40 protein-coding genes and 3 tRNA genes are annotated in these 57,671 nt (G+C 57.3%); 23 read left to right on the forward strand and 20 right to left on the reverse strand.

Annotated elements, in window-relative coordinates:
• Window positions 1-29: 29 nt before the first annotated feature.
• From RW023_RS04360 to pgm, 3 genes are all read right to left on the reverse strand, one after another.
• The gene (locus RW023_RS04360; protein WP_315580048.1) at window positions 30-1,367 is read right to left on the reverse strand and encodes a hypothetical protein; all 1,338 of its coding nucleotides are present in this window, start codon (window positions 1,365-1,367) and stop codon (window positions 30-32) included.
• Window positions 1,360-2,577, reverse strand: a complete 1,218-nt coding sequence (locus tag RW023_RS04365) for a hypothetical protein (RefSeq protein WP_399499344.1) — start codon at window positions 2,575-2,577, stop codon at window positions 1,360-1,362. Before RW023_RS04365 ends, RW023_RS04360 begins: the two co-directional genes overlap by 8 nt.
• Window positions 2,578-2,733: 156 nt before the next feature.
• On the reverse strand, window positions 2,734-4,407 hold the full coding sequence (pgm, locus tag RW023_RS04370; RefSeq protein WP_315580049.1) for a phosphoglucomutase (alpha-D-glucose-1,6-bisphosphate-dependent): 1,674 nt from the start codon (window positions 4,405-4,407) through the stop codon (window positions 2,734-2,736).
• Window positions 4,408-4,583: 176 nt separating this feature from the next.
• On the opposite strand from pgm, the gene RW023_RS04375 reads away from it, so the two are divergent.
• The 4 genes from RW023_RS04375 to RW023_RS04390 all read left to right on the forward strand — a co-directional run bounded on the left by RW023_RS04375 (window position 4,584) and on the right by RW023_RS04390 (window position 12,386).
• Complete coding sequence (locus tag RW023_RS04375) at window positions 4,584-5,948, forward strand: AGE family epimerase/isomerase (protein WP_315580050.1); 1,365 nt, start codon at window positions 4,584-4,586, stop codon at window positions 5,946-5,948.
• Window positions 5,949-6,024: 76 nt separating this feature from the next.
• A tRNA-Ser gene (locus RW023_RS04380) sits at window positions 6,025-6,111 on the forward strand.
• A gap of 76 nt (window positions 6,112-6,187) precedes the next feature.
• Window positions 6,188-6,276, forward strand: a tRNA-Ser gene (locus RW023_RS04385).
• A gap of 200 nt (window positions 6,277-6,476) precedes the next feature.
• Window positions 6,477-12,386 (forward strand): SdrD B-like domain-containing protein, encoded by a 5,910-nt coding sequence (locus RW023_RS04390; protein ID WP_315580051.1) that lies wholly within the window; start codon window positions 6,477-6,479, stop codon window positions 12,384-12,386.
• A gap of 440 nt (window positions 12,387-12,826) precedes the next feature.
• Here the strand turns inward: RW023_RS04390 and RW023_RS04395 are convergent, their stop codons facing one another.
• The gene (locus tag RW023_RS04395) at window positions 12,827-14,773 is read right to left on the reverse strand and encodes a solute carrier family 23 protein (protein WP_315580052.1); all 1,947 of its coding nucleotides are present in this window, start codon (window positions 14,771-14,773) and stop codon (window positions 12,827-12,829) included.
• A 254-nt stretch (window positions 14,774-15,027) separates the two neighbouring features.
• Here RW023_RS04395 and RW023_RS04400 point away from each other — a divergent pair.
• A tRNA-Arg gene (locus RW023_RS04400) sits at window positions 15,028-15,100 on the forward strand.
• A gap of 114 nt (window positions 15,101-15,214) precedes the next feature.
• On the opposite strand, the gene RW023_RS04405 is transcribed toward RW023_RS04400, so the two are convergent.
• The 5 genes from RW023_RS04405 to RW023_RS04425 all read right to left on the reverse strand — a co-directional run bounded on the left by RW023_RS04405 (window position 15,215) and on the right by RW023_RS04425 (window position 19,936).
• Complete coding sequence (locus tag RW023_RS04405; RefSeq protein ID WP_399499346.1) at window positions 15,215-15,952, reverse strand: HNH endonuclease family protein; 738 nt, start codon at window positions 15,950-15,952, stop codon at window positions 15,215-15,217.
• A gap of 139 nt (window positions 15,953-16,091) precedes the next feature.
• Entirely contained in the window at window positions 16,092-17,624 is a 1,533-nt protein-coding gene (locus RW023_RS04410) for an amino acid permease (RefSeq protein WP_315580054.1), read from the reverse strand.
• Entirely contained in the window at window positions 17,621-18,361 is a 741-nt protein-coding gene (locus RW023_RS04415) for a trimeric intracellular cation channel family protein (protein WP_315580055.1), read from the reverse strand. The genes RW023_RS04410 and RW023_RS04415 overlap by 4 nt, the downstream gene beginning before the upstream one ends.
• A gap of 117 nt (window positions 18,362-18,478) precedes the next feature.
• Complete coding sequence (locus RW023_RS04420; RefSeq protein WP_315580056.1) at window positions 18,479-19,627, reverse strand: VIT1/CCC1 transporter family protein; 1,149 nt, start codon at window positions 19,625-19,627, stop codon at window positions 18,479-18,481.
• A gap of 18 nt (window positions 19,628-19,645) precedes the next feature.
• Complete coding sequence (locus RW023_RS04425; protein WP_048712395.1) at window positions 19,646-19,936, reverse strand: hypothetical protein; 291 nt, start codon at window positions 19,934-19,936, stop codon at window positions 19,646-19,648.
• Window positions 19,937-20,104: 168 nt separating this feature from the next.
• Between RW023_RS04425 and RW023_RS04430 the strand changes: the two genes are divergently transcribed.
• From RW023_RS04430 to RW023_RS04445, 4 genes are all read left to right on the forward strand, one after another.
• The gene (locus RW023_RS04430; RefSeq protein ID WP_315580057.1) at window positions 20,105-20,884 is read left to right on the forward strand and encodes an alpha/beta fold hydrolase; all 780 of its coding nucleotides are present in this window, start codon (window positions 20,105-20,107) and stop codon (window positions 20,882-20,884) included.
• Window positions 20,885-20,929: 45 nt separating this feature from the next.
• Complete coding sequence (locus RW023_RS04435; protein WP_399499348.1) at window positions 20,930-25,738, forward strand: DUF3418 domain-containing protein; 4,809 nt, start codon at window positions 20,930-20,932, stop codon at window positions 25,736-25,738.
• Window positions 25,735-26,256: a SprT-like domain-containing protein gene (locus tag RW023_RS04440; RefSeq protein ID WP_315580058.1), complete on the forward strand. Its 522-nt coding sequence runs from the start codon at window positions 25,735-25,737 to the stop codon at window positions 26,254-26,256. Before RW023_RS04435 ends, RW023_RS04440 begins: the two co-directional genes overlap by 4 nt.
• Before the next feature lie 72 nt (window positions 26,257-26,328).
• The gene (locus RW023_RS04445; RefSeq protein WP_315580059.1) at window positions 26,329-26,877 is read left to right on the forward strand and encodes a phosphoribosyltransferase; all 549 of its coding nucleotides are present in this window, start codon (window positions 26,329-26,331) and stop codon (window positions 26,875-26,877) included.
• Between the two features lie 88 nt (window positions 26,878-26,965).
• On the opposite strand, the gene RW023_RS04450 is transcribed toward RW023_RS04445, so the two are convergent.
• The 5 genes from RW023_RS04450 to RW023_RS04470 all read right to left on the reverse strand — a co-directional run bounded on the left by RW023_RS04450 (window position 26,966) and on the right by RW023_RS04470 (window position 30,757).
• Window positions 26,966-27,892, reverse strand: coding sequence for an ROK family protein (locus RW023_RS04450; RefSeq protein WP_315580060.1), 927 nt, complete (start codon window positions 27,890-27,892; stop codon window positions 26,966-26,968).
• 229 nt (window positions 27,893-28,121) lie between these two features.
• Window positions 28,122-28,970, reverse strand: coding sequence for a hypothetical protein (locus RW023_RS04455; RefSeq protein WP_315580061.1), 849 nt, complete (start codon window positions 28,968-28,970; stop codon window positions 28,122-28,124).
• Window positions 28,967-29,437 (reverse strand): low molecular weight protein-tyrosine-phosphatase, encoded by a 471-nt coding sequence (locus RW023_RS04460; RefSeq protein ID WP_315580111.1) that lies wholly within the window; start codon window positions 29,435-29,437, stop codon window positions 28,967-28,969. The genes RW023_RS04455 and RW023_RS04460 overlap by 4 nt, the downstream gene beginning before the upstream one ends.
• A gap of 27 nt (window positions 29,438-29,464) precedes the next feature.
• The gene (gene mtnN, locus RW023_RS04465) at window positions 29,465-30,229 is read right to left on the reverse strand and encodes a 5'-methylthioadenosine/S-adenosylhomocysteine nucleosidase (protein WP_315580062.1); all 765 of its coding nucleotides are present in this window, start codon (window positions 30,227-30,229) and stop codon (window positions 29,465-29,467) included.
• A gap of 45 nt (window positions 30,230-30,274) precedes the next feature.
• Window positions 30,275-30,757, reverse strand: a complete 483-nt coding sequence (locus RW023_RS04470) for an S-ribosylhomocysteine lyase (RefSeq protein ID WP_009407833.1) — start codon at window positions 30,755-30,757, stop codon at window positions 30,275-30,277.
• Window positions 30,758-30,941: 184 nt separating this feature from the next.
• On the opposite strand from RW023_RS04470, the gene RW023_RS04475 reads away from it, so the two are divergent.
• Entirely contained in the window at window positions 30,942-32,582 is a 1,641-nt protein-coding gene (locus RW023_RS04475) for an L-serine ammonia-lyase, iron-sulfur-dependent, subunit alpha (protein ID WP_315580063.1), read from the forward strand.
• Here RW023_RS04475 and RW023_RS04480 read toward each other — a convergent pair.
• From RW023_RS04480 to RW023_RS04490, 3 genes are all read right to left on the reverse strand, one after another.
• On the reverse strand, window positions 32,563-33,594 hold the full coding sequence (locus tag RW023_RS04480) for a class C sortase (protein ID WP_315580064.1): 1,032 nt from the start codon (window positions 33,592-33,594) through the stop codon (window positions 32,563-32,565). The two genes, RW023_RS04475 and RW023_RS04480, sit on opposite strands and share 20 nt — an antisense overlap.
• Before the next feature lie 106 nt (window positions 33,595-33,700).
• On the reverse strand, window positions 33,701-35,305 hold the full coding sequence (locus RW023_RS04485; RefSeq protein WP_315580066.1) for a SpaH/EbpB family LPXTG-anchored major pilin: 1,605 nt from the start codon (window positions 35,303-35,305) through the stop codon (window positions 33,701-33,703).
• A gap of 80 nt (window positions 35,306-35,385) precedes the next feature.
• A complete protein-coding gene (locus RW023_RS04490) occupies window positions 35,386-38,382 on the reverse strand; it encodes a prealbumin-like fold domain-containing protein (protein ID WP_315580067.1) in 2,997 nt (998 codons plus the stop codon).
• Between the two features lie 820 nt (window positions 38,383-39,202).
• Here RW023_RS04490 and nrdH point away from each other — a divergent pair.
• The 7 genes from nrdH to RW023_RS04525 all read left to right on the forward strand — a co-directional run bounded on the left by nrdH (window position 39,203) and on the right by RW023_RS04525 (window position 48,031).
• The gene (gene nrdH / locus RW023_RS04495; RefSeq protein WP_315580068.1) at window positions 39,203-39,463 is read left to right on the forward strand and encodes a glutaredoxin-like protein NrdH; all 261 of its coding nucleotides are present in this window, start codon (window positions 39,203-39,205) and stop codon (window positions 39,461-39,463) included.
• 91 nt (window positions 39,464-39,554) lie between these two features.
• Window positions 39,555-39,971, forward strand: a complete 417-nt coding sequence (nrdI, locus tag RW023_RS04500) for a class Ib ribonucleoside-diphosphate reductase assembly flavoprotein NrdI (protein ID WP_315580069.1) — start codon at window positions 39,555-39,557, stop codon at window positions 39,969-39,971.
• Window positions 39,941-42,097, forward strand: a complete 2,157-nt coding sequence (gene nrdE / locus RW023_RS04505) for a class 1b ribonucleoside-diphosphate reductase subunit alpha (protein WP_315580070.1) — start codon at window positions 39,941-39,943, stop codon at window positions 42,095-42,097. The genes nrdI and nrdE overlap by 31 nt, the downstream gene beginning before the upstream one ends.
• Window positions 42,098-42,385: 288 nt before the next feature.
• A complete protein-coding gene (locus tag RW023_RS04510) occupies window positions 42,386-42,865 on the forward strand; it encodes a hypothetical protein (protein ID WP_315580071.1) in 480 nt (159 codons plus the stop codon).
• A gap of 4 nt (window positions 42,866-42,869) precedes the next feature.
• Window positions 42,870-44,663 carry an ABC-ATPase domain-containing protein gene (locus RW023_RS04515; RefSeq protein ID WP_315580072.1) on the forward strand — a complete coding sequence of 598 codons (1,794 nt, stop codon included), beginning with the start codon at window positions 42,870-42,872 and terminating at the stop codon, window positions 44,661-44,663.
• A gap of 81 nt (window positions 44,664-44,744) precedes the next feature.
• Window positions 44,745-45,476 carry an ABC transporter ATP-binding protein gene (locus RW023_RS04520; RefSeq protein WP_315580073.1) on the forward strand — a complete coding sequence of 244 codons (732 nt, stop codon included), beginning with the start codon at window positions 44,745-44,747 and terminating at the stop codon, window positions 45,474-45,476.
• A 5-nt stretch (window positions 45,477-45,481) separates the two neighbouring features.
• Window positions 45,482-48,031: an FtsX-like permease family protein gene (locus tag RW023_RS04525; protein WP_315580074.1), complete on the forward strand. Its 2,550-nt coding sequence runs from the start codon at window positions 45,482-45,484 to the stop codon at window positions 48,029-48,031.
• Between the two features lie 152 nt (window positions 48,032-48,183).
• On the opposite strand, the gene RW023_RS04530 is transcribed toward RW023_RS04525, so the two are convergent.
• Window positions 48,184-49,080: a patatin family protein gene (locus RW023_RS04530; RefSeq protein WP_315580075.1), complete on the reverse strand. Its 897-nt coding sequence runs from the start codon at window positions 49,078-49,080 to the stop codon at window positions 48,184-48,186.
• Window positions 49,081-49,143: 63 nt separating this feature from the next.
• A complete protein-coding gene (locus tag RW023_RS04535; RefSeq protein ID WP_315580076.1) occupies window positions 49,144-49,623 on the reverse strand; it encodes a GtrA family protein in 480 nt (159 codons plus the stop codon).
• A gap of 90 nt (window positions 49,624-49,713) precedes the next feature.
• Here RW023_RS04535 and RW023_RS04540 point away from each other — a divergent pair, with 90 nt between their 5' ends.
• The 6 genes from RW023_RS04540 to nrdF all read left to right on the forward strand — a co-directional run bounded on the left by RW023_RS04540 (window position 49,714) and on the right by nrdF (window position 56,835).
• A complete protein-coding gene (locus RW023_RS04540) occupies window positions 49,714-51,897 on the forward strand; it encodes a prolyl oligopeptidase family serine peptidase (RefSeq protein ID WP_315580077.1) in 2,184 nt (727 codons plus the stop codon).
• An 11-nt stretch (window positions 51,898-51,908) separates the two neighbouring features.
• Window positions 51,909-52,853, forward strand: coding sequence for a ribonuclease H (locus RW023_RS04545; RefSeq protein WP_315580078.1), 945 nt, complete (start codon window positions 51,909-51,911; stop codon window positions 52,851-52,853).
• A 104-nt stretch (window positions 52,854-52,957) separates the two neighbouring features.
• Complete coding sequence (locus RW023_RS04550) at window positions 52,958-53,707, forward strand: AzlC family ABC transporter permease (RefSeq protein WP_315580079.1); 750 nt, start codon at window positions 52,958-52,960, stop codon at window positions 53,705-53,707.
• Window positions 53,707-54,036 carry a branched-chain amino acid transporter permease gene (locus RW023_RS04555; RefSeq protein WP_034500865.1) on the forward strand — a complete coding sequence of 110 codons (330 nt, stop codon included), beginning with the start codon at window positions 53,707-53,709 and terminating at the stop codon, window positions 54,034-54,036. The genes RW023_RS04550 and RW023_RS04555 overlap by 1 nt, the downstream gene beginning before the upstream one ends.
• A gap of 385 nt (window positions 54,037-54,421) precedes the next feature.
• The gene (locus tag RW023_RS04560) at window positions 54,422-55,732 is read left to right on the forward strand and encodes an alpha/beta fold hydrolase (RefSeq protein ID WP_315580080.1); all 1,311 of its coding nucleotides are present in this window, start codon (window positions 54,422-54,424) and stop codon (window positions 55,730-55,732) included.
• Window positions 55,733-55,872: 140 nt separating this feature from the next.
• Window positions 55,873-56,835: a class 1b ribonucleoside-diphosphate reductase subunit beta gene (gene nrdF / locus RW023_RS04565; RefSeq protein WP_315580081.1), complete on the forward strand. Its 963-nt coding sequence runs from the start codon at window positions 55,873-55,875 to the stop codon at window positions 56,833-56,835.
• An 87-nt stretch (window positions 56,836-56,922) separates the two neighbouring features.
• On the opposite strand, the gene RW023_RS04570 is transcribed toward nrdF, so the two are convergent.
• Window positions 56,923-57,483 carry a hypothetical protein gene (locus tag RW023_RS04570; RefSeq protein ID WP_315580082.1) on the reverse strand — a complete coding sequence of 187 codons (561 nt, stop codon included), beginning with the start codon at window positions 57,481-57,483 and terminating at the stop codon, window positions 56,923-56,925.
• Window positions 57,484-57,671 lie beyond the last annotated feature (188 nt).

Here is a 57,671-nt window from a genome sequence, read left to right on the forward strand (position 1 = left end):
TGCCCGCGAGGGTCCGGTGGTTTCTTCGCTCATTGAGCCTTCCTACTTTCACTCAGAGTTTCACTGCGCGCGCGGCGCGCCCGCGCTTGAATTACGCCAGTTTTTGCATAGATAACAACATCGATGACGAAGGTTGAGATCACAAGAAGCCATCCCGCCATTCGAAGCACGTGAACAAAGTGGCTATCGCCCGCGAAGAACAGAAATAGCTCAAGGATCAGGGCACTGTTTCGTAACCCCAGACGTAGGGGAAATTGCCAGTCGATGATCGCAATACCGATTCGGACGATGGAGGGACCACCGCCAATTACGACCGGCATCAGATAGGACAGAGCGCCTTGGAAAAGCTGCGCAAATCCGGCAATTCCAATGATGGGAAGCCACATGAGAGTGAGCGCGCGAAGCTGAGAGGGGCCGGAGACGAACAGTGACGCGACGCCCAGAGCGCACGCTCCCACGCTAATCCACAGCAAGCCAAGCAGGAATGACCAGGCGGAATATTCACGCGGGCCTTTATTTCGAAGGACTTTTGCGTAAGGGTAAACGATCCCGACAATTGCGCATGTCCCAAGCGTAAGAATCCCTGCTCCAACCAGGGGCATCACTCCCAGAAGGGCGCCCGCGATTGCTAGGAGCAGGCTCAAACACCAGGGAAGAAGAACCCGCACACCGCTGCTAACTGCATCGGGAGACATCCGAGTGCGCAGAATCGTTGGCCCCAAGGTAATGGCCGTTCCGCCGATCGCGAGACCAACCCATCCTGCGACGCCGCTGAGGGCGTGAGCGAGGGTCAGGCGATCGCGCATCGCGACCAAGGCCTCGGGAATGGAGGGAGAGAACATCGTTGCTGTGACAAAGGAAGCCAGCAGCGCGGCAAGAACGAAGAATGAGGCCGAGCACACGTAGTAGCGGACGACGATGACGAAACGGGATGCCAGGCGTTCACGAAGGACCGAGAGCATTTCAGCACCGTGCCACGCAGCGACTGCGGCAATTCCGGTCGCGGCGATCATCGTACCGACCATCCATCCTATCCACATTGAGACAAAGAGCGCGGCGAAGAAGGCATTGAAGATCAGGATGCGAATGGTGTTGTGACGGCGCGCTCGCGGGTCATCAGCGGACAAGCGCGCGAGCGAGCGAGCAAAGAACCACGACCACTGGAAAATTCCATTGCTCAAGACGCCCAGGGTCACCAGATGGATCATGGTCCACAGGGGTTGAGGCATCCGGCTTTTAACGACCAGCGTAACAATAGCCATTGCGACCGCGATGATCATCCAGATCGAAGTAAAGGTATCACTGCGCTGTCGGTAGGTCTTTGCGGGCGTCAGCGTGGACGCGGGAGGCGAAGCAAGTTCAGGCATGGGTGACCCGCCCACGCCTCGTGTTCACAATTGTCACGCTCGCAGTCGTAATGACGAAGAGGAGGAATGCACACACTCCCAGCGCTCCGCCAAAACGCCAGGGAAGTGCGGCCTCGCGCGCGCCAGACAGGAAACGAATCAGCAAGCTCAGGTGGAAAAGAACCAGAGGGACCCACATCGAGAAGTGGTAGGGAACCTCGCGACGAATCACCGAGGGGATAATAACCGGTGCGTGCGCAATGACCATAGAGACTGCGAAACCAATCGTCAGGGCATGAACACTCGCATCGTATCCGTAGCCGGAAAAGGTCGGGGGCGCGGTAATCCACAGAGCGGCTGGGAGCAGTGCCCACCCATATCCCGCGAGCATCGCGACTGCTGCAAGACGCGGGATTCCGGGAATTTTGATGGTTTTGAGAGCGACGTCGTGATATCCCATATCGATCGCAAGGGCTGCAAGGGAGATCCCCAGAAGTGGGTAGGCAACAAGGGGAACAATCAGCGTTAACGCAAGCGAGATGAACAGAGCGCCGACCCAGACCAGGATCCGTTTCTCGGTTGTCTCACTGAAGGCAAGGCGCGCCAATTCAAGGCGCTCACCAATGATCGTCAGAACCAAGAAGAATAGCCACCAGGGCATGATGAGAGCGACTTCCAGGCCTCGCATCCACAAGAGGATCCCACACAGGCCGACGCAGGCAGCAATCAGCTGGATGAGGACTGCGTAGGAGGCCTGACGTTTTCTCCACACGTGCCGATAGATCATGACCAGGGTGATCATGGAGATTGTCCACAGCACCGCTGGGAGCATCCGCTGGGATTGATATCCGGGAAGGATGCGGCTGAGGTAAGCCGGAAGCGGCAATGCGGCAATGAAATTGGCAACCGCAGGGCTTTGAGAGATGACGATGGCGGCAATTCCCGCGAGCGCCGAGGCGGCCGGGGAAAGGTAGGCCCATCGAGAGTTCAGCGCTACCGCACGTTCTAAACAGATCGCTGTTCCCAGGAAGCCGTAGACCATGAGGATTCCGTGGATTGCACCCAAATCAGTGGAGCTCACGGGAGCAAGGGCACCCAAACGAACAAGAGCTGCGTCAAGTCCTGCAAGAAGCGCAACTGCCGCCCCCACGAGCAGGATCATCCGGCGCCAGGGAAAAGGCGGGCGTGCAGAGGTTAACGTATCCGCACCTTCGCGCGTTTTCTCCACCATTTTTACCGGACCTCTCCTGCTTTAATGAGACCCCTTAAAGGTACCGGTCAGGAGGCTCTTTTTCCACCAAGGCCTCAAATCCTGAACGCGAATAACTGTGAGGGGTGCGGGGCCGTCCGCCGCCCCGCACCCCTCACAAAGGTTATGAACGCGAACTCAGCCCTTCAAGGCCTCGCTCACCAGCTGCTTTGCCGCTTCCTGAACCTGAGCAAGGTGCTCGGCTCCACGGAAGGACTCGGCATAGATCTTGTAGACGTCCTCGGTACCCGAGGGACGAGCCGCAAACCATGCGACGTCAGTCGTAACCTTCAGGCCGCCGATTGCTGCATCATTACCCGGAGCGCGCACGAGCTTTGCGGTGATGGGGTCACCAGCCAGTTCGGTTGCGGAAACATCCTCGGGAGACAAAGCGGCAAGCTTTGCCTTTTCTTCACGGTTCGCAGGTGCATCGATTCGTGCATAAGCCGAGGCCCCGAAACGCTCCACCTGCTCTTCGTGCAGCTGCGAGGGAGTCTTACCGGTGACGGCCAGAATCTCAGAGGCCAGAAGGGCCAAGATGATTCCGTCCTTATCGGTGGACCACACGGTGCCGTCCTTGCGAAGGAAGGAGGCTCCCGCGCTTTCCTCGCCACCAAAACCGAGCTCGGCGCTAACCAGCCCGGGGACGAAGTACTTGAAGCCGACGGGGACCTCGATGAGCTTTCGGCCAATCGAATCAGCGACGCGGTCGATGAGGGCCGAAGACACCAAAGTCTTACCGACTGCAGCGTTTGCGGGCCAGTTCGGGCGATGCGTGAAAAGGTATTCGATCGCAACGGCCAGGTAGTGGTTCGGATTCATCAAACCATCGGGTGTCACGATTCCGTGACGGTCCGAGTCAGCGTCATTTCCGGTCGCAATGTCGTAGGGAGTGTTTCCGTTCTCATCCGGAGTCATCGCATCGCGAAGAGAAGCCATTGCATAGGGAGAGGAGCAATCCATACGGATCTTTCCATCCCAGTCCAAGGTCATGAACGACCATGCGGGGTCAACATTGGGGTTGACCACAGTGAGCTCAAGACCATAGCGCTCGGCGATCGCTCCCCAGTAGTCGACCGAAGCGCCACCCAGGGGATCGGCGCCAATGCGCACGCCGGCCTCGCGAATCGCATCGATATCAATGACCTGGTCAAGCTGATCGACGTAGTAGGCAAGGTAGTCGAAGCGGTGGATACAGGGGTGATCCAACAGGTCCGAACCCAGCACGCGATCGACGCTGCGCCAGCCCTTTTCAAGGATTTCGTTGGCGCGCTTGGCGATCCACGAGGTCGCATCGGAGTCCGCGGGACCACCGTGAGGCGGGTTGTACTTGAAGCCACCGTCACGAGGCGGGTTGTGGCTGGGGGTGACCACGATACCGTCAGCCAGCCCTTCCCCAGTCGTACGCAGGTGCTTGGGAGCACCGTTTGCACCGAGAATCGCCACAGAAACCGCAGGGGTCGGAGTGTAGGAACCACGTGCGTCGATGCGAACATCGACGTTATTAGCGGCCAAGACTTCCAAAGCGGTTCGCCATGCGGGTTCGCTCAGCGCATGGGTGTCGCGACCAATGAAAAGTGGGCCGTTGAAGCCCTGCTCGGCTCGGTAATCAACAATCGCCTGGGTAATCGCAACGATGTGTGCTTCATTGAACTTGCCATCGAATGCGCTACCGCGGTGTCCGGAGGTACCAAAAGACACCCGTTGATCGGGGTTTGAGGGATCCGGCTCAATGTCGTAATACGCAGAAATCAGCGCATCAATATCAGTAAGGTCTTCGGGAAGGGCAACAGTGCCAGCTCTTTCATGCATGCTTTCAGTCTGCAATGTTTCCCTAAACCGTGCAAGGTATTTCACGATAAGGGACAGATCCACTGCGCAAACAGATTGGCCTACCCACACGCTTTACTCCCTTGCGTTAAACTCAATGTGAATATCGCCCCGGCAACGACGCAGCGCGACATGCATGGAAGACAAAGGAGAACCCCATGGGCTGGTTGGATTCGATCGAGCACAATCGCTGGCTGTCAGCACAACTTCAAGCACTGATCGCAGAAGCAAAAGTGAGTACGACACATTCGGGGTTTAGCGAAGGTCCAGACGGCGAGGAACCCAGCGAGCGCGATCAATTCACCCTCAGCGCTCGAATGCTCCACGCTTTTTCCCTGGGAACACTTCTTGGCCTTCCCGGTTCACGACGCTATGCCGACCACGCGACTAAAACCCTTCGCCGCGTCATCCACGATCACCTTCAAAAGCTTCCCGAAGCGACCGCCACCGACGATCCGGAAACCATCAATTCCGATGAATACAAGGCTGAGGTGCGCAGCGGAGAGATCGACTACCAACTTGATAACGCACTGCTCATCAGTGCGAGCGCGGCCGCAACTGTTGCCAATCGCCCCAGTGCCCACGAGCTCCTCCTCGACGCCCTCCACGAGCAAGAGCGCCGCTGGCTTGCCCCCAACGGACTGGTCTACGGAGCCATAGCCTCGGGAAGTACACAGCACAAGGCGCCAATTATCTCCCTTGGAACCCTAGCTTCGACCGCCGAGGCGTACCTAGCAGCTGCCGAGGCGACCGCCGACCCCGTATGGATCGACCGAGCCGAATCCATCACCCGCGCGGTCGTGCAGATGGGAAGCGAGGCCTCGTGGCGGGTGGGCGAATACATCGATATCGAAGAGCTCTCCCCCGTTCCCCAGACCGAGGCCGATTGGTCGAAGAAATGGGAGCATTGGTCTGCAACTCCGGTGCTTGAGGGCGTGCAGATCGGCAGCTTGCTGCGCTGGTCGCGGCTGTGCATTCAGGTTCGCGCAGCCTTGAGGTCCCTGGGACGTACGAGCGATGACACGCTTCTCGAGGCCGGGCAAGACTTCTTCGAGCGAGCACGCGTTGATGGATGGCGTAAGAAGGGCTACGCGGGATTCGTGACCTCGGTGGGCTTCGAGCATCACGAGGCAGAAATTCTGGACGACCGACACTTCATGTGGGTCGCCTGCGAAGGCGTCTGCGCCGCGGTATCACTGGCACGAGCACTGCGCGATGACGGTGCCAGCGAAGGTGAAGTCGAGCACTACGAACACTGCTACCGCTCGTGGTTGGATTTCATTAACGATGAGCTTATCGTCCAGCCTGGACAGTGGCTGCACGCCTTGTCCTTTGACAATGAGCGGATTGAAGAGTCCAGGCCCCGCAGTGGGGATATCGCCTGGGCAATTCAGTGCGTTTTGGTTGGCCGAGTGCCGATGTGGCCACCTTTTGCGTCCGCGATTTCCCGAGGCCTTTTGGACCATCCAGAAGAGGCGCCAGCTGACCGCCGTTCGTGGGTACCTTTCCGTCGCCATCGCTGAGAAATAAAGGGATCGAGGGCACATTCGGAAAGACGAATGTGCGAATAGATCAAGATCCGCTATGATTGGCGGGTCTGGAGGGCTGACCGAGTGGCCGAAGGTGACGGTCTTGAAAACCGTTGTGTCAGCAATGGCACCAGGGGTTCGAATCCCTTGCCCTCCGCTGTACCGGCGACGCTGAGCTTCCCAGCGCGCGCATTTCGCACGCGACGGGAAAATGCCTTAGAGTAGTCGGCACTGGAGACGTCGCATAGTCCGGTCGAGTGCGCCTCCCTGCTAAGGAGGTAGGGGTTCACGCCCCTCGCGGGTTCAAATCCCGCCGTCTCCGCAAATAGCCCCGCGGTTCCCTTGGAATCGCGGGGCTTTGCTATACCCAGAACATGCAGCATACAAATGGCTATCAGTCAACAACTTTTTTGAAAGAAATAGTTTGAAATGACCAATTCCACAAGTAATTGCCCAGTGATTATTCAAACTGTAGATTAGACACTGAATCCCTATAAACTGTGCGATTGAGAGAGATTTTCGATGTCACATCCCAAACTCTTAAAAACGCGCGCGCGAGCGGCGGGTGTTGCAGCTCTTGCAGCAGCCTCGCTTCTGTTGACTTCCTTCACTCCGTTTAACGGTAGTGTCGCGGCAGACAACAACAGCGCAAGCGAAACCACCCAGGCAGCCTCTGCCTCAGAAACGGAGAATGCTAGCGACGCTAGCGCCTCCGCATCCGAGCAGGCGGCAGCCTCCGACTCACAGACCCCTGTAGCAGGCGGAACTGAGGCGAACACCTCGGATACCTCCGCTCAGGACGCAGGCACCTCTGCAGAGTCAAACCAACCTCGTTCACGTCGCGCACGTGCGACCAGCTCGAGGCCGGCAACCCTGGCAATGACGGTCACGAACGATAGTTCGACCCTTGCGATTCGCGACAAGCAAATCACGACGATCAACTACGCCTGCTCGTCAGTGACTACCCCCTGTGAAGGTGCAAGTATTGAAGTGCTGCTTCCTGCGCCCGTTACCCCTGCAGGTACGGCGCTGACAGACAAGCTCTACACTGCAGTTGCCGTGACAGGTTCGACGGTTCTGCGCACCGAGCGGAGCATTGTCGAGGGCAACCCGAGGATGACGAGACTCGTCTTCCCCTTGCAGGGGTCGATCCCCGCGGGAACCTCCGACCGTATCCAGATCACCTGGACCTACGACGGCAACGATGCGCCGAACAACTCAACGACCACCCAACAGGTGAACTTCACGGCTAGCAACGCTGACTCTATCGATGACTCAAAGACCACCAAGTGGACCGCGGAGACCGATATCGCCATCGAGAAGAGCGGTTCGACAAACCCGAATAGCTACCCTGCTGTCGGCGGCGAAACGACCTATAAGCTGCGTTACGGCTACCAGCAGATCGACCAGGACAACCCCAATAAGGTCGGCATCCGTTGGAATGGTTCCTCACTGAAGAATGGCGTCAACGGCACCAACTTCGTGCAGGTCCAGGACATCAAGGTCGTCGATCCGCTTCCTGCAAAGGCAGTATTCGTCTCCGCTACCAACGGCGGCGTTTACGATGCGGCAACGCACACTGTCACGTGGTCCTATGACAAGTGGGCGTGGCAAAACCCCATCGAGTCCTTCGTTACCGTGAAATACCCCGAAGGTTCGGTAACGACGGCCGACACGGTGACAAACAAGGCCACCATCACGGCTGCGGTTCAGAATGACCCGACAACCGTCATGAGCAAGAGCTCTGAAATCACCCACGGTTTCGCAGTTCGTAATCCTGCTGGTCGCGTTATTAAGACCGGTAACGACAACCAGTACCAAGTTCGTAAGAGCCTCACTCAATGGCGTCTCGGCGCTATCAACACCGGCAATACGACGACACACGTTCACTTCGATGACACCCTGCCGTGCACATGGTCTTCTCAGGACGCAAAGGCTGCAGCTGGCAACTGTGATCAACCGACCATGGTGAGCCCTTACCGCTTCAACATCTTCAGCAAGTCTGGCTACGAAGATAGGGACGGCTGGACTTTCGAATACTGGACCAATAAGGGTAATCACGTTGTCGCCAACTATACCGAGACGACTGACATCACCCTTCCCGATGGTGAATGGATCACCCGCTTCACCATCGATAGCGATGTTGCCCCTCAGACCAGCGCATCTATCTGGTTCCAAGGCACAATCTCCGCATCCCTCCCCACGGAAGAACCATCAGATTTCGCCAGCCGCTACAACCCGGTCCTCCCGCCTGAGAAGTACTACAATTATGTAGCTTCTCCCGACTATGTCCGCTTCCAGAACTGTGCAACCGGCACTCTGACGGATAAGGACACCGGTGCAGTCCTCGCTTCCAGCGATGAATTGTGCTCCTGGATGCGCGTGCGCGACGACTTCCCCAGTGTGGGAGTAGTCAAGGCCGTCAGGACGAATCCCGTAGTCGTTGGAAGGACAGCATCTTTCGGTGTCAACGGCTCTGTTCGTACCGCTGCTCAAGGCGGCAAGCCCACACCGTTTACCATTGCAGATCTTCTTCCTGAAGGCTTTGACATCGACGATGCATCTTCGGTCAGCCTCAGTTCTGGTTCGACTCTGACCAACCCTGATGGAAGCAAGTACGACCTCAGCAAGGTTCAGATCGAGATCACGAAGAACTACAACGGTACGGGACGCACCCTGCTCCGCATGATTGTTCCCGACCCGGTCGAGGGGTCTCTTTTCACGAGTTTCGACACGACTGTGAGTGGCTCCGCACCTGCTGGACAAACCGTGAACCAGGCAATGACCTACATGCCCGGTGACGGAGCCAAGGACGTTGCTGTAGACAAGAGCCTGCGCAACACGAACTACTGCATCAGCGGTCGTGACAAAGACACCTTCGACGTCAACGGCAATGGCTCAACTGAGGATTACCTGTGTTCCGCCAATGCCAACTTCAACGTTGCGACCACCCCCGCTATGAACATCACGAAGGAAGTCAAGGGCAATAAGGATGCTGACTTCGTTCCTGCCGGAGAGGTCGCAAAGATCGATCCGGGTTCGGATGGCGCATACCGTTTCACCATTTCAAACGCTGGCAACACTCCCCTGACGGAGGTTGTCGCCTATGACATCCTCCCCCACCAGGGTGACGTGGGCGTTGGCCCTGCCTCTTCTCAGGCACGCGGCTCCTCTTGGCAGCCCTACCTGAACTCGACCAACTGGACCTTCCAGTCGATCAAGGAGAAGTCGGGTCAGGATCCCGTGACCACCGAGGTTCCTGCCTCGGATATCACAATCCAGTACACGACGGTTGATAACCCCTGCCGCGGTGAAGTGATGAGCGTCGGTGGCGCAATGAACGATGGTCCTGCGGGATGTACGCCCAACGCCTGGGGCCCCGCCCCATCTGACCTGACGACCGTTAAGGGCTTCCGCCTGGTTATGAACCGCGATATTGAGGTCGGCGAAAGAATCCAGTTCGTGGCAACAATGACCTCTCCGGTCAACGCGAACCTGATCGCTTGGAACTCCGTTGCAATGGCTGGCGGCGTTACCGAAAACGGTAAGGTCTCGTACCTGCAGCCGAACGAAGCACCCAAGGTCGGCATCAACGTCTCCACTGACGTGTCGGTCACCAAGACGGTTGCTCGCGTTAAGGTGAACGGCGACCAGCCGGTCATGGATGCAAATGGAATCCCGGAAACAATCGAGTCGACCGACCCGGTTATGCCCGGCGATTACATGCTGTACTCGATCACCTTGAATAACAAGGGACCGGCTGTCGCTTCTGGTATGAAGATTAAGGATGTCCTTCCGCAGGGAATCGAATTTATCTCCTCGCAGGTCCGCCTGTGCCAGACTGATGCAACCACTCCCTGCGTCGGCGTACAGCACAGTTCGAACCCGGATTTCGCGAATTTGGACACCGACTGGGAGGCAATGCCCTCCGGCCAGTTGGATACAAACCTTGCGGTGAACGGAACCCAGACGCTCTACGTTCTGGTGAAGGTCAACCCCTACACCGAGGGCAAGACCATCACGAACACCGCAACCTTGGGCGATTATGACCAGGTTGATTCGAACAAGGACAACAACACCTCGAGCGCATCCTTCACCGTTGGCGGCTCCATCACCGGAACCATCTACAACGACACGGATGCCACCTGGACGAATGATCCCGGAATCGACAAGCCTTTCGAAGGCGTAACTGTCCGCCTGCTGGATGCCAACGGCAACCCCGTTAAGGATTCCTCTGGCGCTGACATCACCGCGACTACCGACGCCAATGGCAACTACACCTTCACCCGCCTGCCTTTGGGCGACTACAAGGTTGAGGTCGTTCCCGACCAAGCCACCATTGACGGAGAGAACGCATCGCTGTCCGACTACACGCAGACCTACGGCTACCAGACCTCGACCACGCGCAGCGAGGCAGGCAAGGGGAAGCTCACAACCCCGACGATTTCTCTGACCACCTCGAACGCCAACGTTTCGAAGGTTGATTTTGGATTCGTCAAGCCTGCATCACTCGGTGACTACGTGTGGTTCGACGCCAACAAGGACGGCATCCAGGATGCCGACGAATATGGCGTCGCAGGCGTCAAGGTGACCCTGGTCGACGGCATCGGCAACCCGGTTGTCGATGCCAACGGGAAGACCGTCGAGCCGGTAACAACCGATGCGAACGGAAAGTACTCCTTCTCGAACCTGTTGCCGAACGTTGATCGAATGCTTGCCTCAAACGGTAACGACAGCTATAAGGTGATCTTCACCCTTCCTGCTGGGTACTCTGCGACCACGAGTAACGCGGCTAATTCCGCAACGGATTCTAACGGCCTCGAAAGCTCCGCGATCCTGACCCAAGGCGAAGCGAACGAGACCTACGATCTGGGCCTCGTTGCAGACGGAAAGATCGGTGACACGATCTTCTGGGATGTCGACAACAATGGTGGTTCTGCTCCCTCTGGCGCAGATAAGCCGCTTGCTGGAGTGAAGGTCACATTGACCTACACGACTCCTGCAGGAGTTGAGAAGACTCTCACGACTACAACCGATGAGAACGGCAAGTATTCCTTCGAGAATCTGGCCCCCGGAGACTACACAGTCGCCGTCGATCAGGAATCGCTGGCAACAGCTTGCCCCGAGTGCACCGCTCAGAGCCACGCACCCTCGGGCGACGTGAAGGCCTCGGAGAACCAAACCCTCTCCCTGAGCTCTAAGGTCACCCTGACCCCGACCTCGATGACCAACGAGGACCAGGACTGGGCATTCACTGCAGCAGCCGACACCGCGATTAAGAAGGCGATCACCACTCCCTCGGCAGAGGAGCAGGACACCTTCGATTTCGCACCCGGAAAGGAAATTACCTACACCCTCACTCTGACCAACAATGGTCCGAGCGTGGCAACCGGTGTGACCGCTTCCGATAAGCTGCCCGCAGGCGTTACCTTCGTGTCCACTGAAGGCGATGGCTCTTACAACGCGCAGACCGGTAAGTGGGATCTGTCGAACCTGACCATTGCGAAGGATGAGGTCAAGACCATCACCATCACCGTGCGTATCACCGGTGAGGGCGTTGGCTCGCTGATCACGAACGTCGCAACGATCACGCACCAGGATCAGTACGGTGATAACCCGACGAATAACGAGTCCTCGGCATCCTTCAAGGGTGGCTACAACCTCGGAGGAACGCTCTACCGCGACTCCGATGCCAGCTACTCAAAGAGCGACACCGAAGCTCGATTCGCAGGACGCACCATTGCCCTGCTTGATGGAAACGGCAACCCCGTCCTGGACAAGGATGGCAACCCCGTGACCACGACGACGGACGAGAACGGTAACTACCAGTTCACCGGTCTTGCCCCCGGCAACTACAAGGTGTCGATCGTTGATCCCACCACCGGTGATCTGGCTGGTCTGACCAACACGCAGGCCTACAACGGTCGCAACGCAACCGAGGCATCGGTGACCATCGGTGACTCTTCGGTCCAGGGCGTTGACTTCGGCTTCGTGAAGCCGGCGACCATCGGTGACCGCGTGTGGAACGATCAGGACCACAACGGTGTCGACAACGGCGAACCCGGTGTCCCCGGTGTAACCGTCATCCTCAAGGATGCATCTGGCAACGAAGTTGCTCGCACGAAGACCGACGCAAACGGTAACTACCGCTTCGAGGGAGTCCTCCCCGGCACCTACAGCGTGTCGATTGAGGTTCCCTCCGGTTACGAGGCAGTGGCAACCTCCAAGGATGTCACCGTGGCAGAGGGCGAAGTCAACCTTGATATGGACTTCCCGCTCACGCTGATCCCGGCCGCCCCGTCACCTTCGCAGCCCGCGAAGTCGATCCTGGCGAAGACCGGTTCGGATGCGCAGTGGATCGCAATCCTCACCGCCATGCTGCTCGCAGCAGGCGTTGGGACTGTCGGTGCCGCTCGCAAGCGCCGCGACTGATCGCATCATGCGAATGCGCTTCTAAGCGCAAAGCACAGGCCGGGCCCCGATGAAAATCGGGGCCCGGCCCTTTTGCGTGTTTTATCGTTACGTCCCCAGAGCACACTTTCGTGAGTTTGCTTTATGCTGCCCAACCTGCGGTCTTTTCGGAGCGCGCTGGGATTAGATCACCGAATCATGCTTTAGCTCTTCCATTCCTCCGTTAGCTCTCTCTTTCCTGGTTTAGCTCGCTCACCTGCCGCCTTAGAACAGCAATAGACCCGGAATGAATGAGCTAAACCAGGATGGGGAGGATGGGGAGGGGGAGGGAGCGAAGGGGCGAGAACGAGGAGGGAGGCCGTGCAGGGCAACGCAGAGCGACAAAAGTTTGCCCCCGGGCGCAGTTCATTCAATGAGCACCCGGAGGCAAACGCTAATCAGTATTCGTCAGTGGCGAAACCTTAGTTCAACTGGTCAAAGGAACGTGCCCACGCGGAATGGATGGGGTTCGCGTCGGCAACCATGGCCTCGAAACGGTTTTCGGCAATCTGCATGACTTCGTTCAAGGTCACGCGGATCTCTCGAAGATCAGAACCCTCAACACGACGCCAACCATCAGCAAGAAGTTGATCGGCCGAATCCACACGCGAGACGCATACGATCAGCGGGCGGTTAAAACGCTCATGGTAGGCCTGACCAAGCGCGCGCAATTCTTCCTGCTTCTCCGAGCTAAAGTCACCCAAGAGCGTCGAACCGGTGTCCAGCAGGGCCTGCTCATCGGCCTCACCACCCAGAATCAGATCAACGATGTCGGTGTAACCGGAAATCAGAGCTTCCTGTTCTTCACGGTCAGCCTGGCCAACTGCATCCTGGAAGGCGTGGCGCAGGTCAGCGACCGACTCGAAAGGAGCGTGTGTCCACGCACGCTCAACCGGCCACGTCACTCCCGAGAACATGGGAGCGAAGGCGCGAGTGAACTGTGCTTGATCAAGGCGATTAATTGCGTCCAAGTCCAGCGGACGGCCATCAACCATTGAAACAGCCGGAGAAGGCTTACGACCGATGTGGAAGAAGAGCAGGTTGAGAATGATCGCGCAGATTGAACCGATCGTCACGCCTGAGCCGAAAAGAATCTGCATCCACGAAGGCACGTAGCTCGCGAGTTCTGGCTTCAAAGTGACCAGCAGCCCCAAGCCAAGCGAGGTCGCAACGATCACCGAGTTACGGTTATCGCGCATATCAACAGTGGAAAGGGTCTGAATACCGACAACAGCAACGGCTGCAAACATTGCCAGAGACGCTCCACCGATAACGGGCTTCGGGATCGAGGCGACAATCGCGCCAGCCTTGGGCAGGATTCCCAGAATGATCATGAAAACGCCCGCAGCAGTAACGACCCAGCGCGACTTCACGCGCGTGAGACGAACCAAACCAACGTTCTGTGCAAAGCACGTGTAGGGGAAAGAGTTCAGGACACCACCCAGCGCGGTCGACAGGCCATCGGCGCGAAGAGCATTTGCGATGTGCGAAGGAGTGATGCGCTTACCCACAACCTCGCCGGTTGCAAACACGTCACCGGTGGTTTCGACGGCGGTAATTGCCATGACGATGAGCATCGAGATAATCGCCGCAACTGAGAACTTTGGAATTCCAAAGAAGAATGGAGTGGTGACTCCAATCGGTGCCGCCTGAGAGACCGCAGAGAAGTTCGCATCCCCCAGAATCCACGCGACGATCGTTCCGCCCAGCAGACCCAAAAGGACGGCAATCGTCGCCATAAATCCAGAGAAAATGCGCTGGATAACGACAATGACAGCCAAAGTGCCCAGAGCGTATGCAAGTCCGCGAAGAGTTCCAGGAATGGGATCGGCACCAACCTTCGCTGCCTCAGTCCCCCAGTACACGATGTCGTTTGCGGCAACCGAGATAAGGGTCGTTCCCATAACGGTCAACAACGTGCCGGTAACAACCGGTGGGAAGAAACGAAGAAGCTTCGCAAAGAAGGGCGCGGCAAAGAAAGTTGCAATGCCTGCAACGATAATCGAGCCGTACATCGTCGGGAGGCCTTCGACTCCCCCACCAGCAGCCAAACCGATTGCAATAAGCGGCGAAACAGCCGTAAATGTCACGCCTTGAAGTAAGGGAAGACGAACACCAATCTTCGGGCCAAGACCTGCAGATTGGATGATTGACGCGATACCGCAGGTGAAGAGGTCCGCATTGATCAGGTGAACAGTAGTAGCCGAGTCAAGTCCCAGACCACTTGCAATTACCAGTGGAACGACAACTGCCCCGGCGTAAAACGCCAGGACATGCTGAAAACCGAGGATTGTGAGCTTGGGGAAAGAAGGGACCGCATCGACCGGGTCGATTCGAGTGGTGGACATTTTTGGATGGCTATTTGCCATTGCGCTGCTCCTGCATGTCACTCAAAAATGGACCTCTTAATTCTTACCCATCCGTAAGAAGCAAGGAAAGCAGCGTTTCACGGACATTTCGGTTGCATTGATTGACAAACTCGCATAAGTTTTCTTTCTTTTCCGCAAGATTCTGCGACTTCCTCCGCAGAAAAAAGAGGCTGATGTGATTGATGACGCATTTATGAGTTTGCTTGTAAAGGCGCCTTGTGCCTAAACTATTTCTCGGCCAATCAAACGGCAATGCGCTCGTAGCTCAATGGATAGAGCATCTGACTACGGATCAGAAGGTTGGGGGTTCGAGTCCCTTCGAGCGCGCAAGCGGCCCCGCTCGGTGCGTCCCATCGGTCGGGGCTTTGCTATACCCGCCTATCCCCACGTCGGCGTGCAGATCTGCGCGATAGCACGGGCACTCCCCTTCGGCCCTTCCCTTTATTCACAGTGATCGAGCACCGCTTTCATCGCTTTCTTTTCCCGAGGGGTCACCCCCAATCCCCAGGAACTCTTCACAACGATTTGCCGCTGCACATACGCACAGCGATAACGAGCATTCGGCGGGAGCCACTGATCTGCTCTGCTCGCCCCTTTGTCTTGATTTGCATTGCCGTCAACAGCCAGCAAGTTTGTTGGATCGTTCGCAAACTCTTGTCGACGTGGAGCATCCCACTGCCACGCACCGCTGCGCCACGCATTGGCAAGCGCAACAACGTGGTCGATTTGCACCTGATCTGAGGAATCCTCACCCTTGCGGAAATCAATCGTTCTACCCGTATAAGGATCATCAAGGATCCCCCCGACAACCACACAGTTCGGAGAAGAAGTCTTCATCTGCAGGCTGCGTAAATCCCTTCGAAGGATGTCATTTCGCGTATCGCAGCCATTTCGGTCGACATCTGCCCATCGCTGACCAAATTCATCACGTGAATAGCGTGGAACAGATCCGCTGCGCGTCTGAAGCACGGGAAGTTGATCCAGGGCTTTCGCGCTATCATCCACGCTCCCTAAGGAAGAATCCGAAGGACCGCTGGAACTATTCACCCCTGTGCCCCACACGCCAAAAGTACCGCCGACGATTCCAGTGTGGACAAGCGCGAAGGCCACTGCCACAATCGCGCATATAAGAAGAGCCCCCATCAGAAGCCGTGAGCGTCTGGGACCTTTTCGGCGCATCAACACTTACCTCCTTCTGACAACTATTCAGCCACTATGGCACAGGGAGCGCGCGCAGATATCAAGAGCCACAAAGTTGTGGAAAACGCCGAATAAGCGTTGATCCTGTGGAAAAATCCGCTGCGTAAATACCAGCGTCTTAGTCATCACTCCCGACGATCTTCGCGACTGACGCGCGTGCAGCCTTGCGATTTCGAAGATTCTCACGCACAAAGTACAGACACACCAGGATTAGGGTCAGTGATCCCATCGCGACCAGCTGTGCACGTCCGGCAGCGTTGAACATCATCAGAACCGCGATAGACAGCAATCCGATAACAGCGAACCAGGGAAGCCACGGCCAACCCGGCATCCTCAGGGACAAAACCCCCTCGGCCTCGAGCTTCGAGTGCAAGCGGATCTGCGAAATAACGATCATCACCCACACGATCAACAGCACCATGCCCACTGCATTAATGAGCACCTGCATGATCGACGATGGAAGATACCAGTTCAAGGCGACGGAAATAAAGGCCAGCGCCACAGAAACCGCAACCGAGCGGCGCGGGGTTCGCCCGTCCTCAATATCACCGTGAAGCGTGGTTACTCCAAGGGCCTCGTCACCCTCATCAACAGCTTTGCGCACGCGCGCACCCAGAATCCAAGTCGGTCCCATTCCGCGTGCAGACAGCGAGTATGCGATTCGGGAAGACGCGTAGATATTCGCAGAGAAGGCACTAATCAGTGCGGTGAAAACGATGACCTCCATAATCATTCCGACCGCAGGGATCCCCGCCATGTTCAAAACCGCAGCGAAAGGACTGGTCTTCATCTCATCCGAATTCCACGGCAGCAGGCAGATTAACAGGGCAACAGAGCCCACGTAGAACACCAAAATGCGCCAAATTACCGAGCGAATAGCCTGCGACATCGCACGCCTCGCATCATCGGCTTCGGCGGCGGCAATGGTGACAATCTCAAGCCCGCCAAAGGAGGTAATAATCGCAAGCAAACCAACCGCGATTCCGGGAAGGCCAGCAGGAGCAAAACCACCATTTCCAACGAATGCCTGGTGCAGGCTCTGAGCGCGCCCGGGAATAATTCCCGTCAGAAGGCCCAGTCCAACGACCAGGAAGAAAATAATTGCCGCGACTTTCAACCCTGCAAGCCAAGCCTCAACACGACCGAATTCACCGGCCGCCAGCAGGTTAATCCCGCCCAGGACAACAACGATGACCAAAGTGACAACCCACTGGTCAACACTGGGGAACCAAGTGGTAAAGATCTGCGCTGCACCGGTCATTTCCAGGCCGAGCACCATGATCAGCATGAACCAGTACAACCAGCCAGAAGTAAAACCCGCCCATCGGCCGATTCCTGCCTCGGCGTAGGTCGAGAAAGATCCCGAGGAAGGGATCGCGGCGGCCAACTCTGCCAGCGCATACATCACGGTGACAACGATTAATGCAGCAAGAATGTAGGACACCAAAACGGCGGGTCCGGCCTCGGAAACGGCCACGCCGGTACCCAGGAAGAAGCCGGCACCAATCGCGCTTCCCAGCGCCATCATCGACAGGTGCGCAGCCTTGAATCCTTTCGACGGAAGCCCACTCTCACCCGCGAAAGTCGCCTGCGACCCACCGCTGCCTTTCGCCATAGAGAGTGCTCCACTTAGAGCCTTGTCTGTACTCATTGATCCGAACTGTCCTCAGTAATCTTCTTGACCTCGTGTTCATCAAGTGAACGCAGCCGAAGGAGTGCCCGCAGCTGTGTTGCCGTCATGGTCAACGTCCAATCGTTATGCGAAGGGAGCTGCCACTTTCTCCAATGTGCAAGTACTGTGAAGCTCGACCCGACAATCGTCGCAACCAGTATGCCAATTTGTTCCAGGCCCGAGTGGCCAAAAGCAGCCATGATCGCCGCTGAAACAAATGCTGGCGTTGCGTAGAGGTTATTTCCGCCAAATACCTGGGGAACCATCCCCGCGGAAATATCTCGAATCATGCCGCCACCGACGGCGGTCATAATTCCCAGCAGAATCGCCGGTCCCACTCCCAGCCCAGCATTCAGCGTCTTCAACGCTCCAGTGGCCGCCCAGCAACCCAGAACGGTTCCATCGGCCAGCACCAGCGCAATCCTCCAGAAGCGAGAATCGAGGCGCCAGAGCATAGCGATTAGCGCACCGACCAGTGCAGTCCCCAAGTAGAAGGGATCGGTCAAGGCAACCGGTGGGCCTTGATCCAGCATAATGTCACGGAGCATTCCACCGGCCAGCGCACACATGATGGCCAACACCATAAAGCCGACTGCATCGAAACGTTTAATGCGCGCGATACGACCGCCGAGGACCCCGTTCAAAAGCACGCCAAGAAGATCGATGACGCGGTACAGGTCCGGCAAAGTTTGATTGAGAGTATCGAGCACGCTCACTATTGTTATCCACCTCTCAACAGAATCCAAGGTTGTGGACGCGCAGTCTCAATACCCAAGATTAAGGACGAGGCCGTTCCCGCCTACACAACAGCGCTGTCCCCTAGCTGCCCCCGATCAGGAGACGGCGGTGCCGAAGAGAAGACCCAGCAAGTACGTTGCACCAGCCGCACCAAAACCAACGGCGAGCTGACGGAAAGCGCGCGGTGCAGGTGCGTGACCTGAAAGAACCCCGACGATTCCGCCGGTGAACATGAGCGCGATACCGACAAGGACAACCGAAATTCCCGCAGCAAGCACTCCACCAAGCCTGAAAATATAGGGAATTAAGGGCAGGAGAGCACCAAGAGCGAAACAAATGAAGGACGAGATCGCAGCACGCGCCGGGGTGCCGACCTCTTCGCTTGCTCCCGCATCTTCATCTTTGTGCGTCGCAAAAATGGGGCGTCGCTCGGTGCCATCTGCACTTGCTGCAGCTTCGCCGCCAGAGCGGCGATCAGATTCCGCAAGTTTGGCAAAAACATCTGCTGCGTGTGCCTTCGCACTTTCCTGATCTTCCCCGCGAGCGCGGAAAAGCAGCGCCAATTCATTGGCATCGACATCGACATCATTCAAAGTGTTATCAACACCGGGATCAGGAATCGAGGCGTCCAATAGCTCACGCTGAGAACTCACGCTCACCCATTCACCGGCGGCCATGGACATTGCGCCTGCAAGCAAGCCGGCAACACCCGTCGTCAAAATGGCATGCGAGCTCATTCCTGCACCGACGACACCCAGGATCAACGCAAGGTTTGATACCAAACCATCGTTCACCCCAAAGACAGCAGCCCGGAAAGTTCCCGCTAGGGACTCACGCGAACGCTGCGCAAGGGAACGAACGACCTCGACATGCAGACGTTCATCGGCAGCAATCGCAGCGGGAACATCGGTGTCGTTGTCATAAGAGGATCGCTCTTCGGTTCGCTGAGCCATCGCCAGAATAAAAATCGTCCCGAACATGTAGGCCAGGGCAGATGAAATTCGGGTACGAATCGGAGGATGCGGTGCGGGAAGTGCATGCTCCCCCAGAAGAGATAGCCAGTACTCCTCATGGCGACCCTCGGCCTCGGCAAGGCCAAGAAGTACCTGACGTTCTTCGCCCGTCCGGCGTTCAGCAAGTGCGCGATAGGTATGCGCCTCCATGCGTTCTTCGGCCAGGTAGCGGCGCCAGCGTCGAATCTGCGCGCGCGAAACTTGCTTTTCAGTGTGATGGGAATCAGTCATTGTGAATGCGTCCGCGCCTCAGCCCGCGTAGGTTGGTAGATCGTCTTCGGTAATCTCCGGTTCAGCGGCCGGCATGCGGAACAGTCGTTCCTTCACCGCATCGGCAACTTTATCCGTGACCTTCTCACCCTGAGTGCGGACAAGCGCAGACATTTTTTCACCGGCAGCGTCTAGGGGACGAGCGATCAACGGGAAGCGACGGAGCTTTCCCGCGCACGCACAAATTCGCGCGTATTGTTCACGCCCCGCTCGGGTCCCCAGCACGTAGCCGATCCCGAAACCGACAGCGATTCCCATTTTCGTTCCCATGATGCGTCTTTCTTGTGCGATCAGGCGCATATGCGCCGGTGTGCGATGGTGACTATCGAATAAAAACTAGCCTAGTAGTTCCCCAAAGCGACACGCTACTTGTTTACCTTTTCGCACGTTGTGAGATGGGGTATTTCGCTTCTTCTACGAAACCAGTACCGTGGAGGTATGAGCGAAGTACGTATGAACACACCCCGAGGGATCACCCTGTCGGGAACTTTCGTTCAGCCCGTAGATTCACGGGACGCGGCTGTCCTGTTTTCGCATTCTTTTCTTGCAGATGAACACTCGGGTGGACACTACGATGACCTAGCTCGCGCCTATCGCAAAGCCGGGTACGCGACACTCCAATTCGATTACTCGGGGCATGGACGCTCCGATGACGAGGTGATTACGCGCGAGTCTCAGATCGAGGACCTCCAGGCCGCATCGGGCTGGCTTGCCGATCAGGGTTTCACCCACCAGATTATTCACGGTCACTCTTTTGGCTCGGTCACTGCACTTGCCGCTCACCTGGTTCATGCGACCGCGCTGTTTCTTTCTGCTCCGGTACTTGGCCCGCTCTCCTACGACTGGAGTGCAATTTTCTCCACTAGCCAACTAGACGAATTGGAGCACACCGGCCAGACCCGGATCCCGGACGACTCCGATGGGCCTCGCGAATTTTTCACGATCTCCAAGCAGACGCTGGCCGATCTTTCCATGGTCGATTCTTCAATCATCGATCCGAAGGGCGCACCCGCATTCATCCTCCACGATGCCGATGATATCGATTTGGGTCTGGTTGATCTGACGCGCGATGCTTTCCACCGTCTTCCCGACGGCTCTCGGGTTGAAATGGTTCACGATACCCGTTTTGGTGCCGGTGAACATCCAGAAATCCTTCTCGAGGCCGCGCTTGAGTGGGCGCATCTGTGGGCAGAGCCCAGTGGGGAGTTCCGCCAGTAACGTACACACCCAGCTGTGGCGAAAGTTCTTCGTTACCCTGAAGGGGTGTCCACTTCATCGCAGCCGAGGCGTCGGCGCACACATTCACGAAGGGGTCGTTCCCCTCATGCACCCGCGCCTTTCCGTCCCTTCACGCCTGAACAGCTTGCTGCTCGGGCCGCTGCGATTCCACTGATTTCTTTTCCCGATCTTCCGGTCAGTGCGAGGCGTGAGGAAATTGCGCAGGCAATTTCGCAGCATCAAGTTGTCATCATCTCCGGCGAAACCGGCTCCGGAAAAACCACGCAGATCCCAAAGATTTGCCTCCAATTAGGCCGAGGCGTGGCGGGCATGATCGGGCACACCCAGCCTCGCCGTATCGCAGCGCGTTCGGTTGCAGAGCGCATTGCCGCTGAACTTGGCCAAAAGGTGGGCAAAAAGCCCGATGAGGTCGTCGGCTACCAGGTGCGATTCACCGATGAGGTCGGTCCCACTACTTTGGTCAAACTCATGACCGACGGTATTTTGCTGGCAGAAATTCAGTCTGACCCGATGCTGGGTCGCTATGACACTCTGATCATCGACGAGGCCCACGAGCGCAGCCTGAACATCGATTTCATCTTGGGTTACCTTGCGCGTCTACTCCCCTTGCGCCCCGATCTCAAGGTCATCATCACTTCAGCGACCATTGATTCGGATCGTTTCGCGCGTCATTTCGGTCGACGGAACGGCCCGATTGGACAGGGCACGCTCATTGAAGCCGCACCGGTTATTGAGGTTTCGGGTCGTACTTTCCCAGTTGAAATCCGCTACCGTCCTCTTACCGCTGATACCCCGACTTCCTATTCCTCCTCAAGCACCTCCTCCGCTGCTCGGCACTTTGAAAACAACCTGGCCACGGCCTCGGCAATCGAGGAAGAAAGCACTGGAAGCGGCGTCGAACAACTTGTTTTAGAGGACCCGGATGATCCCCTTGCTCTGGAGGGCTATGGCGCGGGCCAAGACATTGACGTCGAAACCGCAATATGCCATGCGGTCGATGAGCTATGCGCTGAAGGCCCGGGGGATATTTTGGTATTCCTTCCGGGTGAGCGCGATATCCGCGATACCGAACAGGCATTGCGCGATCACCTGGGGAATCGTGCGCCCAGGGATATCTCGCACTCGAAGAACCCCGCAGATATCGAAATTTTGCCCCTGTTTGCGCGCCTCAGTTCTGCGGAGCAACACCGGATTTTTGAGGAACATAGCCATCGGCGCGTTGTTCTGGCAACAAACGTTGCTGAAACCTCGCTGACGGTTCCGGGAATCCGCTACGTGATCGATCCGGGACTGGCGCGAATTTCGCGCTATTCCAATAAGACAAAGGTTCAGCGCCTACCCATCGAAGAGATTTCGAAGGCCAGTGCAAATCAGCGCTCTGGACGTTGCGGACGCGTTGCGGACGGTATCGCGATTCGCCTGTATTCCGCTGATAACTTCGCATCGAGGCCGGACTTTACTGAGCCGGAAATCCTGCGTACCTCGCTGGCCTCGGTCATTTTGCAGATGAGTGCCTTGGGCTTGGGGGACGTTGCTTCTTTCCCCTTCGTCGACGCGCCGGACTCGCGGGCGATCCGCGATGGCATCAATCAGCTCATTGAAATTGGGGCACTGCGCCCGCTGGATTCGTCCAAGAACTCCGATTCTTCCGCGCTAGCACAGGGAAACCAAGGACTTGAGCTCACACGCATTGGTCGAGATTTAGCTCGGCTTCCCATCGATCCGCGCTTGGGCCGCATGCTGATCGCTGGGCATGAATCGGGATGCGCCTCGGAAATTTTAGTCATCGTTGCTGCGCTATCGATTCAAGATGTCCGCGAGCGCCCACTGGAACACCAGGAAGCTTCAGATACGGCACACGCGCGTTTTGCTGACCCCCACTCGGATTTCTTGACCTACCTCAATTTATGGCGCTACCTGCACGTCCAGCAGCGCGATCTTTCCGGTAGCGCATTTAGACGTATGTGCCGGGCAGAATTCATCCACTACCTGCGTTTCCGCGAGTGGTGCGATATCGCCCACCAGCTGCGCGATATGGCCCGCACCGTCGGAATCCACACCGAGCCCTTGGGAATGCCTTCAGCAGGTGATGTAATCGAGCAAGCGTCACGTACGGGAATTGCTGACGCTGCAGCGAAAGCTGCAGTTGCTTTCACACGTTCAACCAGCGCGGTCGACACCGACGATATTCACCGTTCGATCCTTGTTGGCCTGCTCTCCAGTCTGGGCGCATGGGATCCGGCAACTCGAGACTATACGGGTAGCCGAGGCACTCACTTCACCATTTGGCCAGGTTCGGGAATCACGGGCCATCCCGATTGGGTGATGACCGCGGAATTGGTTGAGACCTCGCGACTCTTTGCACGTACGGTCGCCCGTATTCGCCCCGAATGGGTCGAGCCATTAGCAAAAGACCTGCTCAACCATGTCTATTCCGAACCCACGTGGAATTCCTCGCGAGGCGCGGCTTACGTTCAAGAAAAAGTTATGCTCTACGGGCTGACATTGATCGCAGACCGCTCGGTGTTGCTGGGACGGCTGGGATCTACTCCCCTAGGTTCAATCCGAGGTGCTGTTCCAACAGATTCTCCTTTTGCGATCGCCCAGCAAAGCCCCATCACCGCCGCCGAGCTCGCTCGTGAAATGTTCATCCGCCATGCGCTGGTTAAGGGGGAGTGGCGCGAGCGTCATACCTTCCAACGTCGTAACGACGAGGCGATCGAACGTGCAAGGGAAACCGAGCGTCGCAGCCGCACCCACGGCCTCGTCGCCGATGAAATGGCGCTGGAGCGTTTCTTTGACGATCTCCTCCCCGCCTCGATCATCTCTGCAGGGCACTTTAATCGCTGGTGGAAGAACGAAAAGCGCCAGAATCCTCATCTCTTGGATTATCCTCCTGAGCTTCTTCTTCCTCGAGGCCTGGGCCAGACCGGAGAAGGCTTCCCTGACCATTGGCAGCAGGGAGAGCTTCGCCTTCCCCTGTCCTATGAGTTCCACCCCGGCTCCCCGCGCGATGGTGTTTCGATGTCCATTCCCGTCGAGGCCTTGGGGCGTGTGAGCGATGAGGGGACCGATTGGTTAGTACCGGGTATGCGCGAAGAACTCATCACCGAGGCAATACGCGCACTTCCCAAGGCCAAGCGCCGCCTGCTTGCTCCCGCTCCCGAGGTCGCAAAGAGCGTTGCCGCGTGGATTGATGATTTCCGAGACGGCCGAGTAAGTGCTAGCAAAGAGCTTGATAACGCACCCGCTGGTGAGAGTTCCGCTGGCGCTATTCCTGATGAAGATCCCGCCTCGCTGAGCGCCGCTCTTGGGCGCTTGGCGGCATGGGGACAGAAAACAGGTCAGGGTCGTAGCGATAGGCGCCTGTCCAAGTCCAGTACGTCTACGCAAGACCGGGGTAAAGGCCACGATCTTTCTGCAGCTTCCTCAGCTCAAAGCTCTGATAGGTCTCCGAAATCTTCGACTCAAAATCCCGGTGGAACCCACACCGCTACCGCACAGACTGGCTCGGAATCCTTCGACGAACTTTTCACGCGTGCAATCCGCGAGCTCCGAGGCGTTGACCTGAGTGATTCTGATATCCATACCATGCGCGACGCACTTCCCGATCATTTGCTCATGACCTTCGTTGTCCACGATCGTCAGGGGCGCGAACTGGGAAGTGGAAAAGATCTGGGGTATCTCAAACGCACCTTGGCCGGTGCGACCGATACTGCATTGCGAACGGCCGTTCGCCAGGCATTGACCGAAGCTCAAGAACGCAGCGCACATCGCTTGGACGTGGAAGCAAAGCCTGCGTCTGGGAGATCCTCCAGCAGTGCCTCTGAGCAGCCAAAAGCTCGCGCGCAAGGGAAGGCAGCGACGGCCTCGGGAGCAATCGATGGCAGCGAGGGCGCTCCCGGAAGCGAACTTTTCGCCGACGATCTTGAGGATTTCCCAACCACCCCTTTGCCAACCTCGATCGAATCTCAGGCACAGGGGCTCACCATTCGCGCATTCCCCGCTTTAGTCCCTCAAGGGAAGCCCGAGAATCCGCTGGCGGGTGTGCGTGTCATGGCAAATGCTTCGCAGGCAAGAAGTGAACACGGATTGGGTGTGGCGAACCTCGTCCTACGCCGCGTTCAGCTATCAACCAAGCGCGTCTCGACGCGTTGGAGTGGGCGCGAGGCACTCATGCTGACCTCAACTCCCTATCGAAGTACTGAGGCTCTGATCGCAGATGCACAGTGGGCAAGCGTGCGCACGCTCACGGTGTCTCTGAGCGGAAATCAAGGGCTGTGGACGATACGTAATCGCTCGAGCTTTGACGACCTTTCCCAGCGCGTGAGGGATCTGCACGAAGACCAGGTTTATTCGATTATTGAAGTCGTTGTGCGCGCGATGGAATCCTGGGCGCAGCTACAAGACACCCTTGCGACTGCGGATGCACAGGCCTATTGCGCACTCCGCGAGGATGTCGAAAGGGTCGCGCATTCCCTGGTATTTGATGGATTCATTGCAGCAACACCTATTGAGCGCCTTCGTAACCTTCCGCGATACATTCAGGCTCAATCTTTACGCGTCCGTAAAGCTTTGCGTTCACCTTCCGATCTTGCGCGTGACGAGGATTCTACTCTGGCCTTAGCACAGGTCGATGAGGAGCTCAATGAACTTTGTGAGCTCATGGATACGCGTCCTTTCGACGCGCGCAACGCCAGTGCATTTGAAGAACTTTTGTGGATGCGTGAAGAGCTGCGCGTTTCTCTATTTGCGCAAGAGCTGGGGACCGCGCGCAAGATTTCACCTCAACGCATGTTGGCAGCGATTGATCGTCTTCACGAGGCCATATGAAGCGTGAAGACGCACGCGCAATGGCACGTGAATTGATGGATCACCACGGTTTAAGAGACTGGTCGCTGCGATTTGATCGTGCGCGTAGACGCGCGGGGGCATGCGTCCATACGCTTCGCGAAATTCGGCTCTCGGGGCCGTTGGTTGACCTCTACGATGCGGAAACGGTACGTGGCGTCATCCTGCACGAAATTGCCCACGCCCTAGTTGGCGCCTCGCATTATCACGATGCGATCTGGCAGGCGAAAGCTCGCCAACTTGGTGCCCCCGATAGCGCGCGCTTATCGGCATCCTTGCCCTCGCCTCGGCCACCATGGGTGGGAGCATGCCCAGTGTGCGGAACACGGCGGGAACTCTATTCGGCTCCCCGACGGGTCACCTCTTGCGGTGTGTGTTCACGCACTTTTGATACCTCGCGAATCTTTATCTGGTCCTACAAAGGACAACCCCGTCAACCCGGCGGACAGTATGCTCGCCAACTACGCAGTTTGAGACGATATGGTCACCCAAATGGATGACAATGCGTAAATGTACTGACGGGCGTTACCATATCTCCATTCACCTGATCACTTTTGCTGAAGGACGTATACATGTCTGCTTCCACCCCATTCGACGACGGCGCAACGACCAACACTGGCGAAGAACGCGAAAATCTGACCTGGCAAGAGTTCGGCGACGCCGCACGTGAGCTGGCACAGCAGATCGTGAATTCTGGGTGGAAGCCCGACCTGATTGTTGCAATTGCGCGCGGTGGACTGATCCCCGCTGGAGCAATTGCCTACGCAATGGGTGTGAAGGCCATTGGAACCATGAACCTTGAGTTCTACACCGGTCTGGGTGAGACTCTGGATGAGCCTCAGGTTCTACCGCCCCTGATGGATGTTTCGGCTCTGGATGGCAAGAAGGTATTGGTCGTCGATGATGTCGCAGACTCGGGTAAGACCCTGAAGAAGGTTATGGAACTGATCGACGAAGACGGACTGAGCCTTGATGGTAAGACCCACGCAAAGGTCGACGCTCGCTCGGTTGTTATTTATAAGAAGCCCGTCTCGATCATCGATCCGGACTACATCTGGAAAAAGACCGCTCTGTGGATCAACTTCCCCTGGTCGGTTTTGCCTGTGGTCGAGGCCGAGTAACACTCAACTTTGAACATAAATATACGGGACTGCGCGCTGCTCGCAGTCCCGTTTCATTAAACGACCGGCATTTCCCAATCGATGCCGCTTACACCGCAATGAGCGGCATATAACTCCCGCTTAGGTCACTCCCAGGCACTTTTCGCCTTCCGTGATCACACGACTCAAAGAGATATGCCGCCGCCCCACAGGCCCAGCGAGAATCCTCACTGGCACGACGAATCACAACCGGAAGCACTTCCCCAGGAGAGCCCACAGTGAAGAGCTCGTCCTCAAAGAGGACCGCCCACTCCGAGGAAAGAATCCGCACTGCGCTTCCATCAAGGACGATGTGATCAATTTTGGTCATTTCGCTGAGCTGCTCCAGACACATCGCAAGGTTGCGAACAAAGCCCAAAACCGCCTTTCGGCAAGCTTGATCTCCGCCCTGCGCCATACGAATCAGTTCTTCGATATCGCGGGGCCGATCAGTATCACCAGCACTCATACGGGCAGCGCGCGCCTGCCCAATAACGGCTGAAGGAACCAGCGACCCACTGACACATCCGTAATGCCCCTGTGCGCATACCGCATTACTTCCCTCAAGACGAAGGTGAGCAATTCTTCGGTAATCTCCAGCGGGATCAGGGCAGATTGCGCCATTCTTCACTTCGACGTAGCAGACGTTTTCCGCGATCTGAACGATCAGGAAATTATCCAAACGCCGTCCGACACCGTATATGGCTTCGTACGTTGCCAGCCCTTCAAGACTGTTGATGAGAGAAAGCGGAAGTCCGCCCTGGCCAGAAATTGAATCGAGGAGCGGAAAGTCCAGCCATCCCAGCTCTTCGACGGTGCACCTTCGCCCATCGATCACTTTCCCACCAAGGGATAGGCCAATTCCCTTGATGTCCCCATATGAACGAACGCTTTCTGCCATCTCACTGCAGAGAGTGTTAATCGTGGCAAGAATGGCATTCGAATTATCTAGAACGATTCGCGCACGCTCTTCACGCGCACGCCCAGATCGATCCATGACAACGGCATGAACCCTTCCAGGTAACAGCGCAATTCCAACAGCACACTCATCAGAGCGTGTGAAATGCGGTATGTGAATCGGCGGCCCCGGAGGGTCGGCAGTTTTCTTGTGAATATCGTATGGCTCCATCGCGCACCCCTTGATAACTTCTTCGTCACCTAGACACGGGCGTATCCAGCGCGCTCAGTGTACACCATGACCACCTACAATTGCCCGGATTTCAACATTATTGAGCAAACCAGGCCCGCATATAACCATAAACATTCGCATTGCCATAGACCGAGCAGTCATCACCGTGTCCGGCAAGCGCCCCCTGGTTGGGAACATAGGGCGTGTAGTTATACAAACTGGCGGTTGCACGATTAGCCGGGGTGATTTCAACGGATGTGCATTCTTCGGCGGGACCGTAGCGGGCCTCGACCCTTTCTCCCGCACGGAAACGGAACCGCTCAGGCCTTACCCGATAGATCGCAAACTGGCGTGCGGCATAATAAACCTGCCGTTGAAAACCGGCATAATCCGGATCGCAGGTCGAGTTATCCGGGCAAGCGTATCCCATTGCACTGGGATAGCTAAACCACTGAAACATTCCACCCGAGGCGTAGATCAGCCCCTGCTCTTTTTGCAGTGTCACCAACAAAACTTGGGGATTTACTCCACATGAACGTGCTGACTGACCAATAATCTGCGCAGCGGTTTCTTCTTCGCCGCCCTGGTATCCCCATTGGCAATACTCATCAGCAGGAAAAGTCTCGGTGACGGCTTTAAAATCCTTCAAACACGGAACATCCTGATCATTCACCCGGCCCGCGCGACAGCCCTCTCCTTTTTCGTTGATAAAAGCAGCGATCTGCTCATCATTCATGGCGCTCGAGTCATCCAGCACAGCATCAGACATGATGTTTTCCGGGTCAAAACCCGAATAGTCCAAAGAAATTCCGCGAGGTACCTCAGAAGCTGTTTCTTGCGGCTGCTCTTGTGGCGTTGTGTCCGTACAGCCGACTATCCCAATTGTCGAGGCCGCCGCTACACAAAGTGCGACAAGCGCGCCTATGCGCTTGTTTCGTTTCGTCACCGAGTTGTGCTCCTCATGATGTACTCAATGATGGCTGGAGTGCAGTTCTCAATGGTCTCACGAGTGGCCTCAAAATCAGAATAATCACCGTACCAGGGGTCCGGAACATCGAGGTTACGCCCGTGACTAAACTCTTCCCCACTCACTTCAAATTCGCGGAACATGCGAATCTTCGGATCGGGCCCTCCTGCAAGCCTTTCGAGGGCGCGAAGGTGGGAGGAAGTCATCGCAAGAATCAGATCCCAACGCTGAAGCTCCCCCACCTCGACTTGGCGGGCTCGGTGCGAGGGGACACGATACCCGCCCTCTCGCAGCGCTCGCGCAGCACGAGAGTCGATCCCGTGTCCATGTTCTTCATCGCTAATCCCGGCCGAATCAACAACGACATCAAGCCCACGCTGTGCGGCGACTTCACGCAGGATTTCTTCGGCCATGACCGAGCGGCAGATATTGCCGGTACACACCATAAGGACGCTATAGGACACGGGATCAGCTCACTTGTTGAAAAGTGAGAGGTAGGCGCAAATGGCCTCGAAGGAGTGGTATGCAGCCTTCTCACCGTTCATATGGAAGTCCTCATCAGCGCCTTCTCCCGTAAGATCCGAGATCGCACGCAGGCAGATCCAATCCACGCCGTTCGACCAGCACACCTGCGCCATGCCGCATGTTTCCATATCAACAGCCAGCGCATCGGGGAAGCCCGCGCGGATACGGGCAACGACCTTTTCCGAGGCGAAGGAGTCGCCGGTAACGATGCGGCCGGTGCGCACGTGGTGCGGCTGGGCATCGTTGAGGCCCGCGAGCGCGTCGATCGCGCGCTGCGAGGAGTGGTAGTCGACAGGCATACGCGGAATCTGGCCCAACTCATAGCCGAAAACAGTAGCGTCGGCATCGTTGTAGATCGTGGCGATCGCTCCCGCAATGTCGCCCACTTGGATTCCGCCCTCAAGACCGCCCGCAGTGCCACCCGCGATCACGATCTTCGGGGTGGCCAGGGTCAGGCCTCGGGCCACTGCTGCTGCTGCGTTCGCAATGCCAATACCCGAGGTAATGACGACGACGGTGTGGCCTTCGAGCTGACCAAGGGCATAGCTCTGCTGGTGATGACCGTCGGCACCCACAACAAGGGTTTCAACCGCGTGAGAACCGGGAAGAGGCGCAAGCGCATCCAAGAAAGGCTGGGCTTCCATCACCATCGCGCACTGAATGAAGGCGTCGACCTCGGGAAGCTGACGCGAAGGGGTCAAGGTCAGGGACATGAGTACCTCTCTGAGAAGTGTCTGGGGGCCGTCAGGTCTGAATAATTACTTTGCTGCCGCGGCGTCATCCTGTGTGACAACCAGCCACTTGTCGCGGTGATTGAGGAACTCGCGAACGGCTTCCTGCGCGCCTTCTAGGGAGTGGTTTGCACCCCAGCCGCACTGCACCTCGTTTGCCGCAGGAACTTCAGTGGCATTGAGGATATCTTCGAAAGTCGCCTGCAAGATCGGCAGGAACTCCTCAGTCTCAACGCCCAGGAGGAGGGCATAGAAGCCGGTCTGGCAACCCATGGGGCCAAAATCGATGAGCTTATCGGTGTGGTTGCGCATCAGTTCAGCACTGAGGTGCTCGATGGAGTGAACCGTGGGCATCTCAAGGTGCGCCTTATTGGGCTGGGTAAAACGAACGTCGTACTTGATGAGGACATCGCCGCCGGGAAGAGTCTTCCGATCTGCAACGCGGACGTAAGGAGCAAGGACAGTGCGGTGGTCGAGGTTAAAGGACTCAACATTCATGCGTTCACTCATAAAACCCAGTTTATCGGGATTTAGGTGGCGTGCTCGGGCGAGTCTCGGATACCGCACGTTGTGTAGAACACCATCAATGACGGGCTTTTCATGCGCTTTTCGCTGAAAACTCCTCTTCATTGCAGCGAAGCGAATGAATGATCACCATCGTTCATCTCCAGTTATTTTCAGGCACAATAGAGGCATGGATCTTCAGCCGTCGATTGATGTCACTTCTCCCGATCAGTACAGTGCAGGCACCCCTACACCTGCAGCCATCGTCGCCGGTGAAGTTCCCGCCAGCGAGGCCCATCGCCCGCTCTCTGCTTTCGACATGTTTTCAATCGGTATTGGCCCCTCTTCATCACACACGGTCGGTCCGATGCGTGCGGGCCTTGCCTTCTCTACAGAGCTGTGTGCGCTTCCCGATTATTCACATCTGTCTCACGTAACCATTGACCTTTTTGGCTCCCTTGGAGCAACCGGACGAGGTCACAACACGGACCGTGCGGTGCTACTGGGATTAGCGGGATATGACCCTGAGACCGTGTCCATTGAAACGGTCGAGAGTCTGATTCCCCAGATTGCCTCCAGTGGCCGTCTTCCGTTTGCGGGTGGCCGTGAAATTCCTTTTGATATCGAATCTGATATCCGTTTTCTTCCGCGCACGATCCTGAGCTACCACGTCAACGCGCTCACAATCACGGCCTACGCAGACGAGAGCTTGATCCTCGAGCGCACCTACTATTCGGTGGGTGGCGGCTTCGTCATGGCCCAGACGAATAACGATCCTGAACACCCCGAGATCGCATCCTTGGCCTCTGCACAAGAGACAACAGGAATGTGCACGCCCGCGCCCTATCCCTTCTCGACGGCCGCACAGCTTTTGGCGCAATGCGCACGCACTGGCCTATCCATCGCCGAGGTTGTCCGCGCAAACGAACTTTCTGCGCGCTCCGAGGTGGCCTTGGATGCCTACCTCGACCAGATCGCGCACACGATGTTCCACGCGATTGAGGCGGGGATTTCCTCCACCGGTATTTTGCCCGGTGGACTGGATGTTCCTCGGCGGGCGAACGCCTTGGCCGCACAATTGCGCGCGCGTGCCGAGAAGGCTTTTTCGGCGAGTGAGCGCCGAGGCTGGGCCGGGGTTATGCAAGATCCCCTGCGTGCCATGGATTGGGTCAACCTCTACGCGCTGGCTGTGAATGAAGAAAATGCGGCCGGGCACAGGATCGTCACCGCACCCACCAATGGCGCAGCTGGCGTGATCCCCGCAGTGTTGGGCTACCTCGTTGCTTTTTGTCCCGAGGCCGGAGCAAGTTTCCCTGACTTCTCCCCCTCGAATTTGGCTGGGATTTCAGAACTTCCTCTGGATGACTCGTCAGAGTCTGCCAGTTGCCGTCGCGCATCGATTCACGAGTTCTTGTTGGCTGCGACTGCAATTGGCGCTTTGATCAAGACAAACGCATCGATTGCCGGTGCTGAGGTTGGCTGTCAGGGAGAGGTCGGCTCGGCCTCGGCAATGGCGGCTGCAGGGCTTGCTCAGGCTCTGGGCGGCACCCCTCAGCAAGTGGAGAACGCTGCCGAGATCGCCATGGAGCACTCCTTGGGTCTGACCTGTGATCCCGTTGGTGGGCTTGTTCAGATCCCGTGTATTGAGCGCAATGCGATTGCTGCTGTTAAGGCAATTAACGCTGCTCGTATGGCCCTGTGGGGCGATGGCCGACACACGGTGTCCTTGGATGTCGCCATTGAGACAATGCGTCAGACAGGAAACGACATGCTCTCAAAGTACAAGGAGACCTCAGCGGGCGGCCTGGCCGTCAACGTTGTGGAGTGTTGATCTCCGCTTCTTCGCCGCTTTCGCTAAGTGCGGACACAACGGCTGCAGCACCTTCCTCAGCCTCATTCTTCTTGCGATTCTTGCGGGCAAAGAGCCAGAGGACTGCGGTCACAATGAGCACGGCGATAATGCCGACGACAACGGCGATCATCCAGGTCTGAACGACAGCGGGTTCAACCTTTTCCGATTCTGCAGCAACTTGCTGATCATCCATGGGAACGCGCTCACCGGTGACAAGCAGTCGGTGAGTATTGATGCCGTAGGGCGTACAGGTAATCAGGGTCGCGAGGTCTTTTCCGGCAACCTTGTTCAGGCTCTCTGTTTCATTAGGAAGAACAGTCCGAATATCAGTGACCTTGTATTTGAGGTGACGGCCTAGAACTTCAATGTAGAAGACGTCGCCAACTTTAACGCGGTTGAGGTGGTCGAACATGGTTGCGCTTCCCAGTCCGGAGTGGCCGGTGAGGACCGTGTGGGTTCCTTCGCCACCAACGGGGAGCGCAGTTCCAAAGAGGTGTCCAACGCCTTTTTCAAGAGTTGAGGTCTCGGTGCCGTGATAGATCGGAAGGGTGATATTGGCCGAAGGGACCTTAACGGTTGCCATCACGGGGTTCACATTAAGTTGTGAGAGGTAATCGGCGTATTGGGGGGTGTTCGGCCGCTGAGATTCCAACCAGGGGTCAAGGATGGGTGCTTCGGCGGCTTGGCGGTTGTATTCATCGGCGCGAGCAAGTTGCTCTTTCAGCACATCGGGACCAAGGTTGGTTTGTTCGGCGCTGAACGCTTTGGCAATGCGCTGTTGTTCGAGGTTGTTCTGATAGGTCGCGATGACGGGATAAAGCAGAACCAGAATCCCCAGCACCAGCAGAACGGGCGGAAGGATCGTGAAGAGGCGACGGCGACGTTGGGCCTTGCGAATGCGTTGATCACGTTCTTCCGCAGTTTCAGATGTTTCTTCCTGAACCTGGGTATTTGAGAGGCTGTCGTCTGCGTGGATCTCGTTCTCGCTCATGAGTCGCCTTTTAAATGGGGGGTTATGGGGGTTGCGTTGATTGTATAGAAACGGGTGCGGGAAGACCCACGGGTCTTCCCGCACCCGGCTAAATCTCAGTTAGAGATCAGGCGTTTTCCTTGCGACGCTTGTTCGCAATGGTGATTGCACCAGCGCCAGCAACGAGTGCCGAGCCAGCTGCGATCAGCACGCCCACACCGGCAGCACCGGTAACGGGCAGGTGGAATCCACCATTGTGAGGAGCATCCTTGACCGTGGTCTCCAGGGTGTACTGGTTGTCAGCGGTCGAGTTGGTCTCGAGGACCTGGAAAGCGATCGGGCGAGTCTGGAGCTCGAAGCCCGCGGGGGCCTTGGTCTCAACGAGGCAGTACCAACCGGGGTTGGTGACCTTGGCGTTGTTCGCCCAGTCGTTGTTGCGCAGGCCATCGATGGTGACCTCACCGTTTGCGTCGGTCGTGTAGGTCGTGGTTCCGGCGGGCGAGAGCTTCTCATCGAGGGTCGCGTCGACGGAGTCGAAGTTCTTGGTGGGAGTGCTCTGAGGCGTGCACTTGTACACCTCGAACTCTGCGCCTTCGAGCTTGGCGTTGGCGTCCGCGGATGAGACCTTCGTGATCTTCACCTTGCCGAACTTGGAGACAACCTCGGAGTTCGGGTAGTCCGGCGGGGGAACCTCACCGGAGCCGGGAGTCCAGCCGTTGGAGGGGGCGTTGGGGAGCAGGATGGCCTTGTTCTTGAACAGGCCGTCGTTCTCCACCTTCTGAGCGACGGTGCCGACCAGGTCCATCTGGACCTTGGTGGTGTCGTCCTTGCGGTTGTCGAGCAGCTTCTGGCGACCGGCAGCGGTGAACTCGGCGGTCCAGAACTTGGTCTTGCCGTCGGTGCCGTCAGCGGCGATCAGCGTGTAGTCGGTGCCCTTCTCCAGAGCAACCTCACCGTTCTTGCCGTTGATGATCTTCAGCGTGATGCCAGACTCGGGCAGCTCCACGCGCTTGTCGTACTGGTCGACGACGTCGTAGTAGTCGAGGGCCTCAGCGGCGGGGATGTCCGACTTGATGGTGTAGGAGATGGCCGAACCAACGGCGGGGGTGTTCTCGTCGGCAACGGTCTTCTCGACGCCGGCCTTGGAGTTCTTCGGGTATGCGTGAACGTCGTAGACCCACTTGTTGAGGTCGGTCGGGTGCGTCATGGGCACCGTGATGATGAAGGGCTTGGAGCCGACGTAGCCCGCGGGGGTCTCGGTTTCAGTCACGACGTAGGCGCCCAGGGGCAGGTTGGAGAAGGTGGCCAGACCGCCGCCAGCGGTGGTCTTCTCAATTGCTGCGTCAACGCCGTCTGCCTTAGCGGTAGCAACGTCACCGTTGAAACCAACGAGCTTCTCCCAGCCGGCCTGCGTGGTCAGGTCGACATTGGTCAGACGCTCGACGGTAAACTTTGCGCCGTCAAGCGGGGTGCCGGTGACGGTGCTGTCCTCAAGACCGGTGCCTTCGGTGGTGCCGTTGGTGGCATCCTTCACCAGCTTGTGGATGGTGATAGAGCCGGTCTTGGAGGTGTCGAGGTCGACCAGCGACGGGGCGCGCTCAACGGTGGCAACAACACCGAATGCCGATGCGGAGGGGGCTGCCGTGGCAATACCCGGAACCGCTGCAGCGCCGGCGGCAACCGCGATAACGGCGAGGAGGCTGACGCCTCGACGGGTCTTAAGAGTTGTCATTATTGTGTTCTCCTGTTGTACGGGATCTTTAAACAGATCGAGTGATGGTGATTGAACTAGTCATTTACAGGGTCAGTGTCTCAGGCGAATTTATCTGCCTTCCGACGCTGTTTCATGGTGACCAGCGAGATCACCATCGCCCCGCCCATAAGCGCCACTGCGACGCCGATGTACGGGTAGATTCCGAAGCTGCCCGAGACGGGCAGGTGTCCTACCTCAGTGTCTTTCACGAGGAGGGTGGCCTTGCGGGTATTTCCAACCAGGAAGCCCTTGGGACCGGGCAGGCTGCCGGAGATTGAAGAGAAGGCCTGAACTGCGCCCTTGGCCCACTTGGCCGTATTTTCCACTTCATCTCCGAGCTCAACCTTTGTGCCGGTGCCGTCTGCCTGAGCGGCATTCAGCGTGAAGGTGATGGGCCTGGGAAGGAGCGAGTGCCCCGCCGGGGCCTTAGTCTCAACCAGCCAGTAGACGCGGCCGAGTTCCAAGTCGTTGACGGACCAGTAGTAGCCGTCGGTTGCATTCGCTTGGGTCAGATTCTTGACCACGGTGGCGTTGGCATCAGTATTCGGGTTGGCGTTATAGATTGCGAACTCAGCACCCGACAGGGGGTACATCGTGACTCCCTTGGGACCCGTGTACTGGTTATCCGCGTCGGCGAAGGTCTTACCGGTATTCTGCGTACCGGCCTTCACCACAACGAAGTCGTGCGGAACGGTCGGGCCACAGGCCTTGTTGTTATCGGTACCATCCCAGTCCTTGCCTTGTTCAGCGTAGACCTGGTTGAAGAGACCGTAGCCCGGCTCTGGAATGCCCACTGAATCTGCTCGGCAGGCGAGGTTCTCTTCCGAGTAACCAGCCGCGGCAGTATTACGCGTCACCGTGAAGCGAATCCAAAATTCCTTTGAGGCATTGGGAGCCAGTTCGACGCCGTTCGTCAGGGTGTACACCCCATTCGTTGCAGTTGCATCGGAGGCAGTGTCCAAACCTGCTTGGGTTTCAGCGATCTTTGCGGACTGGATCTCGAGGCCCTTGGCAAATTCGGGCTTGTCGGTGAGCTTACCGGTGTTGGCAGCCAAGGTACCGTCGTTGGTGGCGACGATCTTGTAGTCCACGGTGAAGTTGGTTGCGCCGGTGGCGCCACCGTTGTGCTCGATGGACTTTTCAACGCGCAGCTTGGGAGCCTGGTATTCGTTGACAAAAGTACAGGTGATGGGTGCCGCCTCGTTGGACGCTGCGCCGCCGACGTTCTTGAAGTTGACGCCGCGCTCGGTGCGGGTCACGGCGACGTCTTCACCGATGCCGTTGACGCACTTGATGTCCTTGAGGTTCCACTTGTCCTCGCCGCCGGTGTTGATCTCCTTCTCCGTGATGGTGAAGTCGGAGTTGCCGACCTCGAAGGGGATGAACACCGAGTCGTACTTGGCGTTAGCCTCGCCGAAGCCGGTGGGGGTCAGCGACGCGACCGGGTCGGCTGCGGAGATGTACGAGGTCTTGGCCGGGGCGGACGAGGCCGTGGGCTTCGAGACGGTCACCGTGCCGGTGGTCGCCGGCGTGCGGTCGGTGTTATCCGCCCAGGTGGAGCCGGTCGTCACCGCGAAGTTGGCGGCCGGGATCGTCGGGTTGGCACCCGAGGGGTCCTCGACGGACTTCACGATACGCACGCTTCGCTCCTCGGTGATGACGCCGTAGAGGCAGGCGTAGTTAACCGAAAGCTCCTGCGTGATGAAGGTGTTGGTGCGCTCGGCGTCCGCCGGAACGGTGGTCGGGCAGTTGGCCGTCGGGATGGAGTTGAAGTTCTCCGGGGTCAGGAAGTTCGTTGCGTTCGTGGCAGGAACAAAACCCCAGAGGTGCAGACGGTAGGTACGGCCGTTCTTCGTGAAAGTACGGTCCGAAGTAGTCTTCGTGAGTTTGACGGTATCGGAGACGTACGGGTTTTCATTGACGTTACCCTTGGCACCCGGCCAGGTGCGCGGAAGAACTTCTTCCCTAGTGAGCTGGTCGCGAGGCTGCTCCGCACCACCGTTGTAGTACTGGCTGTACAGGTCGTAGTCGCCGTTGCCCTCACCCACGTACTTCACGCAGTACATGCGCCCCGAGCGGGATTCGGGCAGGTTCGTGTAGCCCTGCGAGGGATCGGCTGCGTTGACCGGGTTCGGCTCGTAGGCAGGACCAATAAAGTCACCAGCGGCCGTGTAGCCAGGACGGCCAGCTTCACCATTAAGAACCAGGTCACGAGGGAGCTTGTTGTTGATTCTTTGGGTCGCATCCCAGCCGTTTCGACCAAACTGGGGGGAGCACAAGCCGTATACGCCATCCGTCTTGACGTAGGCGCCGCCCTTGCGGTAAATGATCGTCGAGGCCAAGGTATTGAAGGACTCGTAATTGACGAACGGGTACGACTCGCCGGTATCGCCAGGAATCAGCCCCGTCAGCTGCAGATTGAGGGACGAGTGCAGGTACTGCTGAATTTGCGAAGTACCGCCAATCGGCAGGTTGTTGTGGCGGATCGCGCCGAGCAGGAAGGTCTGACCCGGCTCAACCTCGCCCGGATTGTTCGGCTTGAAGCCGATGGCACTCTGGCCATTCACCCAGATCTTCGTGGAGTCAGCAGCCCACTTGTCGTAATGAGCCTGCATCCAGTCCTTGGAAGCCTGAGAGTCACCAGAGCCCGTATTATTGGTCTGATCGTCCCACTTCCAGGGCCAGCCGCGGGCAATGTAGGTCCACGCATCGTTAGCCTTCGCGTAGGCACCACCGAGGGTGGTCGTAACGGGAGTATTGCCCGTGCGGATACGATTCTCCGTCATACCCTTGACAATGCCGTAGCGAATGAAGTTGTTGTAGTCGGTGGTTGTGTCAGTCTCAGAATTATTCGTGACACCCCCACCCATCCAAGCAGAGACTTCGCCGACGTCAATCTTCGTAGCAGCGGGCTCTTGCGCTGCATACGCAGGCTGAGGAGTAACGAAGCTTCCGACAAGTGCACTACCGGCGGTTGCTGTTACAGCAAGTGCCGCTACGAAGCGCGTCGATACAGACCTGCGTTTCGACGTAGCTGAGCTTTTCGCATTCGTCATGCTGGAGGTGCTCCTCATGTCATGGGATAGCTGACAGTTTTCTGACAACACGTCATTGACTGCGCATGCGCCAACAAATGCGTGTGTCATCTACCGCCTGTTGAGATAGGAATGATTAGAGGGTATGCAACACCCTCTCGATTTACAATTGAATCGTACAGGTAGCTTTCAGCTAACTATCGCAAACATGGCAGAATTAGGCATAAAATTTCAATAATTCCATCCATACAAATATCTTTCGACCTGCAGATACATAAAAGCGCTAGATATTTCAAAAGGGTCATTTGCAGCTAATGGTGATATACCTCACAGCTCCCAGTATTTACGCATTTTTTATTCAGAAATCGCGCATCTTCCACTCATTTGAGCTTTCCTGACACAAGTTCTCTATCCGTCAACCGTGCAACTGAGGAAACGCTGGAGCATGCACATTCCTTAATCGCGGGGCAACCAACCCATCAACCGCACTACTGGATGAGCGCTACGTACGACACGCCGACATGGGCACAAAATTTTTCGAATTTTTCGTGCGCTTACCCACAGCCTCAATTCGCTCTGTGGAGAAATAGAGGAGCTCTATCCACAGGTCCCCTCGAGCATAATTTCCTCAAATTACACCGATGTAAGCCACCCTCATCCACACCCCATCCACAGAGGGGCAGTCGTCCATCCACATCTAGGGTCAGCAACATAGTTAGACACAACATATTGGGTCTCGTGACGAAAGCACACACAAGGTGTAGTGTTGTCGCATGTTCCGCTCCCCCGGGTAAACAGCGGAGAAAACACACATCAACACACGACATTGAAAGGTCCGACCATGTCTATCACCGTCTACTCCAAGCCCATGTGTGTCCAGTGCGATGCGACCTACCGCGCACTCGACAAGCAGGGACTGGACTACACGAAGGTCGACCTCACCGAAGACCCCTCGGCACTCGAGTTCATTAAGGGCTTGGGCTACCAGCAAGCTCCCGTCGTTATCGCCGGCGAAGACCACTGGAGCGGCTACCGCCCCGATCTCATCAAGGCCGCAGCACAGGCCTCGGCAATGGGAACGGCACGCATCGTTAACGCCTAAAAGCAACCCACCCGGTCCCCCACGCAAACCGGGGGACCGGGTCACTTTTTGCTCCCTGCCCAGGGACGGCCTCGTGAAAGGAAAAGACCACATGGTCAACGTCGTCTACTTCTCGTCGGCGACGGGCAATACCCGCCGTTTCGTGGAAAAACTCGGATTCCCAGCACAGCGAATCCCACTTCTCCCCCGTGACGGATTCCTTCACGTCGATCAGCCCTACGTCCTCATCGTCCCCACCTACGGCGGCGGCAACATCAAGGGAGCAGTCCCCAAACAAGTCATCAAGTTCCTCAACGATGAACACAACCGTGGCCTCTGCCGCGGAGTCATCTCTTCCGGGAACACCAACTTCGGCACGGCCTACTGCCTGGCCGGAGACATCATCTCCGCAAAATTACACATCCCCCACATGTACAAATTTGAGCTCCTCGGCACCGCCGAAGACGTCTCACGAGTTCGCGAAGGATTGAGCGAGTTTTGGCAGAAAACCTCACTGACACAGGAGTAGAACCAGCCCCCTCCCCCGAGCTGGATTACCACGCGCTCAACGCGCAACTAAACCTCTACGACGCCGACGGCAAGATCCAGTTCGAGGCCGATCGACAGGCAGCACGCCAGTACTTCCTTCAGCACGTCAACCAGAACACCGTCTTCTTCCACGACCTGGAAGAGAAGATGGAATACCTGGTCGAGCAGGGCTACTACGAGAAGCACGTCTTGGACCAATACGATTTCCAGGACATCAAGGACCTCCACAAGCAGGCCTACGCCCACAAGTTCCGCTTCCCGACCTTCCTGGGCGCCTTCAAGTACTACACCTCGTACACGCTCAAGACCTTCGACGGAACCCGCTACCTGGAGCGCTTCGAGGACCGCGTCGTCATGGTCGCGCTCTACTTGGCACAGGGCGATATCGAGATGGCGCGCCACCTGGTCGACGAAATGATGACCGGGCGCTTCCAGCCGGCAACCCCGACCTTCCTCAACGCCGGCAAGGCAGCGCGAGGCGAGCTGGTCTCCTGCTTCCTTCTGCGCATCGAAGACAACATGGAGTCCATCGCCCGCGGTATCAACTCCGCGCTGCAGCTTTCCAAGCGCGGTGGTGGCGTCGCCCTGCAGCTCACCAACCTTCGCGAGGCCGGCGCCCCGATCAAGAAGATTCAGAACCAATCCAGTGGCGTGGTTCCCGTCATGAAGCTTCTCGAGGACTCCTTCTCCTACGCGAACCAGCTGGGCGCACGTCAGGGTGCGGGTGCCGTTTACCTGCACGCACACCACCCGGACATCATGCAGTTCCTGGACACCAAGCGCGAGAACGCGGATGAAAAGATCCGTATTAAGACTCTCTCCTTGGGCGTGGTCATCCCCGACATCACCTTCGAGCTGGCCCGCAAGAACGAGGACATGTACCTCTTCAGTCCCTACGACGTCGAGCGCGTCTACGGCGTGCCCTTCTCGGAAATCTCGGTCACCGAGAAGTACCACGAGATGGTTGACGATGGCCGTATCCACAAGAAGAAGATCAACGCACGTCGCTTCTTCCAGACCATCGCTGAAATCCAGTTCGAGTCCGGCTACCCCTACATTGTCTTCGAAGACACGGTCAACGCTGCGAATCCCATCAAGGGCCGCATCACCATGTCGAACCTGTGCTCGGAGATCCTCCAGGTGTCCGAGGCCTCGACCTACAACGATGACCTCTCCTACTCACACATTGGTAAGGACATTTCCTGCAACCTGGGCTCGCTCAATATCGCGAAGACCATGGATTCCCCGGACTTCTCCAAGACCATCGAGACCGCAATCCGCGGCCTGACCGCAGTCTCCGATCTGTCGGATATCCAGTCGGTTCCTTCGATCGCCCGCGGCAACGCGATGAGTCACGCTATCGGCCTGGGCCAGATGAACCTCCACGGCTACCTCGCCCGCGAACACATCTACTACGGCAGCGAAGAAGCCCTGGACTTCACGAATATGTACTTCATGGCCGTTGCCTACGAGGCCATCAAGGCCTCGTGCACAATTGCCCGCGAGCGCGGAGTGAGCTTCGAAGGCTTCGAGGACTCCCAGTACGCCTCGGGCGAGTACTTCCGCAAGTACATCGACCAGGTGTGGGAGCCGCAAACTGAGCGTTGCCGCGAACTTCTTGCGGCCTCGACAATCCACCTGCCCACGCAGGAGGATTGGGCGGCCCTGGCGGCCGACGTCGCCCAGTACGGTATGTACAACCAGAACCTCCAGGCGGTCCCGCCGACCGGTTCGATCTCGTACATCAACGGCTCGACCTCGTCGATCCACCCGATCGTGTCACGCATTGAAATCCGCAAGGAAGGCAAGATCGGTCGCGTCTACTACCCGGCGCCCTACATGACGAACGAAAACCTGGAGTACTACCAGGATGCGTACGAGATCGGCCCCGAGAAGATCATCGACACCTATGCGGTGGCAACCCAGCACGTCGATCAGGGTCTGTCGCTCACGCTGTTCTACCCCGATACGGTGACCACGCGTGACCTCAACAAGTCGTACATCTACGCGTGGAAGAAGGGCATCAAGACCCTGTATTACATGCGACTGCGTCAGATGGCACTGGAAGGCACCGAAGTTTCGGGCTGCGTGTCCTGCATGCTGTGACGTCAAGCCCGTATAGCGGGCAGAGCGGGGGTCGGGAAACCGGCCCCCGCATTGTATTTGTTCTGGTAGGCGGGAGCGCGCCTCCGGGTGCGGAAAGAGGCGCGGGGGCGCGCGGGCGCGGCCTCGGAAAGACACACGAAGTTGGAAAAAGACACAGGGCATAACCTGTGACAAACACCGACTTCGTGTGGAGCAGACAGGCAGGCGGGAGCAGGCAGGCAGGCATGAACAAGCTTGGAGCAAGCTTGGAACGCGCCTGTACCTCAAGCCATTGCCTATGATGGAGACATGACGCAACCTGATCCGCAGAACTCCGGACCATTCACAGCCCCCGTCCCAATGAACGCTTCGGGGTACGCGGGATCCGCGCAGGTACCGCAAGCGCCAGCACCGTCCTCGGCAATGCCAGCGCCAACTCCCGCTGCCCCCCAACAGCCCCAAACTTCCCCCCAACCCCAGTTCGGCGCGCCTGAATTCACCTACACGCCGACCACCCCGACGCTCGAGGCACGCGAAGTCCCCAGCAACGGCCCGCTGGTTCTTGCTCTTCTTGGCCTATTCCTCATCGGCCTTTTCGGCTCAATTCCGGCGTGGGCATGGAGCGCTTCCGCGATCAAGAACGCCCGCTCGGCATCCCTTCCCGAAAATTCCTATCAGAAGGCTCTCATCGCCCGATCTTTGGGCATCGCAGGCACAATCATTCACTCCTGCCTGGTAATTTTCCTCATCATTTACGCGATCATCACGATCTCGCACGCGATCGGCTGAACTCATGAGCACCTCAACCAATCCAGAGCGCGCACAGCGTATTTCCGGCCAGAGTTCTACCGCTGAGTTCCGCAAACACACCGGTAGCGATGAGGAACTCATCCGTTCGCTTCACAAACTTGATGGACGTTCGTATCCCGCTTACAAGTCCGTCGTTGGAATGTGGGATTTCGGGAGTTTCTCGCTTTCAATCGACCGAATTCAGGCCGATCCCTACGCTCCGCCTTCAAAGGTGCGCGCCATTTCAACCCCGCAGGAAATGGGGCTTCCGCAGGCCGCAATCGCCTCACCCGATGCCCGGGCAGCCTGTGCGGATTACCTCCTGCGTGCTTTCAACCGTTCCCTACGCGAGCGGCGCCTTCATGACATTCAGGTGATGTCCCCCAGCGTCGAGATTCTTGATCGCAGTGCCTGCACCGTCAAACCCGACCGCGTTGAATTGCGTTTTGAAGTCCGTATGCCCGCACGAGGCCGCACAATCCTTGGCCACCGCGCAGCACAGATTTTCGACCTCGACGTGCCGGACGCAGTCCAAGATACTTTCGACTACCTGAGCGATATTCCTGAAGTTGAACGCGAACGTGAGGCCTTGTTGCGTCATATCGCGGTTTACGAGGATTATCGTGCCCTGCAGCAGATCCTCATCGATCGCGGCTGGGTATCTTTCATCGCCAACGGTTCCATTCTTGCTCGCCGCAGCGGAGTCTCGCAGTCCCCCATGGAGGGTGCACTTCCTTTTTCCTCCCCCACCACCCTCGAGGCCGAGGTCGAGCTCCCCCACGCCGGCATCCTTCGCGGGATGGCAATCGAGCCCGGAGTCACCGTGATTGTCGGCGGCGGATATCACGGAAAGTCCACGCTTTTGGGCGCAATTCAGCGCGGCGTATATGCGCACATTCCTGGGGATGGCCGCGAATACGTCGCAACCCTTGAGCACGCGATGAAGGTACGCGCTGCCGATGGTCGGGCGGTCACTGGCGTCGATGTCTCCTCCTTCATCACTCATCTTCCGGGAGATGCTGACACAACGCATTTCTCCACGGAAAATGCCTCGGGTTCGACATCGCAGGCTGCATCCTTAATCGAGTCAATCCAATTGGCTTCGACGCTTCTACTGATTGACGAAGACACCAGCGCAACGAACCTCATGATCCGTGATGCGCGCATGCGCGAGCTGGTCCAACCCGAGAAAGAGCCGATCACTCCCCTGGTTGATCGAATTTCCTCTCTTCACAAAGATCTGGGTGTCTCAACAATCCTCGTCATGGGTGGATCGGGAGATTATCTCGATCAGGCAGATCGGGTCTTGATGATGGACCACTACCGCTGCCTAGACGTGAGCGATCGAGCCCGTCACGTCGTCGAAGAGCTTCCTCGTGCACATCAGAACCTGACAATGAGCGCTCCTTTAGCACGGCGCGCTCCTGCGCGCTTGCATTCCTCCGATCGACCAAAGACGAAGGCAGCAGGTTTGTCCTCAATCACCATCGACAAAATCAACCTTGACTTGGGCGATGTTGAACAGATTGTGGATCCTGGGCAGACCGAGGCAATTGCATGGATGCTTCGCGGATTGCTTTACACCTACGCGAATGGGGCAAGTAGTCTCAGTGATCTTTTGGCACGCCTTGAGCGCGCACTGAACTCTGAAGGTTTGGACGCCGTCGTAAAGTTCGGGGCGCACGCCCTGCCAGGACGCCTTGCCCGCCCACGCCTCGTCGATGTCGCGGCGGCCCTCAACCGCTTCCGAGGACTGAGCTTGAACGAGAAAGAGCCCTCCAGCACCACCAAAGACTAAGGGATACACCGGGGGAAATCAGGGGAAGCCCAGGGCATCCCCCCATAGCGCTCGCTCTGCTCGGGCAGCCATGATGGAGGCATGAATACAGATCCATCTGCGACCCCGATCGTTCGCCTCGCTAACGTTTCCAAGGTTTACGGTATGGGCGATACCCAGGTCACCGCCCTCGATAACGTCACCGTTGACTTCTACTCTGGTGAATTCACCGCAATCATGGGCCCCTCCGGCTCGGGTAAGTCCACCATGATGCACATTCTTGCGGGACTCGATTCGCTCACCTCAGGTCGCGTACTTATCGAAAACACAGAGATTACCGCTTTGAAAGATGCTGATCTGACGAAACTTCGCCGCGATCGCATCGGTTTCATCTTCCAGAGCTTCAACTTGATTCCCACCCTGGATGCCAAGGCCAACATCCTTCTCCCCTTGGAACTTGCGGGGCAGAAAGTCGATGAAGACTGGTTCACCTTCATTGTTTCTTCGCTGGGTCTGGAACAACGCCTCAACCACAGGCCATCAGAACTTTCGGGTGGCCAGCAGCAGCGCGTGGCTGTCGCTCGTGCACTGATGAGCCGCCCCGCAGTCATCGTTGCTGATGAACCCACCGGTAACCTGGATTCTCACTCGACCTCAGAGGTTCTTGATCTATTGCGTCGAGCGGTTACTGAACTGGGGCAGTCCGTCATTATGGTCACTCACGATGTTCACGCCGCAACCTACGCCGATCGCGTCTTGGTTGTCCGTGACGGCCAAATCGTGTCCGATCTTCGCAATGCCAGCGAAGATCAACTGAATGCCGCGTTGAGGTGACATCCGTGAGCGCAACAACACGGCTGTTGAAAGCCAATCTTCATTCCCACGGTCGCCGCTACTTCTCAACTGGCTTGGCGGTTGCCATCTCCACCGCGTTCATCGTCATCACGCTCTTGTTCTCAAATACGATGACCTCGTCGCTTACCGGCAGCGTCCGCAATTTCTACCGCGGGACCACATCAGTGGTCACCTACAGTCCCGCCGACGACGAGGCGCTGAACATGACGGCCGCCCAGGTCGGCAATGAATTCGATGCCCTCACCCAAAAGATCGCAAAGATTCAGGGCGTGACGGCGGTTGGAATTACGGCGCAATACCCCATTGCAGTGAAGGCCGGAAACGATCAGACAACGCTCTTCCTCTCTCCCGCGCTCGCGGAACCCCTCAACGCGGTGAAGATGACTGAAGGCAAAGCTCCTGCCACGGCCTCGGAAATCGTCATCCCCCAGCGCACGGCACAGGAATCTTCTCTCAAAATTGGCGACAAACTGACAAGCCTGTCCCATGACGACGCGGTTTCCTCACACGAGTTCACCATCGTCGGAACCTACTCTTCGGGAAATCGAACTTTCGCGCCGTCCTACGTGACGACAGAAGGTTTCGAGGAAAGCACGGGAACGAAGCCGACCGGCGAAATTCACGTTGCGACCAATGCACCTGCAGTGAATAAGTACGGCAACCCCTCAACTGATGATCAGGAACAGTGGACACAAAAGCTCACAACTGAACTGAGTTCAGTCAAGGGCGTCAAGGTGACGAGTGTTTCCGCAACCGTGGACGAAAGCCTGCGAGCGATTCAAGTCTCATCGGCGATGATCACCGCGATTGCGCTGATCTTCCCGGCTATTGCAATCTTGGTTGCCTCGGTTGTTGTCTCTTCGACCTTCCGAGTACTGCTCCAACAGCGCAGGCGCGAACTGGCACTTCTGCGCGCACTAGGCGGAAGTACGAAGCAGGTGCGCTCTCTGGTCCGCCGCGAAACCTATGCGGTTGGCGGGATTTCCTCGCTCGTCGGCATCATTGTGGGACTCCTCCTGGGCGGTTTCGGACTGAGCGCAATCACAGAGGACACCACTTTTGTCGATGTCATCTCCTCGATTTCACCCCTCTATGTGGTGCTCGTGTGGCTCTTCGGTACGCTGCTGACCGTTTTCGTGGGGCGCCGACCTGCCCGCGCGGTCTCTCAAGTTCCTCCGATCGCTGCACTTTCCCCGGTTAACGAGGCCGACGCTTCTTCCCAGAAGAGCCACCGTGTCGCGTTGACGCTGGGACTGCTGATGACTGTGCTGTGCGGTGGAAGTCTGTTTGCCTCACTTCGCATTCACAATGGGTCGCAGAAATTCTTGGCCTCTTTCGGCCTGTCTTTGCTGTGCTTAGTGGGCATCCTCGTGACATGCACCGTCATTGTCCCCGCAGCAACAAAGCTCTTTGGGAAGGTGTGGCCGGGAATGCTTGCGCGAATGGCACGCGAAAATACGGTCCGCAACCCCGGTCGAACCGCCGCAACCGGTACATCGATTGTCATTGGAGTCACCCTGGTTGTCACCATGATGGTCGGCGCCTCGTCGATGCGTGACTCCCTGATTAACGAAGTGAATGAGCGTCGTCCTTTCGACATCTCGGTGTCGACCTTCAGTGACGAGGCTCTGAGTAGCGATATTCAGTCGCGGATCTCTTCGACCGATGGAGTGGCCGCTACGGTCCCTGTTTATTCCACTGTGGGCGGTGCTGACGCAGAAGATGGAACCATTGCTCCCGGCGGTAGCGGTTCTGAAGCGCCCGGATCGATGCGAATTTTAGGACAGCCCAACTACTCAACGGTCGCGCACTCAACTGTCGACCAGATCGACGATGCGACTGTGATGGTCAGTTTGGGGTCCCTGGATGGCAAGAACATCAAGCTGTGCGCAGCCGAAGGTTCATGCATGACCTTGAAAGCGAAGTACGACAAGGATTCCACAGCGCCCTATGAGATCAGTCAGGCGAACCTGCTGAAAATCGCGCCAAATGCTCCAATTACCGGAATGATTGTCAAGCTCAAGGATGGTGCCTCTGCGACAGCGGTCCAGAAGAACCTGGAGAAGATTGACACTGATCTGTCTGTTGGCGGTTCGGCAATCGAACGTGAGATGTACACGGGCATCATTAACCAGATGTTGCTCATTGTCCTCGGCCTGTTGGGTGTGTCTGTCCTGGTTGCGCTGGTGGGCGTTGCGAACACTCTGTCACTGTCGGTTGCCGAACGTACTCGTGAAAATGGTCTGCTTCGAGCCCTTGGCCTGACCAAGAGACAGATGAAATCTATGCTCGCTCTTGAAGCACTGTTCATCTCGGTGACGGGGGCACTGATTGGAACTGCATGCGGAATCTTCTTCGGAGCGATAGGCATCCTGGCGCTTCCCTTGGAAGGCATCACGGTCTTCATCACTATCCCGTGGATGCAGATCCTTGCGGTGATCATGATCGCTATCCTTGCTGCGCTCCTTGCCTCGTGGCTACCTGGTCGTCGAGCAGCAAAGGTCAGTCCTTCGGTCGCCCTCGCTACCGAATAAGACTGGAATATTCAGGCTTTCTGCCAGATCACAAGTAAGGGTGTGGGGCCGGGCGGTTTTCCGCTTGGCCCCACACCCTTACTCATGAAAGTACTCAGTTACTCATGAAAGTGCTCAGTCATCTTCACCGGTGATGAGCGCCGAAGCCTACCTTAGAGCCCCAAAAAGGCTTCCCAGCGGGGAAGATCCCGACGCGCCAGGGAAACTCCGGCGTCAAAGGCATCTTCAAGGCGTTCAACATTCATCTCCATCTTGTCGATGGTCAGAGCTTCGGGGGTCACAATCAACGCACGTCCCTGTTCCTCCAGCTCAAATAGCTTCCGGCGGGCGGCGTTGTAGGCGACGGTACGGCGAGCCACGGCCTCGGCAATCGAGGGAAGATGGGGGAAAGCCATCCTGAGGGCGGAATATACGCCGGGCTTGATCGGGGCCTTGACGAAGTCTCGCGGACGCGTCAGGACGACAAAAAACTTACGGTAGCCATCGCGCATGGGTGCATCCAGCGGGATTCCACCATCGGGCCCAAGTGCTCCATCAACGTAGGTGTCACCATCGATCGTGACCGTCGGCATGATGATCGGAAGCGTCGAGGAGGCACGCACGCAGCGACCAACTTCTTCCAGCGTACGCATATCCTCCTTGGTGAACCAGACTTCTTCACCTCGGGTCGCGTTGAAGGCTCCGATGCGAACCTCTGCTGGGTTCGAAAGGAAAGTATCGAGGTCCAAAGGCGCATCGCCGTCGGGCTGAGCGATCTCATCGTACAAATAGTCGACATTGAACATCCCGCGGCCGTGCGCCCAGTGCTTGAGACCTCCGAATTCAGGGCTGTCGGCGACTGTCGTGAAAGTATCGTGAGCACGCTGAGCATCACGAGACACATAGTTAACGGTGTTCGATGAACCCGCGGAAATCCCCGAAACATGGGGGAAATCGATACCCTCTTCGATCAGGGTTGCGGTGATTCCAGCGGTGAAGGCACCGCGCATACCGCCGCCTTCGAAAACTAAGGCAGTGTCATCAATGTGCTTGAGATTATTCGTGTTCACCCTTCGACTCTACGGCGCAAAGCGGGGGCAGGCGAAGGGGTGGGGACGAATTTATGGCGAAAATTACCTGTTCTTCGTTCCCGTGAATACGACGTAGTGATAGAAAACGAAGCGGAAAGCCGTTCCCAGCGCAAAGCCGACGACATAGGCGGAAATATTGTCGGCCAGAGGCGAATTCAACCCGAGGATGTGGTGCGTGAACAGCAGGCAGAACTGCGTAATTCCAATGCCACACACGTTCGCAAAGAAGAATAGAAATGCTTCACGTCCCGCGTTTTCCTGAGTTCGCCCGCGGTAGGTCCACACGCGGTTCATGATCCACGAGTAGATGGTCGCAATGCTGGCTGCAAGCGCGTTCGCGGTATTGACATGGCCTGAAAGGAATCCCAGCGGTCCGTGCTGAAAAAGGTTGAACAGTCCCATGTCGATGACGAAAGCGGTTGCTCCAACCAGCCCGAATTGGATGAATTCCTTAATCCACGCGCGCAGAGTTCCCCCGAGGCTCTGGGGGGCTTGTGTAGTGATGTGTTGATCTGTGGGCACGGTACTGATTTTAACGTTTAATTTGAGGGCGTTTGGCCAGCGTGTCCCGAACGGTCTCCAGATGCGGGTGCACTCCCTTACAGTATCCATATGACTGAAGAAGCAGCTCCTCTTGCCCCGCAGCGTTTTGGAACGCGCATTCGTTCCATCCATGGGGACCACTTTGATGATCCGTGGGACTGGTTGCGTCAGCGCGACAACCCGGATGTCATTGCCCATATCAATGCGGAAAATCAATGGGCGGAACAGGTCTGCAAGCCTGCTCAGGAGCTGGCTGAGAACCTCGTTTCAGAGTTCGATTCTTTCACTGCACCGGTTGTGTATTCGGCTCCCCAGCGCGTTGGGGACTGGTGGTATTTCCAGCGCCAGTATCACGATGACTCCTATGCGAAGCACTACCGCGTGTCGGCCTCGCACTACCCGGATACCCCGGTGCTGGCAGATAGCGAAACGCTGGAAGGTGAGCAACTCCTTCTCGACGAAAACCTATGCGCAGAAGGTGAAGAGTTCTTCAAGATCGGGGAATTGGTGCCGACCACGGATGGGCGTTTGATCGCGTGGTCTCGAGATACCGAAGGCGATGAGCGCTGGACGTGGATCATTCAAGACGCATCCAGCGGCGACATCATTGATCAGCATGTCAGCGACGCAGGCTATGGTTTTGCGTGGGCGGCTGATTCACAGTCCTTTATCTACACGCGAGTCGATGAAGCATGGCGCCAGTTCCAGCTCTGGCATCACCAAGTTGGCGCGGATGCCGATGGTGATTCCTTGCTTTTGGAAGAACCAGACGAGGCCTTTGACCTGTGGTTTTCCGCATCGAACGACCCTTGGCACGTCGTTGTTCATTCGACGTCAACGACCAGTGGCGGTGCATGGCTGTGGGATCCCTATGCACCCAGCATTCCGCCGAGGCCCATTGTTGCTAAACGCGATGATGTCCAGGTCAATGTTGAGCCAGCAGGCGATCACCTGCTTGTCATCCACACGGCGCTTTCACGCGAAGGAAGCTTGGCATGTATTCCTTTGCCTCAAGAGGGCACGGTGGATTCGCTTGTGGACCCCGATCACTGGGTGACGCTCTACACCGCCCGTGACGGTGAGCGCCTGAGCGATCTCGAGGCCTATCGCAATTTCTTCACCCTGTCCTACAGGCGTGACGCGCTCCCCCAAGCACGCTACTACCAGCGCACACGCCCACTCGAAATTGTCGATGGAAAGCCCATTCCAGCCTCGGATTGCAGTGATCTGTGGACACTCGGGGAAGAACTCAACAAAGAAGGCACGATCCGCAGCCTCTACCCCCTCAGTTCTGGGCGATTTGAAGACTGCCTCGTTCGAGTGGGATACCAGAGCATCCTGACCTCGCCCACCGTAGAAGAACTCGATCTGCGAACAGGAAAGTCGCGCATCCTCAAGGTCACTCAGGTTCCCAACTGGGATCCGTCTGACTTCACGGAAGAGCGAGTCTGGGTGACTGCCCGGGATGGACACACACAGATTCCCGTGACCTTGGTTCATCGGCGCGATGCCCAGCCCGACGGGAGTCACGCGGGGTGGATCCACGGTTACGGTTCCTACGAAGTTTCCTTCGATCCCGAGTTCGACATCCTGCGTCTTCCCGCACTCAAGCGAGGCGTCGTTCATGCGATCGCACATATTCGCGGTGGCGGCGAAATGGGACGCTCATGGTACGAAGACGGTAAGAAACTGGTGAAAACGCACACCTTCACCGATTTCTTGGATGTCGCAAACTACCTGGTCGATTCCGGGTGGGTTCACTCCGAACGCTTGATCGCCGAAGGTCGTAGCGCGGGCGGTCTTCTCATGGGCGCGGTCACGAACGCGCAGCCCGATCGTTTTGCTGCGGTGATCGCGGGAGTCCCTTTCGTTGACGCGCTAACAACCATCTTGGATCCCTCACTCCCCTTGACCGTGGGCGAATGGGAGGAATGGGGTAACCCCATTGAGGATCCTGAAGTTTACGCACTTATGCGCTCATATACTCCCTATGAAAATGTTCGCCAGGGCGTACGTTACCCCGCGATCATGGCGACCACCTCGATCAATGACACGCGCGTCTTCTACGTTGAACCCCATAAGTGGGTTCAACGTCTTCGACAGGCAACCGCGCAGGTTCCCGACCAGCCTCCTATCGTGATCCGCACAGAAATGGTCGCCGGGCATGCGGGAGCTTCTGGGCGCAAGGGACGTTGGCAGGCCAGGGCTCAAGAATTTGCCTTCGCACTCCATCAGGTCGGAATCACCAAGTAGAGGAACTTCCTATGACGATTACAGCCGCAGTAGATGGTTCTTCTCTGGGTAATCCAGGACCTGCCGGATGGGCATGGGTAGTCTCAGAGGATTGTTGGGATGCGGGCGGGTGGCCCAGCGGTACCAACAATTTGGGCGAATTGAATGCTGTCCTCGAGCTGCTCAAAGCCACTGCTCAGGCCGGTCTTGCAGACGAAGAGCTCCACATCCTCGCGGACTCTCAGTACGCGATCAATGTGATCTCCAAGTGGTCACCGGGGTGGAAGAAACGCGGGTGGGTCAAGGCCGATAAGAAACCCATTAAAAACCTGGAGCTCATTCAAGAAATTGACCGCGCCATGCAGGGACGCATTGTCACCTTCGAGTGGGTCAAGGGGCATGCCGGACATCCGCTCAACGAGCGTGCCGATGACGCAGCGCGTTCCTGCGCGGAAGCTTATCGCGATGGACGCCCTATTCCCACGGGCCCGGGGTTCGCTTCGACTGAAAGCACGAAATCCGGCGCTGCGGAAAGCACGAAGACGGAATTCGAACCCTCTACACCCACAGCTGATGCTGCCTCGGCAGGCAGGGAGATTCCGGATAGCACGACGGGGGCGGAAGCTCCGGAAGTACTGCTTGAGCGCCAATTCCTTGACGCGTGGCTCCAGGCAGATTCCCGCACGCTTCAAGCGCTCGAGGCACCCAGCTGCATACGAATCTGGCACAACGGTTCTCTTACCCAGGGTTTGGAAGGGCGCGCACCCGAGCACGCGGAGGCCTCGAATTTCCAGGTCAGTCGCATGCAGGGCGCAAGCAAGCATCACAACACCGCTGCAGGCTATCTGGACACATGGGTCATCACCTACGTTTTGACCTGGACGGGCGGAAAGCTGCGCGAAAGCAGCACCTGGGTTGCAGGGGAAAACGGGCCTCGAATTCTCATGCACCAGTCCTCACCAATCTCGGCTCGGTAACTCGTATCGCTGAGGAGCTTCGAGCTTCCGGATTAACGGATACATTCTGTTTCGATTCGCGAACACCGAATGCACGTCCTGTTCCGACGGCCCAAAATAGGGGAATGCCATCCTCAACCCGCGCGGAAATCCTCACCGGAATCCGCATGACCGCACCCATTGCGGCGGGTTACATTCCTCTGGGGATTGCATACGGCATTTTGGTCATGCAGCTTGGTATGCCCTGGTGGATGGCACCAGCACTTTCTTTCGCTGCCTATTCAGGATCGGCGGAGCTCCTTGTCATCACTTTGGCGGCCTCGTACACTCCAATCGCCGTCATCGCTGTGACGATGCTGCTCGTCAACTTCCGGCATCTTTTCTACGCGTTCTCCTTCCCTCTCCATCTGGTCGAGGGCAAGCTCGCACGCCTATTTTCCATGTATGCCCTGGTCGATGAGGCCTACGCGATCACCGCAGCGCGACCCGAAGGATGGACGAAACCTCGTCTCCTTGCCATGCAAGTCACCTATCTCGCGACGTGGGTGGCCTCGGGATTAATTGGTGTTCTTGCGGGCTCGTTCATCCCCACTCAGATCCAGGGATTGGATTTTGCCCTCACTGCACTGTTCATTACTTTGACCATCGATTCAATTCGCTCCCTCAAGGACATTCCCTCGGTTGTTTTGGCAGCCGGATCATTCCTCATCGCGATGGTCATCTGGCCACAACAACGGCTTTTGCTTGCACTGCTGCTATTCGTCGCTTCCCTTGTGGTTCGCCATGTGTTCTCAAGAAGACGCGAAGCCTCTTCCAGTCCCAGCGCCGATTCAGACCATCAGCTGCACGCGCCGCACACCGGTGCGGAGTCCTGATGTCTCACTCGCTCCCCTACCTCTTCGGAATCCTCCTGGTCGTCTTCGTCATCGACTTCACCTTGCGCGCGCTCCCCTTCAAGATCCTCGAGCCTCTGCGCGAGTCAAGCTTCGTTCGGAATATGGCCGTGTGGATGCCTCCGGGCATTTTGTTGATCCTCGTCTTGGCGACGCTCAGCGATAACGCAGGCTCTGCGGGCTCCCAGTGGTGGGCGGCAATTGTCGCAACTGTCATCACTGTTGTTGTCCACCTGGCAACGAAACGGCGCCTCCTGTGGAGCGTCGGCCTCGGGACCCTCAGCTACATCCTCATGCTGAACTTGCTCTAGAAGCCTTACCTGAGCTGCCCCGCCGCGCCGCGTTCGACACCCCAGCCACCGCCTCGCCTCGCCCCGCACGCCGCACACCCCGCCGCGCGCCCCACACGAAGTCGACAAAAGACACAGCTTATTCCCTGCGACATTTACCGCCTTCATGTGACATTCGGGGCAGGAAGCAAATCCGCGGGTCCCGTACGTCGCACACCCCGCACGCCGCACACCCCGCCGCGCACGCCCCCCTCCTCCACACGAAGTCAACAAAAGACACAGCTTATTCCCTGCGACATTTACCGACTTCGTGTGACATTCGGGGAGCGGCAGACGGAACGGCACCCGCAGCCGACTCCGCGGCGCCCCCCGCACACCGCGCGCTCCGCGGCGCTACCCTTGTCCCATGCGTACGACCTCTTACACTCACCACGCTCACACCGTCTACGAGCACCGCCTCAACGTCCCCCTCGATCACACGCGTCCCCTCGGCGCAGACAACCCGACCATCGAGATCTTCGCGCGCGAGGTCGTGCGTCCCGGCAAAGAAAACGCACCCTACGCCGTCTTCCTCCAAGGCGGTCCCGGCTACCCCAGCCCTCGCTTCGGCACCTTTGACAGCGGGTGGATGAATCGTCTCCTGCAGGATTACCGCGTGGTCCTTCTCGATCAACGAGGCACCGGCCAGTCCACCCGCATGGATGCGCAATCCCTTTCTTTCCTTCCGACCCCACAGGAAAAGGCCAACTACCTGCGCTATTTCCGCCAAGATCAGATCGTCTACGATGCCGAGGCCTTCCGTCACGAGCTCGCGGGAGACGAACCGTGGACGACTCTTGGCCAGTCCTACGGCGGCTTCATCACAACTTCGTACCTCTCGCTCGCGCCTCAGGGCCTGAAAGCCAGCCTCATCACGGGAGGCCTGCCAGGCCTCGTCCATGTCGATGAGATCTACCGCCTGACCTACCAGCGCACAGCAGCGCGCAACCGCGTCTATTTCCAGCGTCACCCCGAGGACGAGACAACAATCCGCCAGATCGCCGCGCACCTTCGCGACACCGAGGAATTCCTCCCGACCGGCGAGCGCCTCAGCAGTGCACGCTTCCGTCAGATCGGCATGATGCTGGGTGGACAAGGACGCACCGATCAGCTCCACTACCTACTCGAGGGCCCGTGGGTGACCGTCAACGGCCAGCGCCGCCTGTCTACCCAATTCTTGGAAGCAATCGGTGACGCAACGAATGTTGCGCCGATCTACGGCGTATTCCAGGAATTCATCTACGCCTGCGCAACTCCCGAATTGCGTGGAACCGCAACGAATTGGGCAGCAGATCGCCTGGCCGAAGAAGTTCCCGGTTTCGCAAAGGACGCTGATCCCCTGGATACTTCCGAGCCCTACTACCTCACCGGTGAGCACTTCATGCACCGTGTCTTCGATGAGGACCCGGGACTCGCTCCCTTGGCGGAGGTCGCCGATATCCTCGCGCAGGTGAAGGATGCAGCGCCGGTTTACCTTCCCGAGGTCTTGGCGCAGAACACGGTCCCCGTTGCAGCCGCGGTCTACTACGACGACATGTTTGTCCCGCGCGAGCTCTCCCTTCAGACGGGTGAACTCATGGGTGCGCACCACTACATCACGAACGAATACCAACACGATGGCTCTGCCTATTCGGGAGGGAAGGTTGTCGATCACTTGCTGGGGCTGCTCGCAGATTAGCGCCTAGGGTCCGTGAGACACTTTCGTGAATATTCTGACGAGGCGCAGACGCGCGCGCGTCAACACGGTAATCTTAAAAACTATCAGGCCCGCCGACCATCACGCCGAGGCCGTGGAAAACATTCGTGTCAGGAGGACGCGTGAGCGTAACGCCCGTTTTTGAAGCGATTAACTGGAACCGCATTGAGGACGAGAAGGACCTTGAGGTCTGGGATCGTCTGACCGGCAATTTCTGGCTTCCCGAAAAGGTGCCCTTGAGCAACGACTTGGCATCGTGGAAGACGCTGAACGCCGAAGAACAGCGTATGACGAACCGTGTCTTCACTGGTCTGACCCTGCTTGACACCCTTCAGGGAACCATTGGTGCGGTCTCGCTGATCCCGGACGCCCGCACTCCCCACGAAGAGGCCGTTTATACGAACATCGCCTTCATGGAGTCGGTGCACGCGAAGTCCTACTCTTCGATCTTCTCGACGCTGCTTTCGACTGAAGAGATTAACGAATCCTTCCGCTGGTCGAACGAGAACGAGGCCCTGCAACGCAAGGCAGAGATTGTGAAGTCCTACTACCAGGGCGACGACCCGGAAAAGCGCAAGGTCGCTTCGACCATGCTCGAGTCCTTCCTGTTCTACTCGGGCTTCTACGCGCCCATGTACTGGAGTGCCCACGCAAAGCTCACCAACACTGCAGACCTGATCCGTCTGATCATCCGCGACGAGGCCGTGCACGGCTACTACATTGGCTACAAGTACCAGCTGGCCGTGAACGAGTCCGACGAAGCACGTCGTCAAGAACTCAAGGACTACACCTTCTCCCTGCTCTTCGAGCTGTACGAAAACGAAGAAGAGTACACCGAGGACCTCTATGATCCGCTTGGCCTGACCGAGGACGTCAAGAAGTTCCTGCGCTACAACGCCAACAAGGCCCTGATGAACTTGGGCTACGAGGCCCTTTTCCCCGCCGATGCGACGAACGTGAACCCCGCGATCCTGGCAGCACTGAGCCCGAACGCGGATGAGAACCACGATTTCTTCTCTGGTTCTGGCTCTTCCTACGTCATGGGTGAAGTTGTCGACACCGAAGATGAGGACTGGGATTTCTGAGTTCTGCTCTACCAGCTCAGCTCACTGAGCTTTAAAAAGTGGGGGTGCTCGCCCAGCGGTGAGCACCCCCACTTTATTAATTGTTTCTCAGGCCCTCAGTCCTTCGCGGCGCTTCATCCACACAATGGCACCGGCTGCAACCATCAGTACCGAACCAACACCGAGGTTCGGATAGATACCCGTTGAACCCGACAGGGGCAGATGACCAACTTGCGTATCTACAACGCGGATACCCGGAAGAGCCGCATCTCCAGTACCGGCCTTTGCGGGCAGAACTCGCACGGAGGTAAATCCTTCGTCGGGGCCGAAATCGGTCGTAATTACAGTCGAATCAGCGGAATTGTAGGATTCCATCCCTTTGATCACACCGAAGTAGGAATTATCCGACACAACCGTTGTGCGATCGGTTTCTGAGTCATTGAGGACGGCCTGACCAATACGGCCTTGAGAACGCGAAAGTGTAATGCTCGCGGCACCCGGAGTTTCTAGGGGAGCATCTGCTACTGCACTTGATTGAAAACTCGCTACTCCTGGAAGAGTAACCAGCGTTGTCAGGATGCACGAAACCAGGGCATAGCGAGCACGATTCCTCCGTCGAGAACTACGCTGTGCATGCTGCGGATGGGGGGCACTACTGAACCGGCTCATGCGTCTCCATTTCAGTGATCTTCCAAGAGATTAACAGGGCTAATTGATATGGCAAACAGGTGGTGAAACATATTTCGAAAACACCTTGACATAGACCCACGCGGCGACTTCACCCCGCCCAATTGGAACCGAAACGGTAAAATACCCGTGTAGACCTGTCGATACTTTGTTCATCGACAGGTCTGAGG

Origin of the sequence: uncultured Actinomyces sp., assembly GCF_963542285.1 — a bacterium.
Taxonomy (GTDB): Bacteria; Actinomycetota; Actinomycetes; order Actinomycetales; family Actinomycetaceae; genus Pauljensenia.

Bases quoted from the DNA above. Each gene is read 5' to 3' on its own strand.
- RW023_RS04360 (WP_315580048.1), bottom strand. From the start codon at position 1,367: ATGCCTGAACTTGCTTCGCCTCCCGCGTCCACGCTGACGCCCGCAAAG.
- RW023_RS04365 (WP_399499344.1), bottom strand. From the start codon at position 2,577: ATGGTGGAGAAAACGCGCGAAGGTGCGGATACGTTAACCTCTGCACGC.
- pgm (WP_315580049.1), bottom strand. From the start codon at position 4,407: ATGCATGAAAGAGCTGGCACTGTTGCCCTTCCCGAAGACCTTACTGAT.
- RW023_RS04375 (WP_315580050.1), top strand. From the start codon at position 4,584: ATGGGCTGGTTGGATTCGATCGAGCACAATCGCTGGCTGTCAGCACAA.
- RW023_RS04390 (WP_315580051.1), top strand. From the start codon at position 6,477: ATGTCACATCCCAAACTCTTAAAAACGCGCGCGCGAGCGGCGGGTGTT.
- RW023_RS04395 (WP_315580052.1), bottom strand. From the start codon at position 14,773: ATGGCAAATAGCCATCCAAAAATGTCCACCACTCGAATCGACCCGGTC.
- RW023_RS04405 (WP_399499346.1), bottom strand. From the start codon at position 15,952: ATGCGCCGAAAAGGTCCCAGACGCTCACGGCTTCTGATGGGGGCTCTT.
- RW023_RS04410 (WP_315580054.1), bottom strand. From the start codon at position 17,624: ATGAGTACAGACAAGGCTCTAAGTGGAGCACTCTCTATGGCGAAAGGC.
- RW023_RS04420 (WP_315580056.1), bottom strand. From the start codon at position 19,627: ATGACTGATTCCCATCACACTGAAAAGCAAGTTTCGCGCGCGCAGATT.
- RW023_RS04425 (WP_048712395.1), bottom strand. From the start codon at position 19,936: ATGGGAACGAAAATGGGAATCGCTGTCGGTTTCGGGATCGGCTACGTG.
- RW023_RS04430 (WP_315580057.1), top strand. From the start codon at position 20,105: ATGAGCGAAGTACGTATGAACACACCCCGAGGGATCACCCTGTCGGGA.
- RW023_RS04440 (WP_315580058.1), top strand. From the start codon at position 25,735: ATGAAGCGTGAAGACGCACGCGCAATGGCACGTGAATTGATGGATCAC.
- RW023_RS04445 (WP_315580059.1), top strand. From the start codon at position 26,329: ATGTCTGCTTCCACCCCATTCGACGACGGCGCAACGACCAACACTGGC.
- RW023_RS04450 (WP_315580060.1), bottom strand. From the start codon at position 27,892: ATGGATCGATCTGGGCGTGCGCGTGAAGAGCGTGCGCGAATCGTTCTA.
- RW023_RS04460 (WP_315580111.1), bottom strand. From the start codon at position 29,437: ATGGTGTGTACCGGCAATATCTGCCGCTCGGTCATGGCCGAAGAAATC.
- mtnN (WP_315580062.1), bottom strand. From the start codon at position 30,229: ATGTCCCTGACCTTGACCCCTTCGCGTCAGCTTCCCGAGGTCGACGCC.
- RW023_RS04470 (WP_009407833.1), bottom strand. From the start codon at position 30,757: ATGAGTGAACGCATGAATGTTGAGTCCTTTAACCTCGACCACCGCACT.
- RW023_RS04475 (WP_315580063.1), top strand. From the start codon at position 30,942: ATGGATCTTCAGCCGTCGATTGATGTCACTTCTCCCGATCAGTACAGT.
- RW023_RS04480 (WP_315580064.1), bottom strand. From the start codon at position 33,594: ATGAGCGAGAACGAGATCCACGCAGACGACAGCCTCTCAAATACCCAG.
- RW023_RS04485 (WP_315580066.1), bottom strand. From the start codon at position 35,305: ATGACAACTCTTAAGACCCGTCGAGGCGTCAGCCTCCTCGCCGTTATC.
- RW023_RS04490 (WP_315580067.1), bottom strand. From the start codon at position 38,382: ATGACGAATGCGAAAAGCTCAGCTACGTCGAAACGCAGGTCTGTATCG.
- nrdH (WP_315580068.1), top strand. From the start codon at position 39,203: ATGTCTATCACCGTCTACTCCAAGCCCATGTGTGTCCAGTGCGATGCG.
- nrdI (WP_315580069.1), top strand. From the start codon at position 39,555: ATGGTCAACGTCGTCTACTTCTCGTCGGCGACGGGCAATACCCGCCGT.
- RW023_RS04510 (WP_315580071.1), top strand. From the start codon at position 42,386: ATGACGCAACCTGATCCGCAGAACTCCGGACCATTCACAGCCCCCGTC.
- RW023_RS04515 (WP_315580072.1), top strand. From the start codon at position 42,870: ATGAGCACCTCAACCAATCCAGAGCGCGCACAGCGTATTTCCGGCCAG.
- RW023_RS04520 (WP_315580073.1), top strand. From the start codon at position 44,745: ATGAATACAGATCCATCTGCGACCCCGATCGTTCGCCTCGCTAACGTT.
- RW023_RS04540 (WP_315580077.1), top strand. From the start codon at position 49,714: ATGACTGAAGAAGCAGCTCCTCTTGCCCCGCAGCGTTTTGGAACGCGC.
- RW023_RS04545 (WP_315580078.1), top strand. From the start codon at position 51,909: ATGACGATTACAGCCGCAGTAGATGGTTCTTCTCTGGGTAATCCAGGA.
- RW023_RS04550 (WP_315580079.1), top strand. From the start codon at position 52,958: ATGCCATCCTCAACCCGCGCGGAAATCCTCACCGGAATCCGCATGACC.
- RW023_RS04555 (WP_034500865.1), top strand. From the start codon at position 53,707: ATGTCTCACTCGCTCCCCTACCTCTTCGGAATCCTCCTGGTCGTCTTC.
- RW023_RS04560 (WP_315580080.1), top strand. From the start codon at position 54,422: ATGCGTACGACCTCTTACACTCACCACGCTCACACCGTCTACGAGCAC.
- RW023_RS04570 (WP_315580082.1), bottom strand. From the start codon at position 57,483: ATGAGCCGGTTCAGTAGTGCCCCCCATCCGCAGCATGCACAGCGTAGT.